The following is a 54,656-nucleotide window of genomic DNA, read 5'->3' as shown; positions in this document are numbered from 1 at the left end:
CGCAGCAGCCACTGGCCGGGGCTGACGCCCAGCTGTTGGGTGAAACGCCGTGCGAGGGTCCGGCTCGAAAGGCCGGCGTGCTCGGCGAGCCGGTCGAGGGTCAACCGGGAGTCGAGCCGGGCGTTGGCCCACTCCAGCAGGGGCGCCAGGGACCCGTCGGCCCTGTCGGGCGCGGGCGGTTCGGCGTACTGGAGTTGGCTGCCCTCCCGGTGCGGGGGCAGCACCATGCTCCGCGCGATCCGAGCGGCGTAAGCGGCACCGTGGTCGCGGCGCACCAGGTGCAGGCACAGGTCGATGCCCGCGCCGGTCCCGGCACTGGTCGCCACGTCTCCGTGATCCACGTACAGGACGTCCGGGTCCACCTCGACTTCGGGGAACTCGGCGGCGAGTTGACCGGTACTGGCCCAGTGCGTGGTGGCGCGGCGGCCGTCGAGCAGCCCGGCCTGAGCCAGTACGAACGCTCCTGTGCAGATGGCGACGATCCTGGACCCGCGCCGGTGCGCGCGACGCAAGGCCTCCAGAACCTCCGGCGGCGCGGGGTCGCCGACCGGCTGCCAGCCCGGCACGACGACGGTGTCGGCCCCCTCCAGCGCGGACAGTCCGTCCTGGATGAGCAGTTGATACCCGGCGGTGGTGGGCACGGGCCCGGGCCGCCGGGTGCACACGCGGAAGTCGTAGTACGGCTTCACCCCCGCCCGCACGGTGCCGAAGACCTCGGAGGCGCAGGCGAGTTCGAAGGGGGACTGCGGCGGGCTGAGCAGCGCCACCACTCGATGGCGGTTCATGGCAGAAAGATAACCGTGGACGTCTTTCCGGTCTTTCGAGCGGGAGTCGATCAGCCGGCCACGCGCGCACTCAGCATGCGGTCACCGGCGGCTGTCAGTCCTTGTCGACGTGCTCCCGCAGGACCTTGCGGTTGGTCGCGTCGATGTCGAAGGTCGTCTTGTTCCAGTTGTCGGTCGTCACGACGTCGACGGACCACTTCGGTGTCTTGTTGTCGGTGTCGTCGAGTTCGACGGAACTGACGGTTCCCTTGGTCTTGTACGTGGCGGTCTTGGCGGCATCTTGAGGCGTGACGGTGGCCTTGCCCAGCAGATCCGCCAGTTCGCGCTTGTCGTCGGCGTCCTCGTCCGACTTGGCCTGGGGCTTGTCGGCCTTGCCGGTGACGGCGTCGACGAGGACGGTGTGTTCGGCGCCGTCGGCCGTCGCCACCTTGGCCTCCCACTTGGGGCTGTCGACAGGGCCGTCGAGCTCGATCGAGACCGGCTTGGACTTCGGTACCGCCGCTACCGCGGTGCTCAGCGCCTTGTCGTAGCCGACCTTGGCCTTGGGGATGAGGGCCTTCCGCTCCGACTGGTCGTCGGTGAGGCTGCTCTCGCTCGCCGAAGCGGAGGGCGATGGCTTGGCGGCCTGGGCGACGTCAGCCGCGCCGGTCTTGGCGGTGGCGCCGTTCTCTTCGTTGCCGCAGCCCGTGAGCAGGGCTCCGGCCACGGCCGCGGTACACAGCAGGCGGACGGCGCCTCGGGAGACGGGTCGGTGACCTTGGTTCGGGCGGAAAGAGTTGCTTTTTGTGACCATGTCATCACTTTAGGTGATAAGGCCGGTCGCTGCTGTGTCACGCATGCCGCCCGCGCGCCAGGTGGCTCGGCGGCCCGGCTCCCCGCGGTGGCCGACATGCCCATCCGGTCGGCAGAGGCAAGAATCTTCCGTACGGATGGAGGCACTCGAATCGCATGAGTACACACCGCACTTCCGAAACCGCGTCGCTGCCCGGCCGCGACGAGTCGTACTGGATGGCCACGAGCCCCACCACCTCGTATCCGCCGCTCGCCGCCGACGCGGAGGCTGACGTGGTCGTCGTGGGCGGGGGCATCGCGGGGCTCAGCACCGCCTGGGAGCTGGCCCGCGCCGGGCGCGGCGTCATCGTGCTCGAAGCCGACCGGATCGCCGCCGGGGTGACAGGGCACACCACCGCCAAGGTCTCCGCCCTGCACGGGCTGATCTACGACCGTATCGCCGGCACCCGAGGTGCGGAGGCGGCCCGGCTGTACGCACGTTCGCAGCAGGGGGCCGTCGACCGGATCGAGGCCGTCGCGGGAGAGCTGGGCGTCGACTGCGCGTGGGAGCGGCGCCCCGCCTTCACGTACACCACCCGCCACGAGGACCGTGACGCACTGCGAGCGGAGGCCGCCGCCGTCCAAGAGGCGGGCCTGGACGCCCAGTACGTCGAGGAGACCACGCTGCCCTTCGAGGTGGCGGGGGCCGTTCGGGTCGAGGGACAGGCCCAGTTCCATCCCCGTACCTACCTGCTCGCGCTGGCCGAGGACCTGAAGGCGCACGGGGGAGTGATCCACGAACGGACCCGGGTGACCGGGCTGCGGGAGGGCACTCCCTGCCGGGTGACCAGCGAGGCTGGCCACACCGTCACCGCCCGCGACGTGGTCGTGGCCACGCACTACCCCGTCTTCGACCGTGCGCTGCTCTTCGCCAGGCTCTCCCCGCGCCGGGAACTCGTTGTCGCGGCGCCACTGTCGGCCGAACCGGACCTGGACGGCATGTACTTGACCGAGGACGACAACAAGCGGTCCGTGCGTACGGCGCCTTACGGCGACGGCCGGCGGCTGCTGATCGTCACCGGCGAGAGCTTCACGCCGGGGGAGGGGGACGCCGCCGCCGGTTTCGCCCGCCTCGACGCCTGGATGCGCGGCCACTTCGCGGTCGATGAGACGGCCTATCGCTGGGCGGCGCAGGACAACGACGTCAGCGACACGGTGCCCATGATCGGCTACTTCCACCCCGGCGCACATCACACCTACGTGGCCACCGGCTTCGGCGGCTGGGGCATGAGCGGCGGCGCCCTGTCGGGGCAGCTCCTGACCTCGCTCATCGGGGGCGAGGAGCCGCCGTGGGCCGGATTGTACGACCCGCGCCGGCTCTGGAGCGCGGTGCGCGAGGCCCCGGCTCTGCTGAGCCAACAGGCCGATGTGGCACGTCACTTCGTCGGCGACCGGCTCAGGACCACCCACGTCGACTCGATCAGCGAGGTCGCCCCGGGCACGGGCGCGGTGGTGCGGGTGAACGGCAGCCGGTGCGCGGTCTACCGCGACGACACCGGCGCCACCCAGGCCGTGTCGGCGCGCTGCACCCACCTCGGCTGCCTGGTCGCCTTCAACGCGGCCGAGACATCCTGGGAGTGCCCCTGCCACGGCTCCCGCTTCGCCACGGACGGCACTGTGCTGCAGGGGCCCGCGACGCGACCGCTCGAACCCCGGGAAGTGCCGGAGAAGTAGCCCGCCACGAGCGCCTTCAGGTACGTCGTGTACGTCGGGCGGCCCACACGGTGCGTTCGGTACGTACCGTCAGATCGCCGCGGCGCAGAATGCTGTGCGGGCTCTGGTCGTCGAGCAGTTGGTCGAGCGCGGTGAGGTCATCGGGCGCCAGTGTGCCGGCTACGCCGGGACGCATGCGGCGCAGGCTGTTGAGGGCGTAGCGGGCCACGGCGTCGTCGGCGTGCGGGGGGCCGAGGTTCACGGTGATGGTGCGTTCCCCTTCGAGGGCGAAGCCGGCCGCGGTCAGCTTGGGGCCCCAGTCGGCGCCGCGGTGCGGCACCTGCTCGGTGTGGTGCTGGTCGAGTGCGGCATGGCAGCGCTCCTCAAGGCCAGGACGGCTTTCCGGCGCGCCACTTGGCAAGAAGCGCGGGAAGCCTGCCAGTTCGACGACGGCGAACAGCCCGCCCGGCGCGAGCGTGTCGTGGACTTGGCGCAGCGTGCGGTCGGGGTCGGACATGTGGTGCATGGAGGCCGATGCCCAGACCAGTTGTGGCGTGCCGAGGTCGGGCCAGACCGCGTCGAGGTCGGCCTGAACGGTCCGTACCCGGTCCGCGAGGCCTGCCGCCTCGGCCTTCTCCCGCAGGCGGTGCAGATGACTGGGCGAGGTGTCGACGGCGCTCACCTCGGCTTCGGGGAAGCGGTTGAGCAGGGCGAGGGTGCCGGCCCCGGTTCCGCAGCCCAGATCAACGATGCGTCGGGGCGCGGATTCGACGGGCAGCCATGCGGCGATGGAGGCGATGTGCTCGGCGAGGACCTCCGCGTCCAGGTCGAGTATCTCGGCCTGGCCGTGGGCGTCGTGGGCGTCGTGGGCTGTGTGCGGGGAGGTGCGTGTCATGGCGCCCACGCTAGGAGGACCGAGAGCCTGCGGCGCGACTGCTTCCCGAAAGAGCAAGACAATGGCCGCTTGGCCTGCGGTGTGCGCAAGAGGGCCCTGAGCTGGGACGGCACTTGGTCACCGGGGCGGGCCCTCCGCGTCGGCGGTGTCCTGACCGCGCTGGTGGCCGCGGCGGGCGTCGCGGTCGAAGATCCCCAGGATCTCGCAGGGTCCGCCGTCGGCGCCGATGGCGTGCGGGAGCATCGTGGGGAACTCGGCGGCCTGGTTGGTCTCCACGCGAAAGCGCCGGTTGCCGAGCAGCAGGACCGCGGTGCCGGACAGGACGACGAGCCATTCACGGCCCGGGTGGGCGCGCATGCGTGAGGGGTTGTCGGGCGGCGGGTTCGTCATGCGCTGGCGTACGACCGTCATGCCGGGGTCCGCGCGGATGGGCCACCGCATCAGCCCATGGGCCGCGTCGATCGTCGGGCTGGAGATGACGTCGTCGGTGGCGGTCTCCACCAGCTGATCGAGCGTGGTGTCCAGGGCGCGGGCCAGAGTGACGAGCTGGTCCAGGGCGAGACGGCGTCGGCCGTTCTCGATGCGGCTGAGCGTGGAAGGGCTGAGCCGAGCGCGGGTGGCAAGTTCGTCGAGGGACCAGCCCTGCGCCACCCGAAGGGCGCGGATCCGCTTGCGTACGAGGCTGTCGAGGTCACCATCGTCTTGCGTCATAGGCAACATCGTATGCCGATGGCGCAAAGAGTGCTTAGCGTGCAGATGTAAGGCCCCGCCGGGGCCTGCTTGCTCACCGCGAGGAAAGGTCCACCCATGTCTGTGACGACTACCGAATCCACCGACCGTTTGCCCGCACCCGGTGAGACGGTCGACGCCGTCGTGGTCGGCGGCGGTGCCGCCGGCCTGAACGGCGCACTCATGCTCGCCCGCTCCCGCCGCTCGGTCGTCGTGATCGACAGCGGCACCCCGCGCAACGCCCCTGCCAAGGGCGTGCACGGCCTGCTCGGCCTCGACGGCACGCCCCCCGCCGAACTGCTGCGCACCGGCCGCCGAGAAGTGCGCCGCTACGGAGGGACAGTGGTGACCGGCGAGGTGATCGCCGCAGCTCCGGCCGACCCGTCCCCTGAGGGAGACCAGCGCTTCACCGTCACCCTGGCCGAAGGCGGCACGCTGCACGCGCGCCGTCTGCTGGTGGCCACAGGCCTGCGGGACGTCCTGCCGGACATCCCCGGGCTTGCCCGGCACTGGGGACATGGGGTGGTGCACTGCCCGTACTGCCACGGCTGGGAGGTGCGCGACGAGCCCATCGGCGTCCTGGCCGTGGGCCCGGCCTCCATCCACCACGCGATGCTGTTCCGCCAGTTGACCGACGACTTGGTCTACTTCACCCGGAACACCGACCTGGACGCGGAGACCCGGGCGCGATTCGCCGCTCGCGGCATCCGGGTCGTGGACGGGCCGGTGGCCTCGGTCGAACCCACAGGGGACGGGGACATCGAAGGCGTACGCCTGGAAGGCGGACAGACCGTCGCCCGCCGGATCCTCGCGGTGGCGACCACCATGCAGGCCCGCACCGAGGGCCTGGAGGGTCTGCACCTGCCGATGCAGGACCTGCCGAACGGCATGGGCCGCCACTTCGCCACCGGCATGGCCGGCACCACTCAGGTGCCGGGCGTCCGGGTGGCGGGCAACGCCACGGACCTGGCGGCCCAGGTCGGCGCATCGGCCGCGGCCGGCGCTCAGGCGGGCGCGCACATGAACGCCGACTTGGCGTCCGCCGACACCGACGCGGCGCTCGCCGCCGCGCGGTGAGGAAACTTGCAGGCGGGCTTGTCCCAGCGCGCGCCCCTGAAGGCCTCGATCGCCCTTCGGGGGCTCCAGGGCTGTCACCGCTCCAGTTTGTTGAACTTGCGGATCTGCTGGTCGAAGACCCGGGCGGGAGCGATACGCCGCAGCAGACTGATGCGCCGGGCGAACGGCCCGGCGGTGGCGCGCAGCTTCGGCTTGCGGGCGGTGGCCGCCGTGACGATGGCCTGGGCGACGACGGTGGGAGCGTCGCCCCCCGTGACCGACCCGGCGACCACTCGGTCGACGACGCGCCGCTGCTCCGCGTAGGCGGGCAGGGGGGTGTCGGGCTGTACGAGATTGCCCTCGAACGCGGTGTTGGTACCGCCGGGTTCGACGAGCAGGACCCTGACCCCGTGCTCGCGGACCTCATGGTCCACGGATTCGGAGTACCCCTCGACCGCGTGCTTGGACGCGATGTAAGTGGCCATGAAGGGCTGGGGGATGAGTCCGTAGATCGACGAGAGGTTGATGACGCGGCCACGGCCCTGGGCGCGCATATGGGGCAGGACGGCCCGCATCATGCGGATGACGCCGAAGACGTTGATGTCGAAGACGCGCTGGTGCTGTGCCAGGGAGCTTTCCTCGGCGGCGCCGGACGAGCCGATGCCGGCGTTGTTGACCAGCACGTCGATCCGGCCGAACCGATCGATGACCTGTTGGACCAGCGTGGTGACCGAGGCATCGCTGGTCACGTCGAGGTCGAGGAAGGTCACGCCCTTGCGCGGGGCGACCTTCGAAGTGTTCCGGCTGGTTCCGATCACCTCGAAACCTGCTTCGACGAGCGCGAGGGCAGTGGCTTCTCCGATGCCGGAGGACGCGCCTGTCACGAGCGCTACCGGGCGTTTTGTCACCATCATGTACTCCTGAAGTTTGATCACGCTTGCGAGTAACCGCATCTTCAGGGTATCCGTTCCAGCGATAACTGCAACTCGACTGTCGCTGTTTATGCCGGATCTGCAGCTCAGGGGTATCTTCTTTGGGGACAGGGGTCGATGAACGGAAAGATGAACGGAAAGGGGGATGCCATGGTGCGAGCACTGCGAGCCGATGCCGAACGCAGTGTGCGCGCGATCCTGGAGGCGGCCGAGAGGGTGTTCGCCGAGGATCCTGGTGCGTCGATGGAACAGATCGCCGAGGCTGCCGGCCTGGCCAGGACGACGGTGCACCGGCGGTTCGCGAACCGCCAGGCCCTCGTCGAGGCACTGGCCGCCTCCGCGAAGCAGCAGCTCACCGAAGCGATCGATGACGCCCACCTGGAATCCGCTCCACCGCTCGTCGCGCTGCACCGCGCCACCGCGAACACGCTGCGGGTCAAAGGCGCGTGGCAGTTCACGCTCGGCAGCCCCCTGGCACAGAACCGCATGGCCAAGGAGGTCTGGTCGGAGATCAACGCCCGGTCTCTGGCCTTCCTGGCCCGGGCGCAGCGCGAGGGGTTCCTCGATCCGGCCGCGGACCTCGAGTGGACGCGGCGGGTCTATTACGCCCTCATCGGCGAGGCCCTGCACGGGCCCGGTGCCTCGGACGACCCGCGGGCGCAGGACCCGGACGCGCTGGCCACGCGCATCGTCGACACGCTGTTGCGTGGCGCTGGACCGCGCGACGGAAGGCACCGGGGCTGAGAGAAAGGCGACGGCCGCCCCGGGTGTCAGCGCTGCTCAGCGTGGACCTGGGCGCGCATGGCCGGCGCGCGGGTGGTGGGGTGGTAGGCCCGCCTACCGTCGAACCACGGCCGTGAGACAAGCCGCCTCACGCAGCCGACCGAACCCAACTGGCCGAGCTGGTCTCCGGTAGGTGATGTCGTCGGCCAGGACGACCATCACTACCGGAGACCTCGGAGAAAGGCCTAGTACGGGCCGTTGACGTTGTCCATCGAGCCGTAGCGGTCGGCCGCGTAGTTGCAGGCGGCCGTGATGTTGGCGACCGGGTCGAAGCTGTCCGTCGAGGTGCCGGGCACGTGGTAGGCGTCGAACGTGGGGGCGATGACCTGCAGGAGTCCCTTGGACGGGGTTCCCGCGGCAGCGTTGACGTCCCAGTTGTTGATGGCCAGCGGGTTGCCGGAGGACTCGCGCATGATGTTGCGGTGGATGCCCTCGTAGGAGCCGGGGATGCCGTGCTGGGCCATGATGTCGAGCGACTCCTTGATCCAGCCGTCGAGGTCGTTGGTGTACGACTTCTTCGCCGGGGCAACGGCGGGCTCGGCGGCGGCCGCGTTGTCGCGCGAGGAGCGGTCGGCACGCTCGGCGGACGCCTTGGAGGCGGCCGGGCCTTCCGCGCCGAGGGTGAGCTTCAGACCGGGGTGGATCAGCTTCGGGTCGCCGCCGAGAGCGCTCCGATTGTCCTGGTACAGCTTCTTCCAGCCGCCGTCGATGGAGTGCTCTCGGGCGATCTTGGCGAGGGAGTCACCCGCGGCGACGACGTAGGTCTTGGGGGCCGCGGCAGGCTTGGCGGCCGTGCCGGCCTGCGCCGCCTCGGCGCCGGTCGCGCCGAGCACCGGGAGGACGAGCACGGCTCCGCCCGTGCCTACGGCGGCGATGCCCCGGGTGAGCGAGCTGGACTTGGGGCGGCGGTGCTTTCCCTTTGCGGGCATGAAGAATTCCTCTCCGTCGCCTGCGAGGTGAGCTGTCGGGTTCGGACGGGAGATGTCCGGTCGCACTGTGAATGCGACTTCACCCCGAGCCGTTCCGGAATCCGGATCGGCGGCTTACCTGGGTTCCCCGCTCCTGCCGTACGTAAGTGAGTGGGTGGGGGACGGCTTCCGGACAGCGGCAGGATTCGGCGTTCCATCCGGATTGACGGTGACGTTAAGCGAGAAAGCCCGGACGAAACAAGGCAAGAATTCGAATGGGGAATGTGACGAGGCCTCATGCCCTTCTTGATCGAAAGGCTCAACTTTCTTTGTCCGGAATGGAAGCGCGTCGACCGGATCTAGGGGCCGGGGGTTCATCGGTGTGACCCGTTTCACTGAACAGGGAGCAACGTGAACGCTGTTCGCCGAATAGCAGAGCGTTTCATTTCGCACGAGTGGTAGCAATACGGGCGGACCATTACGTGCAGCACTAATGACGGGCGTAAGCGACCTTATGGTGCGAACCGGACGTAGTTCGGGTGTTACTTTTCATGTCAAAAGGGGCACTCCGTCATCGATGTCGCCCCGGCCATGCGTGGCTGCGTGCAAGCTCCCGGCCTGTGTCCGAGAAGCGTTGACTCTGCTCCGGGACTGGCTTCGGAATATGACGCCTCAGCAACTCCCTTAGAAATATCGCATCTTGGGAATTGCCTTCGGATTTCAGAGAGTGACTCTCTTTCAACTGGAAGTCCCAGCTGCCGAGCCCGCCCGTGTGGCGGGACGTATTGGCCGGGGCAGCTGGAATCTGGCACTGCGGAGCGGCGAGGAAACACAGAGCCAACTTGACGCCGTGGCGAGGGTGCAGAGCGCGGTCGCGGACGCCGGCGTCGACGACGTCTGGTTCTCGGAGAAGATCGAGCCGACCGGAAAGGCGGTGCTTCGTCTGCGCGGGCCCAGCCCGGCAGTCGTACCAGAAACGGGCAACTCGCAACCGGGGACGCTGATTTTGGTCGAAGGCGCCCTGCCCGAGCCCTGGCGCCGTCTCCCCGATCCCGTGCCCGACGCGGTACACGTCCCTTCGGCGGACCCGGAGTTGCTCGAGCGGACCCTCCGCGAGCGGCTGCCCGCGGACTGGGGCGGTGGCCAGGAGGCGGTGAACCGTGTGTGCGAAGCGATCGGCTGCGAGCTCTCCGCCATGGAGGCGGTCAAGCGCCGTAGCTGACCCCGTCGGGTCAGCTACGGCGCTCGGAGAACAGAGCGTGCTGCACTCCGTCAGTGCAGTTTGACCTGTGCCTCCTCTTGGGCGAGCGGCTGCGGCAGAGGCAGGCCGGACTTGGTGGCCAGCTTCATCAGGTGCGCACGCACGGTGACCTCGCCCGGCTTGTACTGCGTGTTCGTGCCACGGCTGGTGTTGGTCCACTCGCGGACCTGCCCGTCGCAGACCGCGAGGGTGCCGCCGACCCCGGTGGACGTGTAGCCCTTCACGAGGGCGCTGCTGACGAACACCGGGCCGGGGGTGCCATCGGACAGACAGCGGTAGGTGCCGGAGAGCGTGACGGTGCCGTCGGGCGCGATCGTGCCGGTGCGGTTCACGGTCACGCTGTTGGCCGGGGCCGGGGCTGGGGCCGCGTGCACGGGGGCGGGGAGTGCGAGTACCGCGCTGGTCAGGGCCAGTGCGGCAAGGGTGCGTTTCGAGATCTTCATGCCCTGCGAAACGACCACTCCCGCCTGTGGTTCTGACGCACTCGGCCAAACGGAGGCCATCGCGCTACTGGCGAAGCGCCGGGAGCCGGTCGGCTTTCACGCTCATGCCGTGGCGGCGACGCGGTGCAGCGTGAACCAGAACGTCGGGACCGGGTTCGTGCCGGGCGTCACGTCGGTCAGCCGCCACCCGGCGAACCTGGCGCCGAGTTCGTCCGCGGTGACGCCGGAGATCGGGTCGTCGAATGCCTCAGGGCCGTAGCCGAACATCAGCAGTCGTGCACCGGGGGCGGCACGCTTCGTGAGACCGGCCGCGTAGGCGTCGCGGCGGTGCGGTGGAATACCGCAGTAACAGCTCAGGTCGAAGAACAGGTCGTACGGGCCGGGCACGCCCACTTCGTCGAGTCGGGTGGCGTCCCCGCACAGCACCGTGACGTCCGCCCCGCCCGCGGCGGCCTTCTCCCTCGCCTGCCGGACCGCGCGGTCGACCAGGTCGACGGCCGCCACCCGCCAGCCGTGCCGGGCCAGGTACACCGCATTGGTCCCGGTGCCGCAGCCGAGTTCGAGGGCCCGGCCCGGCATCAGCGCGCCGGGCCCCTCTACCAGGGCCACGAGCTCGGGCGGCGTGATGCCACAGTCCCACGGCGGTTTGCCCTCCCGGTAGAAGTCCTCCAACTCCCGGCGCACAGCAGCCTCTTGATCGAGCTCCACAGTCGTCCGAGTCTCACTCATCGCTACCCCTCCAACGAACTAGAGTTCATCTCTAGTGGCTGACTCTAGAGATAGACTCCTGGCATGGATGTGGTCAAGGGATCCGACGGACAGAACGTCAAGCGCCCCGACAAACGGGCCGAGCGCTCACGGCTCACCCGCGAGAAGATCGTCGCGGCGGCGCGCGACCTGTTCGTCGCGCAGGGGTACGGCGCGACAAGCCTTCAGGAGGTTGCGGATCGCGCGGGTGTGGCTGTTCAGACCGTGTACTTCGTGTTCCGTAACAAGCGCGCGCTGTTCAAGGACGTCGTAGACACGTCCATCGCGGGCGACACCGAGCCGATCGCCACGATGGACCGGGACTGGTTCCGCGCCGCGTGCGCCGAGCCCACCGCGGCCGGGCAGTTGCGCGCCCACGTGCGGGGCGTACGCGACATCCTCGGCCGTGTCGCCCCGATGGTGCCGCTGATCGCGGCTGCGGCGGCCACGGACGCGGAGATCGCCGCTCAGTGGCCCGCGGGCCCCGACCCGCGCTACACCGTCCAGCATGCCGCGGCGAAGGCACTGACCTCCAAGCCCGACGCTCGCCCCGACGTCGACACCGCCCGTGCCGCGGACCTGCTGTACGGGTTGCTCAGCCCGGAGCTGTATCTGGTCTTTGTCCGCAACCGGGGCTGGTCCCCCGAGGCCTGGGAAGAGTGGGCCTGCGCGGCCCTCACCGCCCAACTCTGCGCCGACCACGAGTAGTCCACCGACCCTTCGGCGACAGCGCCGGGTGTGAGGCGCTCAGTGTGCTGCTCAGCGCCATCGCCGCAAGCTCAAGAAGCGAGCACAGCCCGCCCCTCGGCGATGATGGCGGCGAGCTTCTCCGTCTCCGGCTCCGTGAGGGACGTGAGCGGCGGGCGGACCGGGCCGGCCTTGACGCCCGACAGGGTCACCCCTGCCTTGACCAGACCTACCGCGTACCCCGGGACGCGTTGGCGCAGCCGGACCAAGGGGTGGAAGAAAGTGCGCTGAAGCGCGTCGATCCGGTGGTGGTCCGCCTCCTCGATCGCGCGGTGGAAGGCGAGAGAGACGTCGGGTGCGAACGCGAAGGCGGCCGAGGAGTACAGCTTGACGCCCAGAGCCCGGTAGGCCGGCTGGCTCGCTTCCGCCGTGGGCATGCCGTTGAAGAACTGGAAGCCTTTGCCGGACGCGCCGAGGGCCTCACGCACGGCGGGCACGATGCGGGCCACCAGGTCGAGGTCCCCGGTGCCGTCCTTCAGGCCGACCACGGTGGGCAGTTGGGCGACCGCCGCTGCCGAGCGTTCGTCGAAGCGGGCGTTCGCCCGGTTGTAGACGATGACCGGCAGGTCGGTCTCCCGGGCGACGGCATCGACGTAGGCGACAAGTCCATCGGCGGGCGACTCGACCAGGTACGGGGGCATGAGCAGCAGGCCGTCCGCGCCCGCCTCTGCCGCGGACCGGGCGAACTGCCGGGCCAGGCCCAGGGCGCCGCCCACCCCGGCATACACCGGAACGCGTCCCGCTGTGGCTTCGACGGCGGTACGGGTGACCGCGGCGAACTCCTCGCGGTCCAGGGCGTGGAACTCGCCGGTGCCGCAGGCGACGAACACGCCGCCGGGGCCCGCGTCCACGCCGGCCGTGACGTGTTGGCGCAGGGCCTCGAGATCGAGGTCACCGGTAGCGGTGAACGGGGTGACGGGGAAGAAGAGAACGCCTTCGAGCATGGACGGTTTCCTCACTTCGACGGGGAGGCGGGGGCGGAGCGGACGGACACGACGTGGGGGAGGGGCTCTGCGCGCTCGAGGCGGCCGATGTTGTCGGCGATCTCCGCCGCGCGCGCCGCGAAGGTGTCGGTGGTGTGGCCCGAGTGGTGTGGAGTCATGAGTACGTTCGGCAGGTCGTGGAAGGGCAGCCGACTCGGCGCGTGCGGCGGGGCGGACCACCACACGTCGAGTGCGGCGCCCCGGATGGTGCGGTCCCGGAGCGCCTCGTAGAGCGCTTCTTCCTGTACGACCGGCCCTCGGGCGACGTTGATCAGGAGTGACTCGGGCCCCATGGCAGCCAGTTCGGCGGGGCCGATGAGTGCGTTGGTGGCTGGGCTCAGGGGGACCGTGACCACGACGATGTCGGATTCGGCGAGGAGTTCGGGCAGCCGGTCGTTGCCGCCGATCCAGTCGGGCCGCAGGTCGGCGGGGACCGGGGCAGAGGGGTCACGCCGCACGGCCCGCACCCGCAGGCCGACCGCCTGGCACAGCCGGGCGACCTCGGTGCCGGTCTCGCCGAACCCGATGATTCCCACGCGGCGGCCGAACAGCGTGGTGCCGAAGGGGAGTTCGGAGTCGACGGCCACATTGCGCCACTGACCGTCGCGCAGTGCGCGGTCGGCGCCGAGTACGTCGCGGGAGAGCATGGTCGCGGACATGAGGACGTGCTCGGCGATGGAGCGGCCGTGGTGGTGGGTGGTGGCCACCGCTACCCCGGGGCCGAGCGCGTCCAGCGGAATGCCGTCGTAGCCGGCGCCGACGACGTGGACGAGGCGTAGCCGCGCGGCTCGCCGGGCGTCCTCGGCGCGCAGCTTCGTGCCGACGTAGACCTCGACGTCGGGGAGGGCGGCGGAGATCCGTTCAGGGTCCCAGCCGCAGGCCTCCAGCCAGGTGTGTTGGCCTTCCGTGCGCGCCTTGAGCTGCTCGTGGAACCGGCTCAGGATGTGGTGGTTGAGCATGATGCGCATGAGTGGGTCACCACCGGGGGTTCTTGGTCGTGAACGACGGCTCGAAGCGGCGCATGTATCCGGTGTCGTCGCGGTCCCGCACCCCGCAGTCCAGGAACTGTTGGTGCAGCCGGGCGAGCGCGCCCCGGTCGAGCTCCACGCCGAGACCGGGAGCCGTCGGTACGGCGACACTGCCCTCGCTGAACCGCAGTACAGCCGGGTCCACCACGTCCTCGTCCGGCCGCTTCCAAGGCCAGTGCGTGTCACAGGCGTAGGTCAGACGGGGTGTCGCCGCCGCCAGGTGGGTCATCGCCGCGAGGCTGATGCCCAGATGCGAGTTGGAGTGCATGGAGACTCCGAGCCCGAAGGTCTCGCAGATCGCGGCGAGTTGACCGCAGCGCCGCAGACCGCCCCAGAAGTGGTGGTCGGACAGGACGATGCCCACCGCTCCCTGGGCGACGGCCGGGGCGAGGTCGTCGAAGGAGACCACGCACATGTTGGTGGCCAGCGGGGTCGAGGTCTGCCTGGCCACGGACGCCATGGCCTCGATTCCCTCGGTCGGGTCCTCCAGGTACTGCAGGACTCCGTCCAGCTCGTGCGCGACGCGCAGTGAAGTCTCCCTGCTCCAGACGGCGTTGGGGTCGAGGCGCAGTGGCAGCTTCGGAAAGGCCTTCCGCAGCGCTCTGATCGCCGCGATCTCCTCGTCCGGCGGGAAGACGCCGCCCTTGAGCTTGATGGAGGAGAAGCCGTACTGGTCGATCATGCGGCGGGCCTGGTCGACCAGGCCCGCCGGGTCGAGGGCCCCACCCCAGTCGTCGTCTTCCTGGCCGGGGTGAGCCGCCCACTTGTAGAAGAGGTACGCGCTGTAGGGGACCAAGGGACGCACGGCTCCGCCCAGCAGGTCGCAGACCGGCCGGCCCACGAGCTTGCCCTGGATGTCCAGGCATGCGACGTCGAAGGGGGACATGACCCGGTCCACGGCGCTGCTGCCGGTGACCATCCCGGCCATCCCGTCGCCACCCGTGGTGTCGGCGCCCAGTGCGCGCGTGGTGCGGGCGATCAGGTCGTTGAGGCTCCAGACCTCCATGCCGACGAGCTCGGTGGCGGCTCGGCGCAGCCGCTCCAGGTGGAGCGTGCCGCCGTAGGTCTCGCCGACGCCGCTGACCCCGCTCTCCGTGGTGATCTCCACGATGGTGCGGAGCGCGAAGGGCTCGTGCACGCCGACCGAGTTGAGGAGGGGGTGGTCCCGGAAGGCCACGGGGGTGACGGTGACGTCGACGATGCGTTCGGAGGTGCTTGCCATACTGCCATCCTCATATGTAGACGGCGTTCTCATTTGTAGACAGTTGTATGCGTGGGCGTACGCCGGTGTCAATGGGGCGACTTCGTATCGGCGATCAGCATGAGGACTTCGCGGGACTCAGCGGGCGGCGGTCTCCGGCACCGGGGTGAGCAGGCATCCCTCGGTCATGAACCGCTGGACGTTGCGCAGGACCAGATCGCCCATCGCCTCGCGCGTCTCCCGTGTGGCGCTGGCGATGTGCGGGAGCACCACCACCCGGCCCGACTTCAGCAGCGCCCGCGGCACGTTCGGTTCGTCCGCGAAGACGTCGAGTGCCGCGCCCGCGATCCGGCCCGCCTCGACCGCGGAGACCAGGGCCGGCTCGTCGACGACACTGCCCCGCGCGACGTTGACCAGGTATCCCTGCGGCCCGAGCGCGTCCAGCACCGCCGCCGAGACGAGGCCTTGGGTGTCCTTGCCGCCCGCGGCGGTGACGACGAGCGCGTCGCACGCCTCGGCAAGCGCCTCCGCGGTGGGCAGATGGGTGTAGTTCACGTCGGGGACCGGCCTGCGTGAGCAGTACGAGATCTGTACGCCGAAGCCCTCCAGGCGCAGTGCGACGGCCCGGCCGATACGGCCGAGACCCAGGATGCCGATCCGCTTCCCGCTCACCCGGGAGGCGAGCGGGAAGGGCGCGACGCTCCAACTCCCCTCGCGTACGTACCGGTCGGCTGCCGATATCCGGCGCATGACGTCGATCAGGGCGCCGACGGCGAGGTCGGCCACGCAGTCGGTGAGCACGTCGGGGGTGTTGCTGACGTCGATGCCCCTGGCCCGGGCCCGGGCCACGTTCGTGGTCTCGTAACCGACGCCGAAGTGGATGATCGCCCCCAACTTCGGCAGGGCGTCCATGAGTTCCTCGCTGACGCCGGTCCGTGCGCTGGTCACCGCGGCCACCACGTCACTCCCGTGATCGCGCAGAAAGGCGGCCGGGTCGGGGAGTTCCGACAGGCGGACCGTGCGGTAGCGCTCGGCAAGAGCGCTCTCCAGGGAGGGGAGCAGCGGGGACACCTGGAGCAGGGTGCCCGGGGTGTCGGGGGAGCTGGGGATGTGGTCGGGGCGTGGCAAGGCGACACTCCTGTCGTCGTCGAAGGGGATGCGCGATCTCTTGACGCTGCCGCGGTGGCTGATTAGCTTCGACGTTCACAGATGCGGACTGAGTACGCAAGTGTAGACAGCTTGTTGTGACCGGCCCCCGCACCCTGTGCTCAGAACGCGACACATCGGCACTTCCCCGGAGACACGCGACGATGAAGTCCTCCGTTCCATCCACCCAGCGCGCCAGGCGCAGGCGGCCCCGCGCGATGATCGCGACGCTTCTCGCGGGCGCCCTCCTGCCGGCCAGTGGGTGCGCCGTGGCCAACAGCGCGGGCGGCGAGAGCGGCAGCGCCGACGGCCGCACGCTGCGCGTGGTGCTCACCCAGGAACCGCCGACCCTGGAACCCTGCGAGGCGTCACTGACCGGCACCGGGGTCGTCGTCCGGTCCAACATCACCGAGCCCCTGGTGGAACGAGATCCCGCCTCCGGTGAGCTGAATCCCTTGCTGGCGACCGGCTGGAAGAAGACCGGAGCGCGCACCTGGGCCTTCGACACACGCTCCGGGGTGACCTTCCAGAACGGCGCGGCCTTCACCGCGAAGGACGCCGCCTTCTCCATCGACAGGGCGGTCAACTCCGACCTCGCGTGCAACGTCGAGGGCTACGTCTTCGGCAACGACGACCTCAAGGTGAAGGCGGTGAGCGACAGCCGACTGACCGTCACCACCGAGAAGCCCGACCCCATCCTGCCGCTGCGCCTGAGCTTCGTGGAGATCGTGCCCCGCACGACCGACACCAAGGCCAAGGTGCGCATCCCGATCGGCACCGGCCCCTACGCCGTCCGCTCCTGGCAGCCCGGAGCGGCCATCTCCCTGAGCCGGTTCGGCGACTACTGGGGCGACGCCCCGTCCTTCGCACGCGCCCGCTACGTCTGGCGGTCCGATGCCAGCGTACGCGCGGCCATGATCGACAAGGACGAGGCGGAAATCGCCGTGGCCCTCGACCCGATGGAGGCGCAGAAGGACACCACGGTCGCCTACCCCAACAACGAGACGACGGCGCTGCGCCTCGACGGCCGCGAGGCCCCGCTCGACGATCTGCGGGTACGCCGCGCGATCGACCTGGCCGTTGACCGCGAGGGCATCATCGACGCCCTGCTCGGTGGCCTTGCCGAACCGGCCGGCCAGTTGGTGCCACCCGGGGTGGTGGGACACAGCGAGAAGATCAAACCGACGGAACAGAACGTCGCCGAGGCCCGGGCCCTGGTCCAACAGGCGAAGGCCGACGGCGTACCCACCGGCCGTCAGATCACCCTGGTCGCCCGCAACGGCATGTTCTCCGGGGTGTCCGAGACGGCGGAGGCGCTCCAGTTCCAGATGGAGCAGATCGGCCTCGACGTCAAGGTCCGGATGGCCGACACCGCCACCCAACTCCAGTACCAGCTAAGGCCGTTGCCCAAGAACGTCGGGCCCATCGCCCTGCTGATCATGCACGGCAACCAGGCAGGTGACGCGGCCTTCACCACCAGCCAGTACCTGCTGAGCGACGGGCCCCAGTCCACGTTCGGCACCAAGGGCCTCGACCGGCGCATCGCCGAAGCGGGCGCGCTGTCCGGCGAGAAGCGCCAGAAGGCCTTCGCCGAGCGGCTCGCGGAGCAGAACGACTCCGTCGTCCAGTACACCCACATCGCCCACATGAGCGGACTGCTCGGCCTGTCACCGTCGATCCGGTACAAGCCGAACTCCGCCACCGGGGACGAACTGCGGCTGGCCGAGGTCAGCCCGACCAAGGCGGCGAAGCACTGACATGGTCCCCTTCCTGCGCAAGCGCATCATCTCCAGTGCCATACCCCTGGTCTGCGTGATCCTCGGCGTGTTCTTCCTGGCACGCATGACCGGCAACCCGGTCGACCTCTACCTCCCCCTCAGCGCCACCCCCGAGCAACGAGCGGACTTCTCCGCCGCACAGGGCTTCGACCGGGCGATCCCGGCACAGTTGTGGAACTACCTGGTCGACGCCCTGCACTTCGACTTCGGTACCTCGCTGCGGACCGGGCAGTCCGCGAGCTCGATGGTGACCGACGCCTTTCCCGTCACCCTTCAACTCGCCGGTGTGACCATGCTCCTGGCGATCACGGGAGCGGTGCTCGTCGGCAGCCTGGCCGCCTACCGCCCCAACTCCCTGATCGACAGGATCGCCAGCCTTCTCTCCATGACGGCCGCCAGCATCCCCGACTTCTGGTTCGCCATCATGGGCGTACTGGTCTTCGGCGTGAGCCTCGGGCTGCTGCCGACCTCGGGAACGCTCGGCGGCCCCGAGGTCTGGGTGCTGCCCATCGCGACCCTGCTGATCCGCCCGTTCGGCGTGCTCGTCCAGGTGGTCCGCGGCAGCATGGTCACCGCGCTCTCCGCGCCCTACGTCAAGATCGCCCGGAGCAAGGGCGCCACGCCCAAGCGGGTGGTCTTCGGACACGCCCTGCGCAACGCGGTGACACCGGTACTGACCGTCGCCGGTGACCTGGCGGTGGGTCTGGTCAACGGCGCGGTGATCGTCGAGACGATCTTCGGCTGGCCCGGCATCGGCAAGCTCATGATCGACTCCATCCTCCAGCGCGACTTCGCGGTGCTGCAGGCAGCCGTACTCCTGACCGCTGTGACGATCTTCGCCCTGAACATCCTCGTCGACGTCTGCCACGCCCTGACCGACCCCCGCGTGCGTCAGGCGGTGCCCGCGTGAGCGAAGGAAGCACCATGCCCCGAGAAGAGACCCCCGTCGCGGAAAGCGCCCCCTCCGAACGCAACCGGAAGCCGAGCTGGTGGCTGATGCTCGGCCGGGACCGGGCCGCGGCCGTCGCAGCCGTCGTCCTCGCCGTGGTCGCCCTCGTGGCCGTCTTCGGCCGGCTGTTCATAGGCGACCGCGCCCAACTGCAGAACCTGGACGCCTCCCTCCGCCCGCCGTCGCTGAGCGACGGGGTGTACGGGCTGCTCGGCACCGACGTCCTCGGTCGCAGCATCGTGGCCCGGCTGATCGACGCCGCCGCCACGACGCTGTCCGTGGCCGTTCCCGCGGTGCTGTGCTCGCTGGCGATCGGCTCGGTCCTCGGGCTGTGGGCCGGCTACCACGGCGGGCGCCGCGAGAGCGTGGCCATGCGGATCGCCGACGTGATCCTCAGCTTTCCCTCACTCCTCATCGCCGTGGTCGTCTTGTACGTCTTCTCGCCCAGCGCCACCAACATCGTGCTGATCCTGGCCGTGGCCCGCATCCCCGTATATCTGCGCACCGCGCGGGCGGAGGCGGCGGAGCTGCGGAGCCGGCTGTTCGTCGACGCGGCCCGTACCTTCGGCACACCCAGCCGGATGATCATCTACCGTCACATCCTGCCGATCGCCCTGCCGACACTTCTGACGGTCGCCACCCTCGACTTCTGTTTCGTGATGCTCACCGAATCGTCACTGAGCTTCCTGGGCATCGGGATTCAGCCCCCGGACGTGAGCTGGGGGCTGATGGTCGCCCAGGGGCGGCAGTACCTGCAGACCGCCTGGTGGATCACCGTGCTGCCCGGACTGGCCATCGTGCTCACCACGGTGTCCGCCACGGTGCTCGCCGCCTGGGCCCGCATCGCCACCGACCCCGCCCAGCGCTGGCGCCTGACGCTGCCCAAGAAGCGCCGTGCCGTCTCGGCCGCCGTACCTCCGGAGATGATCCCGTGACGACCACCACAAGCCCCGCTCCGTCCGGCACCGATACCCCGGCCCTCGAAGTCGAAGGCCTGTGCGTGGACTTGAGCACACCCTCCGGGACGGTACGCGCCGTGGACGGCGTGAGCTTCAGCGTCCGGCGCGGCCGTACCCTCGCCCTCCTGGGGGAGTCGGGCTGCGGCAAGTCGATGACCGCGCTCTCCGTGGTCGGACTGCTCGACCCCGCGGCCTCCGTGACCGGCGGCGCTGTCCGGGTGAGGGGCGACGACACCCTCCGTATGAGCGCCGCGGAACGCCGCAAGCTGGCGGGACCCGTCCTTTCGATCGTCTTCCAGGACGCGCTGACCGCCCTCAACCCGGTGCAGCCGGTCGGCAGACAGCTCGGCGAACCCTTCCGCATCCATCGCGGACTCTCTCGAAGTCAGGCCCGGGAGAAGGCGATCGAGTTGATGACGCGGGTGGGCATCCCCGAGCCCAGGGAGCGGGCCCGGTCCTACCCCCACCAGTTCTCCGGCGGCATGAGGCAGCGGCTGCTGATCGCGATGGCCGTCGCACTCGCCCCCGACGTGCTCATCGCCGACGAGCCCACCACCGCCCTCGACGTGACCGTGCAGGCACAGATCATGCGGCTGCTGCGGGACCTCCAGGACGAAGGGGACATGGCCCTCGTCCTGATCACCCACGACCTGGCCGTGGTCGCCCAACGCGCCGACGAGGTGGTCGTGATGTACGCGGGCACGGTCGTGGAGAACGGACCGGTGCACGACGTCTTCTCCGCGCCCCGCCACCCCTACACCCGGGGGCTGCTCGACTCGGTTCCCGAGGACAGCGTGCGCGGGCGGCCGTTGCCCGCCGTCCCCGGCAGCCCGCCCGAGCTGAGCGCGGTGCCTTCCGGCTGTGTCTTCCAAGCCCGTTGTCCGCTGGTGCGGGAGCGCTGCGTCCAGGAGCGGCCGTCCCTGCGTACGACGGGCGATGGCCGCATGGCCGCCTGCCACTTCTCCGAGGAGCTCGACCGTGTCTGAGTCCCGCGCCACCACCGCCACCACCGGGACGCGAGCGGAGGGTCCGCAGGAAGACCCACCGCTCCTCGAAGTCCGCGGGGTCACCAAGACCTTCGGCAGAGGTCGGCGCCGGCTGACCGCCCTCGACGGCGTGGACGTACGCATCGGGCGAGGACAGACCCTCGGTCTCGTCGGCGAGTCGGGCTGCGGCAAGTCCACCCTGGCCCGCGTACTGCTCGGTCTGGAGCGGCCGGACGCGGGCACCGTACGGTTCGACGGGATCGACCCCTTCGCCCTGCGCGGCAAGGAGTTGCTGGCCTGGCGACGCCGTGTCCAGATGGTCTTCCAGGACCCCTTCGCCTCGCTCAACGCACGCATGTCGGCCGCCGACCTGATCGGCGAACCCTGGCGCACCCACCGGGACGTCGTGCCGGGCGCGAAGGCCCAGGAGAAACGAACCCGCGAACTGCTGTCCCTGGTAGGCCTCCGCGAGAGCGACGCCCACCGCTACCCCAACGAGTTCTCCGGCGGCCAGCGCCAACGCATCGGCATCGCACGCGCGTTGGCCCTGGACCCCGACCTCATCGTCTGCGACGAGCCGGTCTCGGCCCTCGACCTGTCGGTGCAGGCCCAGGTCCTGAACGTACTCTCGGACCTGCGTACGCAGCTCGGCGTCACCTACGTGTTCATCTCCCACGACCTGTCCGTGGTGCGCTACATCTCCGACCGGGTGACGGTGATGTACCTGGGCAAGGTCATCGAACAAGGGGAGACGGAGGGGGTCTTCGAACGTCCCCAACACCCCTACACGGCCGCGCTGATGTCGGCGGCTCCCGTCCTGAACACGGCCCGCGACTCAAGCCCTCCGGAGATCCAGCTCCAGGGAGAGATCCCCTCTCCGTTCGACATCCCCTCCGGGTGTCGCTTCCGGACCCGATGCTGGCGCGCCGAAGACCTGTGCGCGAGCGAGACGCCGCCGGTCGTCTCCCGGAACACGGCGGACGGGACCGAACCCCACACGGCCCTGTGTCACTTCCCCCTGGAGACGGAGTCCGCGTGATGCGCCCGGCCGTTTCATCCCGCCGTGGGGAAGGCCTGTTCGGTCCAGATGGTCTTGCCGGACTGGGTGTAGCGCGTTCCCCACCTCTGGACGAGCTGCGCGACGATGAACAGGCCGCGCCCGCCCTCGTCGTCCTCGCCGCTGTGGCGCAGATGCGGTGAGGTGTGGCCCCGGTCCGCGACCTCGCACAGGAGGGTGCGGTCACGGATGAGGCGTACTTGGACCGGTCCTTCGGCGTATCTGACCACGTTGGTCACCAGTTCGCTGACGACGAGCTCGGTCGTGAACGACAGCTCCTCAAGGCCCCAGCGGTGCAGCTGCTGGGTGGCCAACTCCCGGGCGCGGCCCACGGCGACCGGTTCCGCGGGCAGCTCCCATTCGGCGACCTGTGACGTGTCGAGTTCGCGGGTACGGACGAGGAGCAGGGCGGTGTCGTCGGCCGTCGAACCGCCCGGCAGGAGTTCCGCCACGGCCCGGTCGCACAGCTCTTCGAGCGAGGCGTCCCGGTCGCTGAGCACACGTCCCAAGGTGTCGAGTCCGTGGTCGATGTCGCGGTCGCGGGCCTCGACCAGACCGTCGGTGAAGAGCGCCAGCAGGCTGCCCACCGGCAGCTCGATCTCCAGGGACTCGAACGGCAGGCCGCCGAGGCCCAGGGGCGGGCCGGCCGGCAGGTCCGGGAAGGACAGCCTGCCGTCCGGATCGACGACCGCCGGCGGCAGGTGCCCGGCCCTGGCCATGACGCAGCGCCGCGAGACCGGGTCGTAGACCGCGTAGAGGCAGGTCGCCCCGGTGGTCACGTCGGAGTAGGTGCCACCTGGCGTCCCCGGCTCGCCCCACTGCTCCTCCGTCGGCTGCGCCACCAGATCGTCGAGCCGTGAGAGCAACTCGACGGGATCCATGTCCATCTGGGCGAAGGCGCGCACGGTCGTACGCAGCCGTCCCATGGTGGCGGCTGCCTGCAGACCGTGGCCGACCACGTCCCCGACCACGAGTCCGACCCGGGTCCCGGACAGCGGGATGACGTCGAACCAGTCACCACCCACCCCTGTCACATCGTCCGTGGGCAGATAGCGGTAGGCCAGGTCGACCGCTGACTGCTCAGGCACCTGCTGCGGCAGCAACTGGCGCTGGAGGGCCAGGGAGGCAGTGCGCTCACGGGTGAAACGGCGGGCGTTGTCGATGGATACAGCCGTCCGGGCGACCAGCTCGTCGGCCAGCGCCACTTCGCCGCCGTCGAAGGTGGCCGAATCGGTGCCGCGTACGAAGGTGACGAGTCCCAGCAGGCTGTTCCCGACCCGCAGCGGCACGACCAGGGCCGTGTCGTCGAGCACGAGCCCGCCCGAGGCGAGGCTGCGGTCCTGCGGCGATCCGGACGGGTACTCCACGGGTGGGTGGTCTTCGAGGGGCGGGCAGGGAGAGCGCTGTTCCGGCTGCTCCTGACCGGCGTCCTGGTCCGAGCAGCGGGCGACCCGTACGAGGGACATCGACCGCGAGTCGCTGCTGGCCGGCACCTCGCCCTCCAGTACCGCCTTCGCGAGATCGACCGTGACCGTGGTGGCGAACTCCGGTACCGCCACCTCGGTGATCTTCTCCGCCGTGGCCAGCACATCGAGGGCGGTTCCGATCCCGCGGCCCGCCTCGACGAGCAGGGCGAGACGACGCTGGGCCTTGTAGCGATCGGAGATGTCGAAGGCGTCCTCGCACACTCCGAATACGTGTCCGTCCGCGTCCTGGAGCCGGTAGTAGGCGCAGGACCAGAGATGGTCCGTTTCGGGGTCGCTGGGCGGCCGGCCCTGGAAGTGCAGGTCCAGGAAGGGTTCGCCGGTATCCAGGACGTGCTGCATGACCGTGTCGAGAGTGGGCGGATGCCCCTTGCTCACGAAACGTCCCTCGGAGTACAGCTGATCGGCCCGAGAGCCGCGGAACTCGGCGAACGGCCGGCCCATCTCCAGTTCGTACGCCGTATTGCACCAGGCCAGGCGCAGATCGGTGTCGTAGATGGCCAGGCCGACAGGCGACTGGGTGGCCAGCCCGTGCAACAGGGCCAGCCGGGATTCCCACAGCCGGAGATCCTTCAGCTCCGTCGCGACGAGAACGCGCATCGCCGTGTCGGCCCCCGTCAAGGGGCACACCGCCATGGCGATGATCAGTTCATGCCCGTCCCGGTGCCGGGCGACGCGCATCTCGTTTCCCCGGGACTCGGGCGGGTGGGGGAGCAGAGGGGGCGCCGGGCGGGGTGGCAACAGGAACGTGGCGAGGGGGCGGCCGACGATGTCCTGCGACCGGTAACCGAGGAGCCGCTCCGCTGCGGCGCTCCATGCGATGACCGTGTCCTGGGCGTCGACGATCGCCGTGGCTGCCCTGGTGACGTCGAGGGGGCCACGAAAGTCGGCACTCTGTTCCGCGTTCCATGCAGTCATGGCGCCACATCAGCCCCGTCCATCTCTACAGAATCCGCTGTCCCCGGGGCAGGCACAACCGCGGTACGCCATATAACGGAAGCTTGAGGGTGGCGGTCTTCCGGCCGGTACGCATCCACGGTCAGTGGTCGTGCATGGCGCGCAGGCCGGTCAGCATGATGGTCAGGCTGTAGCGGAAGTCGTCGTCTGGGGTGCTGCCGGCCGCGTGGCGCTCGCGCAGGGCGCCGGCGAGGACCGGGAACGGGAAGTCGGGGGCGGAGGCCGTGTCCAGCTCGGCCGCCGGGTCCGGCCTGGACTGTTCCTCGACGGCCCGCCCGATCACGAAGTGCACGAGCGCTCCAGCGGCGCGGGAGGCATCGCCAAGACCGAAGCCCGCCTCGTGCAGAACCTGGGTGATGCGCTCGACGAACGCCCCGAGCGCGACCGCCTGCCTCAGATCGGCGCCGGAGGCTACCCGCGCGCCGTCCCGATGGGCGAGCAGTGCGCCCCGGAGCCGGTCGAGTACCTGCTCCAGCCATTCCCACCAGGGCTGGGCGGCGGCCGGGCGGTCCAGGGCGGCGGCGGCCGGGGCGAGCAGCGCGTCCGTCATGTGATCGAGCAGGGCGCGCTTGCCGTCGAAGTGCCAGTAGAGAGCCGGTGCCTGGACGCCGAGCTCGGAGGCGACCCGGCGCACGGTGAGCTTGTCCAGGCCGTGCGCGTCCAGTAGCCGCAGCGCCGTCCGGGCCGCCTCGCTTTTGGTGATCGCCATGCGTCCGCCTTCCTTTTGCCGCTTGACAGCTTAACAAGTTAAAGGCACGCTGCGAATGACCTTAACTTGTTAAGGAGGGCAGATAATGACCACAGATGTGATCGTCGTCGGGGCCGGGCCGGTAGGCCTGATGCTCGGTGCCGAACTACGCCTGGCCGGGGCCTCTTCCCTGCTCCTGGACCGGCTTGCGGTGCCTTCGAGCCGGCGCAAGGCCCGGGGGGTGGGTCCGCCGGCCGCCGAGGCGCTCCGGCGCCGGGGCCTGGGTGAGCGCATCGCCGCCCACCATTCGCGGGGCAGTGCCGACAAGGCCCGCGACCATGGCAGCGAGAGGGGGCACTTCGCGTGGATTCACAAGGTCGACCTCGCACTCCAGGAGGAGCCCGACCGCCAAGGCGTGCTGATCTGGCAGCCGGATCTGGAGGCCGTTCTCGGTGAGTACGCCGCCGGTCTCGGCGTCCCGGTGCACCGCGCCCACACCGTGACCGCGATAGTCCAGGACGACCACGGCGTCACCGTGACCGCCCGCACGCCCGAAGGGGAGCGGCGCTTCAGCGCCGCCTACCTGGTGGGCTGCGACGGCGGCAGGAGCACCGTCCGTAAGCTGGCCGGATTCAACTTCCCCGGCACGGGCCCCATCATGACGGCCCGTCAGGCGGAGGCGGAGATCGCCGACCCGGGCGTCCTGCCACCTTCGGGCCGGACCCCGACCGGCACGCTCTTCCACTCTCCGGGCAGGGTCGGCACCTTCGAGTTCGATGCCGCGGACGTGCCGGCCGACCGTGAGGCGCCGGTGACCCGTGAGGAGTTGCAGGCCAGCCTGCGGCGAGTCTCAGGCACCGAGGTGACCGTCACCTCGATCGGCCCCTCCCTGCGCTTCACTGACCACGCCCGCCAGGCCGCCACCTACCGTCAGGGGCGGGTTCTGCTCGCAGGCGACGCCGCCCACGTCCACTCGCCCAACGGGGGTCAAGGCCTGAACCTGGGACTGCTGGACGCCGTCAACCTCGGCTGGAAGCTGGCGGCCGAGGTGCGGGGTGAGGCGCCGGAGGGGCTACTGGACAGCTACACCCGTGAACGGCATCCGGCCGGAGCCGCCGTACTGCACAACACGCGGGCCCAGTCGGCGCTGCTGCGGCCGGGTGCGCATACCGATGCCCTGCGGGACATCGTGTCCGACCTCATGGACATCCCTGAGGTCAACCGGCACTTCGGCCGGATGCTGACCGGCCTCGGGACGCGGTACGCCCTTCCGTACGCCACCAAAGACCCTCATCCCCTGCTGGGCCAGCACTGCCCCGACCTGAAACTCACAGCCAACTCGGCCGACGGCGGCGGCGGTTCACGGACCGAACTGCTCAGCCGGATCGCTACGGACGGCGGGACGCTGCTCCTCGCCCCGGGCGACGGCCCGGTTCTCGCGGCGGCGGCCGAGTGGCGAGAGCGCCTCACGGTCGTGGAGACCACGGGTATCGACCGCGATGATCTGTCGGCGGCCCTCATCCGCCCCGACGGCGTCGTCGCCTGGGCCGCGTCGCCGGAACAGGCCCCTGACACCGCAGCTCTGACGACCGCGTTGCGCACCTGGCTCGGAGCAAGTAGCGGATGAAGAAGGCGATGTGAGGCCGGAAGATCCTTCTGGTCTCGGCGCAGTGCGCATAGGCTTTGAGCGTGCGCGGTCGATGGGGAGCGTGGCGCGTCTGTGCTTGAGTGGCTTGATCCGATGGAGTGCGCTGCCGTGTCGCAAGGTCATGAGGAAGAAGTTCTGGCCCGGATCAGCAGAGGGCTTGTCTATACCGAGTCGGAAGCCGCGTTCCAAGCCCCGCGCCGCCGCACCGAGCAGATCTTCGAGTACAACCACACGCCGCCGAGCGAAACGGAAAGACGGCGGTCGCTGCTCATGGCGATCTTCGGGGCGGTGGGAGAGCGCACAGTGCTGCTGCCGCCGTTCCACGCAGGATTCGGCAGCAACGTCTACATCGGTGACGACTTCTTCGGGAACGTGAACCTCACGTTCGTCGACGACGTGGACATCCGTATCGGTGATGGCGTCATGATCGCGCCCAGCGTGACCCTCTCTACGACGGGTCATCCGGTGCATCCTTCGCGGCGCGTGGACTTCGGGCGGTTCTCGGAACCGATTGTGATCGAGGACAAGGTCTGGATCGGCAGCAATGCGGTGGTCCTGCCGGGCGTCCGCATCGGATACGGAGCGGTCATCGGCGCCGGCAGCGTCGTCAGCCGCAGCATTCCCCCCATGACCGTCGCGGTCGGAGCTCCCTGCCGTGTGCTTCGGCCCGTCACGGACGAAGACCTCACAGCACGTACTGACGGCCGTTAGCGCCGGCTTCCCCCAGGCGATCTCCGGCACCGCGCACGACCTCGTCCGGCAGCACCAGGACATCGGCGACCGACCCTGAACCAGAGTTATCCGCCGATCGGAGCGGAAGCCGTGCCGAGCAGGCGGGCAACGTGGGAGGGGTGAGTGAGCTGGGGGTAGTGCCCTGCCCCGGGGATCTCGGCCACTGGGTGTTCGGCGGTCGCGGTCGGCGCATCCGCTGAGCCCACGACGATCTGGACGGGGAGACTCACCCGGGCCAGCAGCGCTCGGGACCGCTCGCGCTCGGCGGCGTTCGCGCGCAGAGCCGTGACCGTCCGGCGCGCAACGCCGGGCCGCCGCAGGTCTGCTGCGGCGCTCTCCACCTCTGCCCCCTCAGGGACGCCGAGCTCGCGGGCCAGCCGTGCGGCGGAGATGCGGCGGATCATCGGCACTGTCAGGCCCGAGCGGGCGAGCCGTGGGCCGGGTGCTTGCAGGAATGACGGAGAGATGAGGACGAGCCCGCTGATGCGGTCCGGATGACTGACGGCGAAGCGCAGCGCGGGCCCGCAGGCAGCCGAGTGTGCGACCAGCACAGGGCGGCTCCGCACCGGGCCCAGCAGATCGGCCAGCCAGGCATCCACCGGCTGGGCGGTGGCGGCCGAACGCCCCAGGCCAGGTAGGTCCGGGGCGAGGACGGGACCGTCGAGGTGCGCGGCGAGCGGCGCCCAGAGGTCGGCGTTCATCGGCAGTCCGTGCAACAGGACATGGACGGGGCGGTGCCGCTCTCCGGTCACCCAGGTGCGGCTGCCCGCCACCGGGTGGAAGCCGTAGGGGCTCAACTGGGGCCGCGTGGCACCGAAACGGGCGGCCACCAGATCCTCTGCCCAGGTGTTCAGGGCGTCGGTGGCCCGGGGCATCTCCAGGCCGGCGGTCGCGGCGACAGCGCGGGCGGAAGCGGTGGGGTAGCCGTCGGACGACAGGAACGACAGCGTCTCGGGATCGGCGCCGGTCAATGTGCGTGGCAGGCGCCGCAGCAGGCCGACCGGGATGTTCAGGCGCGGTGCCCGTACGCCGGTGTGGTGGGCGATCGCGCTGATCAGTTCGGGCAGCGGAGGCGTGGCGTCATCCAGTACCCAATGGTGCTCACCCGCAGGCGTTTTGGGGACCTCGGCCAGGAACCGCGCGAGGTAGTCGGCCGTGACGATCGGCACGAACGTATCCGGGCCGCCGGGGAGCGCGGGAAGTTTCCCGTTCCACAGCTTCTCGACGAGGGAGGCCAGGCCGACGTACTGGCCCGGCCCGATCACGGTGCTGGGATTGACTATGGTCAGCGGCGCTTCCAACTCCCGGGCACGGGTGCGCACCGCGAGGTCACCCTCGACCTTCGACGCCTCGTACGCCCCCAGCGCGGCGTAGTCGGGCGGACTGTCCACGGCGCTCACCCGGTAGCCGCTGACATGCACCAGCCGTCGCAGTCCGGGCAGCGCGGCAGCCCATTCCAGCACGTTGAGGGCCCCGGTGACGTTGGTTGCCCGTGCTTCCCGCACGCCGAGGCCGAAGGCGTAGCGCCCGGCCGTGTTGTAGACGTCGCGCGCCGCGGGCAGGCCCGCGAGGGGGCGCGTGATGTCGGCGGTGACGATCTCCAGTCGGCCGGTGTCGACGCTCCGGGAGATCAGCCAGGGGGTGAGGGTGTCGGTGCGTACGGCCGCCGCTACGCGCTGACCGCGGCCTAGCAGTTCGGCGACGAGGGAGCGGCCGATGAAGCCGGTGGCGCCGAAGACGATGGCATCCATGAAGAGCCTCCTAATTAGATCGGTCTACATATTTTCCGGCGAGAGAAGAGGCCCGCCGATGCGGCGGGCCAAGGCCACGGCAAGCCAGGGTCGCGGCGAGCCAGGGTCGCGGCGTTGCCGGGTCAGCGCAGCAGGGTCCGGACCTGGCGGGCGACGCGGTCCAGGGGCTCCCGGCTGCGGTGCGCCTGGGCCAGCAGAAGCGCCCCCTCGGCCAGGGCCAGGAGGGTGGCCGCCAGGTCGTCGGTGTCCGGACGGCCTTCCAACTGTGCACGCAGGATCGCCTGCCACGAGGTGTAGACCTCCGAGCACGCTTCCTGCAGCGGGTCGTTGATGGCGCCCATCTCCAGGGCCACGGTGGCCACCGGGCACCCCTTGCGCCACCCCGACTCTTCCAGTCGGTCACCCAGGTACCGCAGCGCTCCATCGACGAAGGCCGCCGCCGAAGGGCTGGAGTCGGCCAGCTCTTGCAGGGCGTTGCCGATCCCTTGCCCGGCCCGCCGGACGGACTCGCCGACCAACTGGTCCTTGCCGCCAGGGAAATGGAAGTAGAGCGACCCGCGGGGCGCGCCGCTGCGGGCGATCACCTGGTTGAGGCCGGCACCGAAGTACCCCTCGGTCTCGACCAACTCCTGTGTCGCGTCCAGCAGTCGGTTGCGTGTCTCGGTTCCCTTGAGCCCCATGGAGGGAATGTAGACCGATCTGCATATTCCTTCAACCGTACCTGTGCGAAGCGCACGTCGGTCGGGCGTGAGGTGGGGCTTCGGCAGGGGCGGAACGCCGATCGGGCGAGGCAGGAGTGAAGGCGGAGGTCCTGGGCACTCGCGGGGGAAGCAAGTCGTGCACTGCCCGGCCCCGGCAGAGGAGGGACCGGGCGAGTTCACAAGGAAAGGTGTCATTCGTGTCGCAAGTCGAAGAGTCCATCGAAGTCAACGTGCCGGTCCGCGCCGTGTACAACCAGTGGACCCAGTTCGAGGCGTTCCCCGAGTTCATGGAAGGCGTGCAGCGCATCGAACAGCGCACCGACACACTCACCCACTGGGTGACGAAGATCGATGGTGTGGAGCGGGAGTTCGACGCCACGATCACCGAGCAGGTCCCGGACGAACGCGTGGCATGGACCACGATCGAGGGACAGGCCAGGCAAGCAGGCGTCGTGACGTTCCACCGCCTGAACGACTCGCGCACCAAGGTCATGCTGCAAATGGACTATGACCCCAACGGCCTGGCCGAGACGGTCGGCGACAAGCTCGGCTTCGTCAAGCGCCAGGTCACCGGCGACCTGGGGCGGTTCAAGCAGTTCATCGAGCAACGGGGCGGCGTGGAGACCGGCGCCTGGCGAGGCGAGGTCTGACCCTCCACAAGACAAGGCCAAGGCCCGGGCCACTTGCACTGGCACTTGCACTGGCGCTTGCGGACGGGACGCGTAAGACCTCCGTGTGGTGAAGGCTCGTAACCCTTCACCACACGGAGGTCTTCGCCGTGCTCAGGACCCCCGACTGTTGATGACGCCCGGGATCAGATCAGTACGCTCCGGCCGCCTTGCTGGCCGGTGACCCGCCGCCGAGCAGGCCACCGAGGAGGCCGCCGAGCAGACCGCCCAGAAGACCGTCGAGGAGGCCGCCGGTCGGGGCGGCGGTGTCCTTCTTGAGCCCGTCACCGTCGTCGATGATGCTGTACGGGTTGTCGTCCTGGGGCTGTGCTGCGCTGGTCAGGGCGCGGGGGTACGTGTGGGTCTGGGCGGCAGCGGTGCCTGCGCTGCCGAGGACGGTCGCGGAGACGAGCACCGCTGCGACGATCGCGGTACGGGTGGGCATGAAGGCTCCTTTGAAGGGATCAGCTTCCCCCTGCCGTCCATTCATCCCGGCATCGGCGCCGAGCGCATCTGATCGACGCCCATCCGGTGAAGATGGAGCGCCAGGGCCCACCGTGAGCACCCCTTTGCTGCCCATGAGGCGGCTCGTATGGGTGGGCAAGCTGGATGGGCCAGGTGGATGGACCTGGTGGATGGTCAGGGCTCGCCCGGCGGAGGCAGAGGAGGCGTCGCTGTGGCGGGGCATGTCCCGGGGCCCGGTCGCTTGCCCCCTTCCACCTGCGGCGAAGCTTGTGCCGGTACGTGAGGCGTGGCCTGTGGCGGCACCTGAAGTGGCTCTTCTGGAGTGAACTCGGGGGCGCGGTGCGGGTCCGGCCGCGGCCTGTCTCCGGGTCGCTCTGTCGTCGCCGCCCCTGCCCCTGAACTTGGCGCGGCGGGCGCCTTGTTCGCCTTGGCCACCGCGGCCACGAGCTGCTTTTGCACGGCCTCGGGCAGCTCGGGCCCATGGACGGTGCCCACCAAGTCCTCAGCCAGGTGATGCAGTTTGGTGTTGGTGTTCTGCGAGGCCATGACCAGCACGTCCCAGGACGCCTCGGGGCTCAGGCTGAAGACGGACATCAGGATGCCGCGGGCCAGATCGATGGTGGGACGGGTCTGCATGGCCCGCCGCAACTGGGATACGACGATCCGCAGACTCTCGTCGGACTCCGCGTCAGCGCCTGTGTCGCCACCGTCCGGACGGGTCCCGTTCTCGTCCCCGGGGTGACCGGGGTGACCGGGGTGACCGGGGCGCGGAGGCTCGCACGGATCGACCAGAGGCTCATCCGGCTCGAACAGGTCATGGGTGGCGGAAAGGTCAAACATCCGCTCGACCGCGGTACTTCTGGAGAGCACCGTCACCGTCTTGCCGTGCCGCGACGCCAGTCGGCGCAGGCTGAGGAGAAGGCCGATCCCGGAGCAGTCGCAAAAGGTCACTTCGCTCAGATACAGGTCGACGCCGTCGGCCGAGCAGTTCAGGGCGTCGAGCAGTTCGGGCCGCAGTCGTTGGCAGGCTTCGAGGTCGAGTTCTCCGCGCATGATGGCGCTCACCCGGTCACCATCCGGCACGGTGTCGAGCACGGCCGGTGCCGAAAGGCCGGGCAGCGACGGCGGGACGCCCCGCGCGTGCTCGGTGTCCTCACCGGGGAGGGGCTCCTCCGAGTTTGCAGGCTCCGGCATGGCCTCTCCCTCTCGTCGTGCCCAGCGCCGCTCCCAGGCTGCCCTCCGCAACCCAAGCACGTCAACTAATACCTGAACAAAAGTACGTGTTTTTGAAATCGTGTACGTCAGGTCGCTAGGGTTGGCAGATGGATGAAGTACCCGAGCCCCACACCGGATGGACGTTTCTCACCAACCACGCACGGGTGTTGGCGGCGATCGACGGCAACCACAACGCCCGCATCCGCGACATCGCCGCTCACTGCCGGCTGACCGAACGCGCCGTTCAGAAGATCATCGCCGACCTTGAGCAGGATGGTTACCTCTCCCACACGCGGGAGGGACGCAGTAACACGTACCGGATCGACCCCAGCAAGGTTTTGCGCCACCCGGCGGAGTCCGGGCTGGCTGTGGCCTCGCTTCTCTCCCTGCTCGTCCGGGACGAAGCCGACCGCGCGGTGCCCTCGGACGCGGACGGCCGCCACCACGCCGGTACCTGACTCGGGCGACCACTGGAACTGCTGCCCGTGTGACGGGGCCAGGTCAGGAGTTCCGGTGCGCTGCCCCAGGGTGTGCGGGGGTGGACGAACCGGTGCGTTCGCCCTCCTCCGGCCCCGGCAGCGGTTGTGGCTCCGCGAGCAGGGCCGCGCCCGCCGGTACGCAGCGGTCGAGGGCTGCGTCGAGATCATCGAGTACACGACGTACGCCCCGATGTGCTGCCGGCCGACTGCTCATGACGCTCAGCCCGTCCGGCGTGCGCGAGCACTTGCGCCAGGAAGGCCGCTGGACAACGAGACGCCCCGTTCTTAATGCGAATCGCTTGCAGTTAGCATGGTGGGGCAAGTGAAGGCCTAGGTTCCAGTCGTGGTGAAGGCAGTGGCAGTCAATGGGTGAGTACGTGGTCCGCGTGGCCGGTGACGGCGATGTGGACGGGGCCCGTGCCGTCATGCTGGACACCGTGTACCGCGATCTGAAGTCCGGTTACGTGCCGCGCTGGCACGCCGACATCATCGATCCGGCCACCGCCTACCTGCGCCCCGAGCGGTGCACACTGCTCGTCGCCGAGCACGTGCCCAGCGGCGAGATCGTCGCGACCGGGGGCGTACGGGATCGCGGACCCGCCTCTCCGCCCAACCCGCAGTGGGTCGCCGACCGTTTCCCGTCCGGTACCACCGCACAGCTGTGCCGGATCTACGTACGGCCCGAGCACCGCAGGCGTGGCCTGGCCCGGGACCTGGTGCGCGAACTCACCGACTTCGTGGTGCGCGCCGGCGGTTACGAGGCGCTCTACCTGCACACCGACCCTGCCGTCGACGGCGCTGAACCCTTCTGGCGGTCGCTCGCCCACGAAGTGTGCGACGAGCGCCGACTGCCGGGCGGCGGACAGCGCATCGTGCACTTCGCACTGCCGCTACCGCAGTCCGCCCCGCGTTTCGCACCAGCCCCCGCCCTGTGATGCGGCGCCGCGGCTTCCTGCTCGCGGCGGCCGGGGCGGGAATGGCCGGGCTTACCGGCGCCTGCGGCTCGTTCACCGGTACCGCGCGCGGCGGGCGGATCGCCGTCGACCTCGCGTTCGCGCCGACGCAGAGTCTTTCTCCGTACGGCGACGACGGCCTGCTGCTCAGCCGGCTCGCCGTCGTGGACGGGCTCACCCGCATGGACACCGACGGGGCCATTCATCCGGCGCTCGCCGAGAAGTGGACCCGGACCGACGCCACCACCTGGGAGTTCACGCTTCGGGACGCGCGCTTCCAGGACGGCGCACGCGTCACCCCACAGGCCGTCGTGGGCGCGCTGTGGTGGGCCGGGCAGGCGAAGGTGCAGCCGCGCGTACTCAGCGACGCCGAACTGACCGCATCCGTGGCGGGGGACCGGAGCGTACGGATCACGACCAAGACCGCAGATCCGCTGCTGCCCGCACGGCTCGCCAATCCCTCGCTCGCCATCTTCTCCCCACAGGCGTACGGGAAAGACGGCGCTGTCGATCCGATCGGGCACGCCGCCGGACCCTTCGCCCTGACCAAGGTCAACGGTGCCGTGTCCGCGACCCTCGACCGGTTCGACGGGTACTGGCGAGGTAAGGCGGCGGCGCGCGGCGTCGACGTGACGTTCGTCGCCGACAACAGCGCCCGGGCGAACGCTCTGCGGTCGGGGCAGATCGAGCTCGCCGAGTTCGTGCCCGCCGCGCAGGCCCTGATCCTGGGGGAGCGGGCCCGCGAAGTCCCCACCGTCCGCACCACGACCCTCTACCTGAACACGCGGGCCGGGGCGCTCGCCGACGCCGGGCTGCGGGCCGCCGTGCGAGAGGCCGTCGACACCAGTGCGCTCGCGCGGAGCGTCTACGAGGGATACGCCAAGCGTGCCACCGGGCTGCTCGGCCCCGGATTCGCCTGGGCCGACGGCAAGCAGCTCCCGGTCACCGGCCGGGCGAAGGCCGCCAGAGCGCGCGGGCAGCGGCTCACCCTCGCCACGTACACCAACCGCGCCGAGCTGCCCGAAGTGGCAGCGGCCCTCCAACAGCAGCTGGAGCAGGCCGGGTTCAGGGTGCGGCTCGTTGTCAAGGACTACGCGCGGCTCGAAGCCGGGGCGCTCGACGGGGACTACGACGCGTTCCTCATGTCCCGCTCGACCGCGCTGGATACCGGCGACCCGGTCTCCTACCTCGCCTCCGACTTCACCGGTGACGGCAGCTTCAACATCGCGCAGTTGCGCGACGCGGCGGTGGACGCCGCGGTGCGCGAGGCCGCGGCTCTGGAAGGCGCCGAGCGGCAGCGGGCCGTGCTTTCCGCCGAGGCGGCGATCCTGCGCACCGACGCGGCCGTGCCGATCGTCCACGAGGAACATCTGCAGGGCGTCGGCGCCGGTGTGCGCGGCATCGTCCTCGACCCCTATGAGCGACAGTTCGTCGGCTTGGAGACGCGCGGCTGATGAAGACTGCCGCAGGCCGGATCCTCGCCGCCGGCGCACTGCTCGTGATGACCGCGCTGCTGCCGTGGCTGACCCGTACCGACCCCGCCCTGACCGTGCTGCACGCCCGCTACGGGGACGCCCCCGCGAGCCCCGGACAGCTCGCCGAGGTGCGGGACCAACTCGGCCTGGGGGAAGGGGTGTTCACGTTCCTCGGGCAGTGGCTGCGCGGGGTCGTGCACGGTGACCTCGGCACGTCGTGGGTCACCGGCGCCGATGTCGGGGCGGATGTGAGCGCCGCCTTCGGCGTGTCCCTCTCGCTGATGGCGTACGCGATGGTGGTCGCCGTCGTCGTGGCCCTCGTGCTGTGCGCGCCCTCGCTGTGGCGCACCCGCCCCGAGCCCGCGCACGGCGCGGGCGCCGGGCTCCTCGCCGCGCTCCCCGAGTTCCTCCTCGCCTCCGTCCTCGCGACGCTCTTCGCCGTACGCCTCGGCTGGTTCCCCGCACAGGGCTGGCAGTCACCCGCCTCCGCCGTGCTGCCCGCGCTCGCCCTGGGCATCCCGGCGGGCGCCGTGCTCGGGCGGCTCGGCCAGGACGCGCTGCCCGCCGCCTTCGCCGAGCCCTGGGTGCGCACCGCGCGGGCCAATGGCATGCCGCGCTCCCGGATCGCCCGGCACGCGGCGCGGCGCGCGCTGCCAGCCGTGCTGCCGCAGGCCGGACTGACGGTGGTCGGCCTGACCGGGGCCGCGGCCGCCGTCGAGGCGGTCTTCGCGATCCCCGGCCTCGGCGGCACCGCCGTCGCGTCCGCGCTCGACCTGGACCTGCCGCTGCTCCAGGGCTGCCTGTTGGTGCTGCTGGCACTGGGCGCGAGCGCGGCCGTGGCCGTCAATCTCCTACGGCGATGGCTGCTGGGCCCGGCCCTGAAGGCGGGCGCGCTGCCGTCGCTCGCGCGGACACGCGTGGGTGGACCGGCGCGGCTGTACGCCGCCGGGGCCCTGATCGCCGTACTGCTCACCGTGATCGTCTGGGGTCTGACCCGGGACCCCCTCCAAGTCCACCTCACGGCCCGCCTCGCCGCGCCCTCCGCAGCGCATCCGTTCGGTACGGACGCGCTGGGCCGGGATGTACTGGCCAGGCTCGGGCACGGGGCGCTGCGGACACTGGTGACGGCGGCGGTGGTGTGCGCCGTCTGCTGCGTCGTCGGGGTGGCGCTGGGCCTGGTCCGTTGGACGAGGGGCGTGACCGAGGTCGCCAACGCCATGCCCGCGATCCTCGCCGGGCTCCTTGTCACCGGCCTGTTCGGGGCGGGCATGACGGGCGCGGCGTTGGCGGTCGCCGCGGTCGGCTGGGCGCCGCTGGCCGCTCACACGGCAGCGCTGGCCGAGACGGAACGGGCCTCGGGACACGTGGCGGCGGCGGTCGTCACCGGCGCCGGGCACCGGCACATCCTTCGCCGCCACGTCCTGAGCGGGGTCCTGCCGCCGGTGGTCCGGCACGCGGTGCTGCGCCTGGCCCCCACGACACTGGCGCTGGCCTCCCTGAGCTTCCTCGGCCTCGGCACCCAGCCCCCCACCCCGGAGTGGGGCCGCCTCTTGATGGAGAACCTCCCGTACGCCGAACGCGCCCCGTGGTCGGTGCTCGCCCCGGCGGCTGCGCTGGCGTGCGTGGGCGCGATGGTCGCACTGGCCTCGACGTCGGGACGCCGCCGCTGAGACTGCGCCTGCACCGTGATCGCCCTCGCGGGAAGCGTCCTGGCGGCCAGGGCAGGCCTTACCGGGCGGCGGCAGGGCAGCAGGGCGAAGCGTGCTGCGGGTGGAGGTGCAGATGCAGGCTGTGCTGGTTGCGAATGATTGCTTCCTCGACGGGGGCACTGACCGCGACCAGACCGAGGCGGCCACTGGCGGCTTGCAGGGCGTGCCGCAGGCCGAGGATCATGTAGAGGCTTCCGTTGTCGCACCAGACCACTTCGCCGAGATCCAGGTGCAGATGACGGTGACCGTCCTCCATATGGGTGATGGCCAGGTCGCACAGCAAGTTGACGCTGAGTACGTCGAGTTCACCGGCCAGCGCAAAGGTGAGCACGTCTCCGCTGTCCGTGGCCTCCAGGGCGCGCACGCTCAGCCGTGGCGGGTCAGCCTCGGGCCGGGCGAGGGGTGAACCTTTCCGCATGATCCGCCTTGCGTGGTCGGGCAGAGAGACGGCAGGGCACGCCGTCGGCCGCCGCCTCGGGGAGTGACAGGCGCCGAGAGCCTCACGGCTCCCGGCGAGCACACTCCAGGGTGGTACCTGCGGACAGCATGGCAGGTCGGCATGGAAGCCGCGCCCGACTGCGGACAGGGCGCGGCTTTCCTGTCGGCGCTGTGTCCGGTTCCGCTTCGTCAGCACCGCCACCCACAGGCGTCGTCACCGGTATGGTCGGCGCATGAACGCCAGACAGGCAGCGGCCTGCGTCGTCGCGGCGGCGGCTGTCGCGGCGGCCGTCACCGGCGGCATCTGGACCACTCAGTCCACGGAAGCCGACAGCAAGCCCTCCCGCCAGGAACGGGAATGCACCCGGATCCTGGACCGGATCGAGCACGGCGAACGCGAGTACGCCGACCACCTGGCGGCGGACACGATCCCGCCCGAGTGCGTCCCCGAAGCGCGGAAGCGCGGTCTGCTCGACGAGGAACAGCACTGAGGCTGGGCGCACAGCCGCGAGTCCGTCTCATCGGATAGGCCAGCGATGGCTGCGAGTACATCGGCTGGGCGGTCACGGTGACGGGGGCTCAGTGACCTTCACCGGCTCGATCCCGGCGGCGCTGTGCCGCACCGACCAGTTTTCCAGTGCCGTCCGGCACGCGTGGTCCAGGTGGTGCAGGCCGGTGAGGTTCAGCCGGATAGGACGGTCCTGGGGCAGCGCCTCCAGGCTGTCGAGGATCTTCGGCAGCCGCAGGAAGGTGGCATTACCCGTCAGGAACACCTCGATGGGACCGGCGCCCTTGTCGATGACCTCAAGCCTGATGTGCGACGCCTCCCAGGCAGTCTTCGCCACGGACAGCGCCAGACCGATCAGCACGCCCTCGAACATGTTCACCGCGACGATCGCCACCGCGGTGACCATCAGGATCAGTGCCTCGCCCCAGTGCTCGCGCCACAGCGTCGCCGTCGCACGCAGCGGTATGAGCTTCCACCCCGCATGGACAAGGATGCCGGCGAGGGCCGGGATCGGGATGAGCGCCAGTGCGAAGGGCAGCAGCGCAGCGAACAGGAGCAGCCATACGCCGTGCAGGACACGCGAAGCCTTGCTCTGCGCGCCTGCCTGGACATTGGCGGAGCTGCGTACGATGACCGCCGTCATCGGCAGCGCGCCGAGCAACCCGCTCACGGCGTTACCCGTGCCCTGGGCGATGAGCTCCTTGTCGTACTCGGTACGCGGTCCGTTGTGCAGCCGGTCCACGGCCGCCGCGCTGAACAGGCTCTCGGCCGACGCGATCAGCGTGAAGGCCAGAACTGTCCCGAGTACGCTCACGTCGGCGAGCTCACCGAAGGCGTCGAGCCCGGGCAGGTGGATGGAGCCGGCAAGCCCTTGCACCTCGACCGTGTCGACCGGCATGGCGAACGCCAAAGAGGCCAGCGTGGCCAGCACGACCGCGGCGAGCGCCCCCGGGACGGTCCGTACGGCCTTGGGCAGCCGCTTCCACACCACCATGACGGCGATGGTGCCCGCGCCGAGAGCGAGCGAGGCGAGGGCCGTGCCGCTCCCGGCGGCATCGACCAGCGCCTGGGGGAGTCCAACGACCTTGCCAAGGCCGGAGGTTGGGGCCTTCATGCCTGCCGCGGCGTACAGCTGGCCGGCGATGATCACGAGCCCGATGCCGGCGAGCATGCCCTCGACGACCGAGACCGAGATGGCCCGGAACCAGCGCCCCAGTTTCAAGAAACCCATGGCCAGCTGGAGAAGGCCGGAGGCGAGCACGATGACCCCGAGTGCGGGCAGTCCGAATTCCTGTACGGCCTCGAAGACCAGGACGGTCAGTCCGGCGGCGGGGCCCGACACCTGGAGACTGCTGCCGCGCATCATGCCGGTGACAAGACCGCCCACGATGCCGGTGATCAGGCCCAGTTCGGCCGGCACGCCGGAGGCCACGGCGACGCCCACGCACAGCGGCAGGGCGACCAGGAACACGACGAGCGAGGCGGCGAAGTCCTGCCGCAGATGAGGAAACTTCTTCCGGTGGTCCACGGCGGCCCTCACAGTGCCTGGAAGGTGTCGGAGTGCTTGTCATGGGCCAGTACGGACCGGTCCTTTGCCGCACCGTCGGGACGGGGCGTCGCGTGCGCGAGCCAGTCGCGCACCGCGGGGACGGAAGTCAGGTTGTCACCGCGTACCGGCGCGCCGACCGCGCCGCAGTGCGAGTGGCGGCATACGACGATGTCCCGGACCCCGAGCACCTCCACCGCGTACTCGATGGTGGCCGCCTCGCCCGTGGGCTGCTCGGCGGTGTACGGGGGGACGATGTTGCCCGCGGTCCGCAGCTCGAAGAGCTCACCGGGACGGGCTCCGGTGATCAGGGGTTGCATATCGGAAAGTTCCTCCTGGCACGCCAGTTGACGGCGCGTCGGTGTGTGTGCGGCGGTGGGCTCGCCGGGGTTCACACTGGCGGCAAGATCCTTAAGGCAACCTGAAGCCACCTGAAGCCGTCTTCAGGCTCCGGTGGCAGGATGGGAACCGTGTGCCTGTTGATCGAGGGCGTGGCGTGCTTCGCGCCCGGCGGGCCGAATCCGGCGGCGGAGTCCCGGACCCCTGAAGTCCGGCCGCGATGAGTTTCGCCGTGGTGTCCGGTCTGTACTTTCACACCCGATCGACCGCCATCGACGACAGCAGGAGAGCATCATGACCGTCACCTACACCTTCGACGTCTTCTCCAGCCTCGACGGCTTCGGCGCCGCCAGCGGCAACTGGACCGGCTACTGGGGCAAGCAAGGCCCCGAGCTGCTCGATCACCGCCTCGCCCTGTACGGCGAGGAGCAGCGGATGGTCTTCGGCGCCCACACGTATCGGGCGTTCGCGCGGATGCTGGCCGAGAGCACCGAGGAGTCCGACGTGCGTGACGCATGGGTCACGCGGATGAGGAGCCTGCCGGCAACGGTGGTGTCGACGACCCTGGAGGGGCCACTTGACTGGCCGGACGCGACCGTCGTGAGTGGTGATGCCGTCGACGTCGTCGCTCGGCTCAAGAAGGAGTCCGAGGTGCCGTTGCGCTCGCACGGCAGCCTGTCGATGAACCGGGCGCTGATGGCTGCCGGTCTGGTCGACCGCGTACAGGTGACGCTCTTCCCTGTGATCACGGGTCGGACCGGTCTGGAGCCGATCTTCCAGGATGCTGCCGACTTCGACCTGGAGCTGATCGAGAACCGGACGCTCGACGGCAACATCCAGGAGCTCATCTACCGGCCCACCCTGCATGTCTGAGTCCGTCTCGTTCCCCCTGTGACGGCATCGCCGCCGCGTCGAGCCGGCCCGCACACGACTCGTGTACGGCGGCGACACCGGACCGCGCCGTCTCCAGACTCCGTACCGCCTCACGCGCAGGCTCGATCAGCGCCTGACCCGACTCGGTGAGCACCGGCCGCCCAGGGAACGGCTCAGATGATCATGACTCGGCGCCCGCGTGTGTGACCGGCTTGGCTGTCGATGTGCGCCGCCGCGGCTTCGGCGAGCGTGTACGACTTCTCGACCGGGATGTGGAGTTTTCCCCGCGAGATGAGGCCGGCGGCCTCGACGAGCGCCGCCGGCACGCTCCCGGCCACGCCGGAGAACCGGACGCCGAGCTTCGGCGCACCGAGATCGGCGATGGTGATCACCTTCTGCGGATCCCCGGTCAGCTCGACGAGCTCGCGGATCACGCCCGAGCCGGCCAGATCGAGCGCCGCGTCGACATGGCCGAGCTGCCGGACTCGCTCGACCCAGCCCTCGCCGTACGTCGTGGCGATGGCCCCCAGGCCGCGCAGATAGTCCTGGTTCGCGGCTCCTGCCGTGCCGATCACCGTGATGCCGCGGTCGCGGGCGATCTGCAACACCGCCGATCCGACTCCACCGGACGCGCCGCTGACCAGCAGTGTCTGCCCGGGCCGCACACCGACCTCGCGGATGATGCGCAGCGCGGTCTCGACCACGGAGGGGTATCCGGCCGCCTCTTCGAACGTCAGGCCCTCGGGCATAGGGGCCCAGGCCGACAGCACGGCGAACTCGGCGTAGGTGCTTGCCCCTTCGCCGAACACGCGGTCGCCGAGCTCGACCCCTTCGACGCCCTCACCGACCTCGTCCACAAGGCCGGAGGCGTCAATGCCGACTCCGGCGGGCAACTCGGTCGGATGGGCCCCCAGGACCTGGCCTTCGCGAACCCTCCAGTCGACGGGGTTCACGCCCGCCGCCCGTACGGCGATGCGTATCTGGCCGGGGCCCGCGTGGGGCTCCTCGGCGTCTATGAGGTGCAGGACGTCTGGACCGCCGAACTCGGCGAAGCTCACTTTCTTCATGCGGACGAACATAACACTAACCGTTAGTGTTTAAAAACGGTTACATCTTTGTATTTGATAGTGCCAGCGCATGACCGTGTCGTCCGGACGCCGTGAGCGCAAGAAGGCCGCGACCGGTCCCCTGCTCCGGTCGCGGCCCCGCTGGGGTGAACGTCGGTCATCGGCAGTCAGCAGCAACTGCCGGCGGCATCGGCCTTGACGACGTACACCTCCCACGGCTCTTGACCGGGGCCGTGGACCCAGACCTTGTCCTGGAGGGCGTAACAACAGGTGGTGTCGTTCTCCTCGGACGCGGCAAGTCCGGCCTCGCGCAGGCGCGTGGTGGCGGCGTTCACGTCCTCGGTGGTGGCGACCTCGACGCCGAGGTGGTCCATGCGGGTCTCTTCGCCGCTGTCGCCCTCGATGAGGACGAGCTTGAGAGGCGGCTCGGTGATGGCGAAGTTGGCGTAGCCGTCGCGGAGTTTGGCCGGTTCGGTGCCGAAGAGTTTGGTGTAGAACGCGATGGACGCGGCGAGGTCGGGGACGCGGAGGGCTAGCTGTACGCGGGACATGGCGAACCTCCTGATGGGGTGGACGGGTGGAGTGTCAGATCAGCAGCCGCCGCAGGCCTGCCCCTGCGCGGCCTTGGCCTTGGCCTCGGGCTCGTCGAACAGGCCCGCGCCGCCGCAGACTCCGGTCTCCGGCAGGGTCAACTCCACGCGCTCCGCGGCCTCTTGGTCTCCGGCGAGGGCGGCGGCGATGGAGCGGACCTGCTCGTAGCCGGTCATGGCGAGGAAGGTCGGGGCGCGGCCGTAGGACTTCATGCCGACGAGGTAGACGTCCTTCTCCGGGTGGGAGAGCTCGCCCACGCCGTGTGGGTAGACGGTGCCGCAGGAGTGCTGGTTGGGGTCGATCAGTGGGGCCAGTTCGACGGGGGCCTGGAGGCGCTCGTCCAGGCCCAGGCGCAGCTCGGCGAGGAAGGAGAGGTCGGGGCGGAAGCCGGTCAGGACGATGACCTCGTCGACCGGATCCAGGCGGCGGCCGTCCTCGGAGGCCAGGACCAGCTGCTCACCCGACTTCTCGACCGTGGTGGTGCGAAAGCCGGTGACGGCGTCGGCATAACCGTCGTCGACGGCTGCCTTCGCGGCAAGGCCCAGCGCGCCGCGGGCCGGAAGCTGGTCGGCTTCGCCGCCGCCGAAGGTGGCGCCGCCGATGCCGCGTCGCAGGACCCACGCGGAGTGGGTGCCGGGGGTGTCCTTGGCGAGTTCGGCCAGGTAGGCGAGCGCGGTAAAGGCGGAGGCTCCGGAGCCGATGACGGCGGTGCGCTTCCCGGCGTAACGGGCGCGTAGGGATGGGTCCTTGAGATCGGGCACGCGGTAGGAGATGTGCTCGGCGGCGGCCTTCTCGCCGAGTGCGGGCAGTCCGTCGCCGCCGATCGGGCTCGGCGTGGACCAGGTGCCGGAGGCGTCGATGACGGCGCGGGCGGTGATCCGCTCCTCGCGCCCGTCGGCGTACGCGATGTGGACGGTGAAGGGCTGCTGGTCGCGGTCGGCGTCGACGACCCGGTCGCGGCCGAGCCGGGAGACGCCGGTGACCGTCGCGCCGAAGCGGACCCTGTCGCCCAGGACGTCGGCCAGCGGCTGGAGGTAGCGCGATGCCCAGTCGCCGCCCGTCGGGTACGTCGCGCCGTCGGGCGCGGTCCAGCCGGTGGGGGCCAGGAGCTTCTCGGCCGCTGGGTCGACGACCTCGGCCCAGGTGGAGAAGAGGCGTACGTGGCTCCACTCGCGTACGGCGCTGCCGGCGGACGCCCCGGCTTCCAGGACCAGGGGCTCAAGTCCGCGCCCGACGAGGTGTGCGGCGGCGGCCAGGCCGATGGGACCGGCTCCGATCACCACGGCGGGCAGGGCGGTGGTGGATGCCGCGGCGGTCGGCTCGCTCATGGTGACTCCCCGTTGTTCCTGTTTCGACGTTTGTCGATGGCTTGTGTCGCCAGCGTCGCACTTGATTCGACAGGCGTCAACATAGACATTCATCGAAGTGTCAGGAAGGAAGGAGGCCGGGGAGGTGTCGCCCGGGGTGGCGGACGGAGTGGCCGGTCCCTGGAGTCATTGCTTCGACATGTGTCAACATAGACGTATGTCGAATACGAAAGTACTGCCGCTGCTGGAGTCGGAGAGCGTGACTCCGTGCTGCCCGCCTCTGGCCGAGCGGCCGATGAACGCCGCGGAGGCTGAAACGGCCGCGCCGATGTTCAAGGCGCTCGGCGATCCGGTGCGCCTGCGGCTGTTCTCCGCCGTCGCCTCGCACGAGGGCGGCGAGGCCTGCGTGTGCGACATCTCCGACGTCGGCGTCTCCCAGCCGACCGTTTCCCACCACTTGAAGAAGCTGAAGGAGGCGGGGCTGCTCACCTCTGAGCGGCGCGGCACCTGGGTCTACTACCGCGTCGAGCCGTCCGTGCTCGCCGCGATGGGCCGGCTGCTGGCTCCCGCGCCCGCTGCGGCCTGACCGAGGCGAAACCCGGCCAGGGGGCGGCCTCCAGAGCCCGCGCCGGCGGTGCGTACCGGCTCAGCAGCAGTCGCACCCCGCCTGGCAGGCACACGCGCCCGCCCCGGTGACGGGGGCCGCGGCCGTGGGAGCGCCAGTGCCGGCGGACGGTGCGCAACAGCCCTTGCCGCGCCAGGCGTCGCGGCCCTCCTTGATGGCGATGGCGGCGATGACCAGGGCCGCGATCGGGTCGGCCCAGGACCAGCCGAGTGTCGCGTTGAGGGCCAGGCCGACCAGCAGGACGGCGGACAAGTAGGTGCACAGCAGGGTCTGTTTGGAGTCGGCGACCGCGGAGGCGGAGCCGAGTTCGCGGCCCGCGCGGCGCTGGGCCGCGGACAGGAACGGCATCACCGCCAGCGACAGGGCGGCGATGACGATGCCGGGGATGGACCGTTCGGCCTCGCCGGTTCCGGTCAGGGCCCGTGCGGCGTCGACGCCGACGTACGCGGCGAGCGCGAAGAAGGAGACGGCGATGATGCGCAACGTGGTCTTCTCCCGTGCCTCGCGCACGGCGTGCTCACGGGCGGAGAACTGCCAGGCGACCGCCGTGGCGGAGGAGACCTCGATGACCGAGTCCAGGCCGAAGCCGACCAGGGCGGTGGAGGAGGCGAGCGTCCCCGCGGTGAGCGCGATGATCGCCTCGATGGCGTTGTAGGTGATGGTCGCCGCGACCAGGAGACGTATGCGGCGGGCGAGCGCGTCGCGGCGCGCCGGGGACGTTCCGGGGGATGTCACGGTCATCAGCAGCAGCCCTTCGCCTCGGCGTCCGGGCAGGTGCGGTCGGTCTCGACCGCCACCACCGCGGCGCGCAGGTCATCCAGTGCGTGGCCCAGGCGCTCGTCCGCCAACTCGTAGCGGGTGCGGCGTCCATCGGGCACTGTGACCACCAGGCCGCAGTCCCGCAGGCACGCCAGATGGTTCGACAGCCGGGTGCGGGAGATCCCGAGCGCGTCGGCGAGGTCGGAGGGGTAGGCCGGGGCTTCCCGCAGCGAGAGCAGGAGGCGGCAGCGGATCGGGTCGGCGAGCGCGCGGCCGAAACGGGCCAGCACCTCGATGTCGGGGGCGACGGTCAGCACCAGTCGAAAGTACACGCAATCCTGAATTCAGGAAACCTTGAACTGAGAGGAAACCTTGAACTGTGCTGACCGGATACCGGGGCGGAGAGATCACGCCGCTGCCGTGAACTTCTTGCGCCAGGCCAGCGATACGTACACGAGCCCGACCAGCACCGGTACCTCGATGAGCGGGCCGACGACGCCGGACAGGGCCTGGCCGGAGGTGACGCCGAAGGTGGCGATGGCGACCGCGATGGCCAGCTCGAAGTTGTTGCCCGCCGCGGTGAAGGCCAGGGTCGCGGTGCGGTCGTAGTTCAGGCCGATGGCCTTGCCGAGGAAGAAGGTGCCGAACCACATGAGGGCGAAGTAGACCAGCAGGGGCAGCGCGATCCGTACGACGTCCAGCGGCTGGGAGGTGATGGTGTCGCCCTGCAGGGCGAAGAGGATGACGATCGTGAACAGCAGTCCGTACAGCGCCCAGGGCCCGATCCTGGGAAGGAACTTGGACTCGTACTTCTCGCGGCCCAGCTGCTTCTCGCCGATGCGGCGGGTCAGGAAGCCGGCCAGCAGCGGGATGCCGAGGAAGATGACGACGTTCAGCGCGATCTTCCACATGGAGATGTCGAGGTGCTGGCCGTCGCCGAGGCCGAGCCAACTGGGCAGCAGGTCCAGGTAGAACCATCCGAGCAGGCCGAACGCGATGACCTGGAAGACGGAGTTCAGCGCCACGAGCACGGCGGCGGCCTCGCGGTCGCCGCAGGCCAGGTCGTTCCAGATGATGACCATCGCGATGCAGCGTGCGAGTCCGACGATGATGAGCCCGGTGCGGTACTCGGGCAGATCCGCCAGGAAGATCCAGGCGAGGGCGAACATCACGGCCGGGCCCAGAACCCAGTTGATGACCAGCGACGACACCATGAGCTTGCGGTCGCCGGTGACCGCGTCGAGCTTGTCGTAGCGGACCTTCGCCAGGACCGGGTACATCATGATCAGCAGTCCGGCCGCGATCGGCAGCGAGATGCCGCCCATCTCCACCTTGGCGAGCGCGTCGTCCAGGCCGGGGATGGCCCGGCCCAGGCCGAGGCCGAGTGCCATCGCGAGCAGGATCCATACGGCGAGGAATCGGTCGAGCGTGGAGAGCTTCGCGACGACCGAGGAGTCCTCGGCGATCGCGGGTGCTTCGGTGCGGGTCACGGACAGGCCCTCTTGTTCTCGGCGGCGGTACGGGCGGACTCGGCCAGGTCGGCGAAGTGACCGGCGAGTGAGGCGATGACGTCCGGCTTGAGCTTGTAGTAGGTCCAGCGCCCGCACGGCTCGGTCTCCACGACCCCGGCCTCCCGCAGCACTCTCAGGTGGTTGGAGAGGTTGGTCTGCTTGGCGCCGGTCTCCTCCACGAGGTGGGTGGTGCACAGCGTCTCGCGGGCGAGCAGGGTCACGATCTGGAGCCTGAGCGGGTCGGCGAGAACCCGGATCAGATCAGTGTCGACTGACGTCATCATGGGCTGATACTTTCACATCACTCGGTGCTGATAACAGTCCGGGGTGATTCGTGGGGCCCGCCGAAGGGGTTCTCGTGGCCTCTGTCGACCAACTGAAGGAAGAACCGATGTCCACCACCACGCTCGCCTCCGTGCTGTTCGTCTGCGTCCACAACGCCGGCCGCTCCCAGATGGCCGCCGGATTCCTGAACCACCTCGCGGGCGACCGCGTCGAGGTCCGCTCGGCCGGCTCCCTGCCCGGCGACCAGGTCAACCCGGCCGCCGTCGAGGCGATGAAGGAGGTCGGCGTCGACATCGCCGACCAGCGGCCGAAGGTCCTGACCACCGAGGCCGTCCAGGCGTCCGACTACGTCATCACCATGGGCTGCGGCGACGCCTGCCCGATCTTCCCCGGCAAGAAGTACCTCGACTGGGCGCTTGAGGACCCGGCCGGTCAGGGTGTCGAGGCGGTCCGCCCCATCCGCGACGAGATCAAGTCCCGTATCGAGACCCTGATCGCCCAGATCGACGCGGAGTAGGGCGCGGACCACAGGAGGCCCCGCGACCTCGTTGGGGGAGTGCCGTACTGCTTACGGACCCCGGCGGGAAACGCCGCTCCCGTCGTGGCGCCCAGCGCGACCACGGGAGCGGTCAGGACAGGCCAGGCCTGCGCTCTGGCCTACGCTCGCCCCATGCGGCTGCTTCTGACCTCTGACACGCATGTTCCGGCCCGGGCGAAGGTACTGCCGGATGCCCTCTTGGCAGCCATGGAGGAGGCCGATGTGGTGATCCACGCCGGGGACTGGATCGATGAAGCCACACTCGATCTGTTCGAGGCCAGGTCGCGTCGGCTGATCGGCGTGTTCGGCAACAACGACGGCCCGCCGCTGCGCCGACGGCTCCCCGAAGTCGCCCGTACAGAGCTGGCCGGACTGCGCTTCGGTGTCGTACACGAGACCGGAGCGGCTACCGGACGCGAGCGCCGGTGCGCCGAACGCTTCCCGGACCTGGACGTCCTCGTCTTCGGACACAGCCACATCCCCTGGGACACGACCGCCCCCGGCGGGCTCAGGCTTCTCAATCCCGGCTCCCCGACCGACCGCAGGCGCCAGCCGTTCCGCACGTTCCTCACCTTGACCGTCTCGGACGGCGCTCTGCACGACGTGACGTCGCACCGGCTGCCGCCGAGGTCCAGTTCGTGAGCACAGCCGGCGCTTCGGCCGAACTCGGTCGACCGGATTGGTCGGGATCGGCGCGGGCGGTGTTGCGGACGGAACTGGGCTCAGCCGCATCATAGTTGTCATGAACTGGACTTCCGCGCATCTTCACGGTGCGCCAGGAGAAGGGCCACGACGCCATGAATAGATCCGCCACCAGGAGCTCGGTCCGGGCGAGCCTCACGCTCGCCGCGGCTCTGGCGTCGACCGTGCTCTGCGCCACGGCGAGTGCGGCCGTGCCCTGGGACACGAGCCACGGCACGGCAGCGGCCCTGGCCAGCCCCGTGAGCAGCGAACGCGGCTGCCCCATCGTGTACTTCGACCTGGGCGAGACCCTGGTGCACACCGCCGACGACGGAAGCACCGGCTATCAGCCCGGCGCGGCCTCCTATCTGCGCGACCTACGCGAACGCCACATCAGGATCGGCCTGATCACCAACGTTCCGCCCTCCTGGGGTACGACCGACGCCGAGCGCGCCGCCAGGCTGAAGAAGGAGGTCGACGCCACGTGGCGGGGCTCCGCGCCCTTCGCCTGGAAGGACTTCGGCGACCGGATCCTCACTCCCCGCACGGAGGCGGAACGCAAACCGGCTCCCGCCCTCTGGGAGCGTGCGAAGGCCGACTCGGGCCGCTGCCGGCTCGTCTACCAGGCGGAGACGGCCGAGGAGGTCGAGGTCGCGGCCTCGCTCGGCTATGTGCCGTACCAGGTCGCCCGGCCCCACCGGCCCGCGTTCCTGCCGGTCCGGCTGATCGAGCACCTCGGCCGGTCCTCCCGCTGAGCGAGGACCGCGAGCACCGCACCCGCTGACGTACGCCCCCTGCTGTGGGTGCGTACGTCGGCGGGTGTGTCATCCCCGTCCGGTTGCGCCACGGGAGCGCGGGCTGTCGGGCCGAGCGCGGCCGTTGTCCGTATCGGCCACATCAGCAGTGGTATGCGGAACCCCGGCCCCGTCCGGGAGCGCCCCCGAAGCCGCAGCCCCCTGATCCCGCCGCACCACCCCGCTGCGCACGAGCAGTTGGAAGGCTCCGAGCAGCACCGCCGTCGCGAGCGCGCTATGCCACAGCAGGGCGTCCAGGTGCCCGGCGGAGAGATAGGCGCCCGCGGCGACCGCGACCAGGGCGCACACCGCGCGGTCCACGATGCTCTCGACCGACAGCAGCGTGGCGCGCGGGGCGTGCGCGGGTACCGCGTCGTTCACCAGCTTGCGCTGCACCGGGTACGCGAAGCCGGTCGCGGCGGCGAAGAGGCACAGCAGCGCGACCACCGTCCACGGGCCGCCGAGCGTCATGGCCGCAAGGGTGCCCGCGAGCGCGAGACTGAGGATCGATACCCAGGCGACCGGTGTGAGGCGACGGCTCAGCCACTGCGGGCGGGCCGAGGCCACCGCCTCCGCCACCGTCATCGCGGCGAGCACCCCGCCGTGTGAAGCCTCCGCGATGCCGTGGTCGAGCAGGATCGGCTGGAACAGATTCACCTGGCAGATCCGAGACAGCGTAAAGACCGCCACGCCCTGCACCATCACCAGGGCCAGCCACCGGGAGGAGGCGACACAGCGCAGCGCGGAACCCGCGTCCCGCAGGAACGCGCCGCCCCTGCGCCCGCCTTCAGTCCGCTCGGCGGTCTTCGCCGTACCGCCGTCCGCCGTGGCGAGCCGGGGCAGCGCGACGGCACAGACGAGGGAGCCCGCCGCGCTGGCGGCACTGAGCACATAGGGAGCCGCGTGGGCGACGGACATCAGGGGCCCGACGAGCGGCCAGCACACGACCTTCGCCGCCAGACCCAGGGCCCGTGCGGTGCCCTCCGCCTTCAGGTAGTGCTCGTCGCACTTCTCGGCACGCAGCCCGTCGTACAGATAGGCGCTCGCCGCACCCGAAGTGAGCGAACGACCGACGGCGATGGCGAGGAAGTGGACGAGGAAGCCGGTGTACGAGGCGCTGAACACCGGAGCCAGGTTCGCCGCCGTCATGACCACGGCGCCGGCCCGCAGGCAGTTGCGGGTGCCGATCCGGTCGGCGATCAGCCCGGTCGGGATCTCGAGCAGGCAGAAGGCCACGTAGTAGATGCTCTGGATGCCGAAGATCTGGGCGTCGCTGAGCCCGGCCGCCTTCTGGTAGGCGTAGAACACCGGCATCCACCACAGCAGGTTGAACAGTAGCTGGAAGCCGTAGTTCAGCCGGATGATCCGGCGGGCGGTGTCCGTCAGGCCGGGGCGCGCCTCTATTCCGGGACGTGGCCACCGAGGTCGCGGGCTCACAGCGCGTACGGGCGGATCTGGACCAGCCGGAAGTCGCCCTGCTCGGTCATCAGCCACTCGATGTCCAGCGGCTTGTCCACCTCATGGCCATCGGATTCCGACCCGCTGAAGTGGGACTGCAGGAGCCGCCCGGTCAGGGACAGGTCGGCGAGCCGGGCCCGGGTGGCGACGGACAGAGCCTCGCCCCAGGAGCCAAGGGCGACGGTGCGGCCGCCGCCCTCCACCGTGTTGTACAGGTATTGCTGGGGCAGGACCGAACCGTCGACCACTTGTTCCGGGGAGCCGGGAGAGCAGTTGAGGTAGACGTTGCGGAAGTCCTCGCGGCGGGTCGGGTCGCAGGTCACCAGGACGCCTCCGAGGGAGGCGGGCACGTACTCCTGGATGATCACGCCCATGTAGGTGTCGTCCAGGGAGATGCCGACCTGGTGGCGCAGCCGGACGCTGCGGGGCGACAGCATGGAGGCCCACACCTGGCGTACGGCGTCCAGGAGTTCGCCGGTGGAGTGGACGGTGGTGACGGAGTCGTAGACGCCCGCCGCGGAGAAGCCCGGAAGGTCCTCGGCGTTGGACGAGGAGCGCACCACCAGGCGTCGGCGTGAGGCTGCGGTGGTGGGGAAGGCCTGGTTGATCTGCCGGGTGACGGACTCGGGCAGGTGCGTGTGCCGGATCAGGTGCTGGAGTTGCAGACAGAGTGCGTCCAGGGCATCGATGGCGTCGAGTTCGAGCGCCATCTTGAGCTTGCCGATGCCCTGTTGGAGTGCGGGGGAGGAGGCGAGGAAGTGCTGCTGGAGTGCGAAGGGGAGCGCGACTCCGTCCGGGGCGCCGACCGTCGAGGCCGCGAAGTCGGCCGCGCGGGCGCGTAGTTCGGCCAGGGATGGCGTGCTGAGGCCGAGCCGCGCCGCGAGGTGCCCGTAGAGGTCGTCGCGCGGCGGGCGTGGCCTGGCGTAGAAGGCGGTCAGGTCGGCGCTGCGGCTGTCGAGTACGTGGTGCAGCTCGCCGAGGTTGGCCGCCTTGGTGCCGTAGCGGTCCCGGTCGGTGCTGCGCAGCCGGTGCAGGGCCAGTACGGGGGTGTCCTCGAGCAGGGGCGGCTGCAGGCGTATGCGCTGCTGGTGCCAGGCCGGAGCCCGCAGGGGCGGCTCGTGGTCGAGCCGTTCCAGGGAGATCCCGTCCTCGCGCACCTGGTAGCGGACCCACGCGCCGTCCAGCGCGTCCTTCTCGACGAGTTGTTCCAGGTCGCGCACGATCGCGTTGGGTATGCCCCAGCCGGAGGCGAGGACGTTGGTGTGCGAAAGCGGCGTGATCGGCGCGGTGTTGAGGAATCCGGCCACCCGGGGTACGTCGTCCGGCAGGCACGGCATGGCCACGATGTCCGCCCAGCCGAGCCCGGCCTCCGCCGCCGCGTACTGCTCGTGCGTACGGAAGAACCGCAGTCGCCCGGTGGCCTCGCCGGGGTTCAGCGGCGTCCGCGTCCTGGCGCCGAAGAGCTCGTGGCTCAGGATGCGCGGCACGCGCAGTTCGCTGATCGCCGCCAGCTCCTCCTCCTGTCCGTGGTTGGCGGGCTTGAGGAGTACCGGCAGCCTGCCGTCGACCCTCTCTCGTACGAACGCGTAGAAGAACGAGAGCAGTTCGCCGTGCATGGTGTCGGCCTCGGTCGTCTCCAGGACGAGGAAGGTGCGTTCGCGGCCCTCTGTGTTCTGTTCGGTGTGCAGGGACAGCACACCGAGGAGGAAGCGGCGCCCGGGGTCCATGTAGACGGAGGCGTTGAACGCGTCCAGATCCGCGTCGAGCGCGGCGAGTTCCATGCCCAGGACGCGGGTGGCGACGTAGTTGACGTGGAAGGGGTGCGCGGCCGTGTCGAGCACGTGCCAGGTGTTCTCGGCGCGGTCGACGACGACCTTGAGGTACGGGTGACCGGCCAGGACACCCGAGAGGGTACGGAAGAGCGGCAGGGAGAGGTTCTCGCCGACGACCGTGCGGTCCGTGACCGGTTCGGCTGCGCCGGTGAACAGCTGGGCGGTCATCGGGAAACCTCCTCGGGCCGCGCGGCGGGCAGGACCCGGGGCAGGGCGTCCACCAGGGTCTCGAAGTCGCGGAGCACCGTTCGCGGGTCGGTGGCGGAGAGCAGGCACAGGGCCGCCATGGTGTTGGCGCCTGCGGCCGGGTCGTAGACCGGCACGATGCTGCCGTCGGCGAGCGAACTCTCCGCGACCACCGAGAGCTCGCTGCCCGGGCTCAGCGGCACGTCCGCCGCGACCGCCGAGAAGTCCCAGACCTTGCGGTCCTGCCAGGCCTCGCCCTTGCCGTCGACCGCGAGGACGACCAGGGAGCCTGCCGCGCCGCGCGCCTGCGCCGGCGTGAGAGCCTGCTCGGGCCACTCGACCGGGCGGTCCAGGAGGTGATCGACGAGCATGCCGATGAGGTCGAGCCCGAAGACCTCCTCGACCTGCGGCACCGTCATCGCGCCGCCGAACCGGGCGGCCGTCTCGATCAGCCACATGCCGCCGTCCGCACCGAGCTTGATCTCGGTGTGGGTTCCGCAGTCGCGCAGGCCCAGGGCATCGACGGACTGCCGGGCGAGGGCCACGATCCGGTCCTGGGCGTCCTGGGACAGCAGGGCGGGGGTGATGCACGCACGCTCGGTGAACGGCTCGACGGTGGGCATCCGGCCGCTGAGGCAGACCGGGCGGAACGCGCCGTCCGCCACTACGCCCTCGACGCTGACGTAGTCGCCCCAGCCGGGCTCGTCGAACCAGTCCGAAGCGGCGCCGGTCACGATCTGCTCGACCACGAAGTCCGCGTCGGCCTCGGCGACATGAAGCTCCGCGTACCCCAACTGGGCCGATTCGGCCATCACTTCACCCGATCGCCGCCAGGCGGCGGACACCTCGTGCGGGGAGCGGATGATCTGGTGCGCGGTGGATCCGGCGCTCCAGGCCGCCTTGAGGAGCAGCGGGAAGGGCAGGTGATCGGCTGCCGAGTGCAGGTCGGCCTCCGAGGCGACAGGGCGGAACTCGGGCTGCGGCAGGCCGTGTTGCTGCCAGGTGCGCCGCATCAGACGCTTGTCACGGGAGAGCGCGGCGGCGGCGCCCGCGCCGGCCAGGCCGAGCTCCTCGCACGCCTCGGCGACGGCGACGACCGCGTACTCGGAGAAGGTGAGCACCGCGTCCGCGCCCACGGCCTTGGCCTGCGAGACGATCAGGGACACCAGGTCGGAGCGGTGCGCGTCGGTGGGCGTCACCACCGCGGCACACAGTTCGCGGGCGGAGCTTGCCACGGTGGGAGGAAGAGCGCTGAGCGCCAGCAGGTGCACTTCTGCCCTCGCGGCCGCCCGGGACAGGACGTGACCGAGCGGCGGACCACCCTTGGCGTGCACTAACAGCACCTTGCTCACTGAAGTTCATCTCCATTCGTGCGGTTGGTGAGTGGTCGCCCTACGAATCGGTGACGCGCGTAGAGCGTCGGGACCACCCGGTGTACGTAGCGGGGCGTGTTCACCCGCACACTCAAGGGGACCAGTCGCCAGGTGGTCGCAGCGTCGGCGGGGACGCCTGCGACTCAGGCAAATGCCTGAGTCGCAGGCCGTGTTGGGCCGCCGCACGTTCCGCGGTCGGCTGCCACTTCGGCTGAGAACCGAGCATGTCCGGCAGTAGGACGGGATACGCAACGCGTGGTGACTGAGCGTCAATTGCCGTATACGGACGGAGAGACCGCTGTGGACGATTCCAGCCTCAAGGCGCTGCTCGAGCAGCTTCCCGTGTTCTGGTGGGAGGTCGACGAGCCGTGGCAGGTCCTGGAGAGGGGAGGCGGCGCCTTCGCCGACACCCGTACAGCGCAGCGTTTCCTGGACCGGATGCACCAGGAACTCTCGGCCATGGGGCACTCATCGCAGGACGGCCGCTGGCAGGCCCGGTTCGACGGCCGCACCTTCGACGTGAGCTGGCCCCTGGACGAGAACCGCGCCCACAGCCGTACACGCGGCCTCGCGGTCGAGGTCGACGCCCACCCCGAAATCCCGCGCCGGTACGCCGCCTTCGCGGACCTCGTCGACCTGGCCCCGGCCGCCGCCTTCATCCGGGACCGAAGCGGACGCTACCTATGGGCCAACCACGCCTACGCGCACCTCTACGGCACCACCGCGGAGGAACTCGCCGGCAAGTGCATCGAGGACTTCGACGCCCCCGCCGAGGCCGCCCAGTTCCGCGCCCTCGACCAGGAGATCCTCACCCGGGGTACGCCGGTACGCCACACGCTCAGCTACCGCCGCCCAGATGGCAGCGCCGGTCAGACGGTCGGCCATCGTTTCCCCGTACGGGAGAACGCGGAGACCTGCGTGGCCGGAATCTACGTGGACATCACGGACCACGTCCGCGCCACGGCCCAGCGGCAGGAGGCGGAGGAGAACCTCCAGGCGCTGCGCGACCACAGCGGTCTGCCCTGCGCACTGCTCTCGGTCAACGGACGCGTGATCGAGGCGAGCGCGGCGGCCGCCGAACTGTTCCACCTCAGCCTGCCCGAGCTTGTCGGCCGTCGCGTGCACACCCTGCTCGCTCCCGACCCCGACCTGGAAGGACTGCA

54 protein-coding genes, 2 pseudogenes and 1 riboswitch (2 of these 57 running past the window's edge) are annotated in these 54,656 nt (G+C 70.1%); of the genes and pseudogenes, 24 read left to right on the top strand and 32 right to left on the bottom strand.

What is annotated here, in order from left to right; genetic code table 11:
* Both ACGFX9_RS33495 and ACGFX9_RS33490 read right to left on the bottom strand, forming a co-directional pair.
* Nucleotides 1-785, bottom strand: partial view of a GlxA family transcriptional regulator gene (locus ACGFX9_RS33495; protein WP_393481892.1) — the 5' portion only. 169 nt of this gene lie to the left of the window's left edge; 785 of the gene's 954 nt are visible here — the first part of the coding sequence; the start codon lies at nt 783-785; its stop codon lies off the left edge, out of view.
* A gap of 94 nt (nt 786-879) precedes the next feature.
* Entirely contained in the window at nt 880-1,491 is a 612-nt protein-coding gene (locus tag ACGFX9_RS33490; RefSeq protein ID WP_393481889.1) for a PepSY domain-containing protein, read from the bottom strand.
* A 242-nt stretch (nt 1,492-1,733) separates the two neighbouring features.
* On the opposite strand from ACGFX9_RS33490, the gene ACGFX9_RS33485 reads away from it, so the two are divergent.
* Complete coding sequence (locus tag ACGFX9_RS33485) at nt 1,734-3,290, top strand: FAD-dependent oxidoreductase (RefSeq protein WP_393481886.1); 1,557 nt, start codon at nt 1,734-1,736, stop codon at nt 3,288-3,290.
* 16 nt (nt 3,291-3,306) lie between these two features.
* On the opposite strand, the gene ACGFX9_RS33480 is transcribed toward ACGFX9_RS33485, so the two are convergent.
* Nucleotides 3,307-4,164: a class I SAM-dependent methyltransferase gene (locus ACGFX9_RS33480; protein WP_393481884.1), complete on the bottom strand. Its 858-nt coding sequence runs from the start codon at nt 4,162-4,164 to the stop codon at nt 3,307-3,309.
* Between the two features lie 117 nt (nt 4,165-4,281).
* A complete protein-coding gene (locus ACGFX9_RS33475; RefSeq protein ID WP_393481881.1) occupies nt 4,282-4,884 on the bottom strand; it encodes a helix-turn-helix domain-containing protein in 603 nt (200 codons plus the stop codon).
* A gap of 87 nt (nt 4,885-4,971) precedes the next feature.
* Between ACGFX9_RS33475 and ACGFX9_RS33470 the strand changes: the two genes are divergently transcribed.
* The gene (locus tag ACGFX9_RS33470; protein ID WP_393481878.1) at nt 4,972-5,970 is read left to right on the top strand and encodes an NAD(P)/FAD-dependent oxidoreductase; all 999 of its coding nucleotides are present in this window, start codon (nt 4,972-4,974) and stop codon (nt 5,968-5,970) included.
* 74 nt (nt 5,971-6,044) lie between these two features.
* On the opposite strand, the gene ACGFX9_RS33465 is transcribed toward ACGFX9_RS33470, so the two are convergent.
* Nucleotides 6,045-6,860: an oxidoreductase gene (locus tag ACGFX9_RS33465; protein ID WP_393481949.1), complete on the bottom strand. Its 816-nt coding sequence runs from the start codon at nt 6,858-6,860 to the stop codon at nt 6,045-6,047.
* A 171-nt stretch (nt 6,861-7,031) separates the two neighbouring features.
* On the opposite strand from ACGFX9_RS33465, the gene ACGFX9_RS33460 reads away from it, so the two are divergent.
* Entirely contained in the window at nt 7,032-7,625 is a 594-nt protein-coding gene (locus tag ACGFX9_RS33460; protein WP_393481875.1) for a TetR/AcrR family transcriptional regulator, read from the top strand.
* 224 nt (nt 7,626-7,849) lie between these two features.
* Here ACGFX9_RS33460 and ACGFX9_RS33455 read toward each other — a convergent pair whose 3' ends face one another.
* Nucleotides 7,850-8,593, bottom strand: a complete 744-nt coding sequence (locus tag ACGFX9_RS33455; protein WP_393481872.1) for a transglycosylase SLT domain-containing protein — start codon at nt 8,591-8,593, stop codon at nt 7,850-7,852.
* Between the two features lie 4 nt (nt 8,594-8,597).
* A riboswitch (cyclic di-AMP (ydaO/yuaA leader) is annotated at nt 8,598-8,794 on the bottom strand.
* 628 nt (nt 8,795-9,422) lie between these two features.
* Here ACGFX9_RS33455 and ACGFX9_RS33450 point away from each other — a divergent pair.
* Nucleotides 9,423-9,794 (top strand): hypothetical protein, encoded by a 372-nt coding sequence (locus ACGFX9_RS33450; protein WP_393481869.1) that lies wholly within the window; start codon nt 9,423-9,425, stop codon nt 9,792-9,794.
* A 50-nt stretch (nt 9,795-9,844) separates the two neighbouring features.
* Here ACGFX9_RS33450 and ACGFX9_RS33445 read toward each other — a convergent pair whose 3' ends face one another.
* Nucleotides 9,845-10,276 (bottom strand): DUF6299 family protein, encoded by a 432-nt coding sequence (locus ACGFX9_RS33445; RefSeq protein WP_393481866.1) that lies wholly within the window; start codon nt 10,274-10,276, stop codon nt 9,845-9,847.
* 102 nt (nt 10,277-10,378) lie between these two features.
* Nucleotides 10,379-11,005, bottom strand: coding sequence for a class I SAM-dependent methyltransferase (locus tag ACGFX9_RS33440; protein ID WP_393481864.1), 627 nt, complete (start codon nt 11,003-11,005; stop codon nt 10,379-10,381).
* Between the two features lie 63 nt (nt 11,006-11,068).
* Here ACGFX9_RS33440 and ACGFX9_RS33435 point away from each other — a divergent pair, with 63 nt between their 5' ends.
* Nucleotides 11,069-11,731, top strand: coding sequence for a TetR/AcrR family transcriptional regulator (locus tag ACGFX9_RS33435; protein ID WP_393481861.1), 663 nt, complete (start codon nt 11,069-11,071; stop codon nt 11,729-11,731).
* A gap of 71 nt (nt 11,732-11,802) precedes the next feature.
* Here ACGFX9_RS33435 and ACGFX9_RS33430 read toward each other — a convergent pair whose 3' ends face one another.
* The 4 genes from ACGFX9_RS33430 to ACGFX9_RS33415 all read right to left on the bottom strand — a co-directional run bounded on the left by ACGFX9_RS33430 (nt 11,803) and on the right by ACGFX9_RS33415 (nt 16,110).
* Nucleotides 11,803-12,714, bottom strand: coding sequence for a 5-dehydro-4-deoxyglucarate dehydratase (locus ACGFX9_RS33430; protein ID WP_393481858.1), 912 nt, complete (start codon nt 12,712-12,714; stop codon nt 11,803-11,805).
* 11 nt (nt 12,715-12,725) lie between these two features.
* Nucleotides 12,726-13,721 carry a 2-hydroxyacid dehydrogenase gene (locus ACGFX9_RS33425; protein ID WP_393481855.1) on the bottom strand — a complete coding sequence of 332 codons (996 nt, stop codon included), beginning with the start codon at nt 13,719-13,721 and terminating at the stop codon, nt 12,726-12,728.
* 7 nt (nt 13,722-13,728) lie between these two features.
* Complete coding sequence (locus tag ACGFX9_RS33420; RefSeq protein WP_393481852.1) at nt 13,729-15,003, bottom strand: glucarate dehydratase family protein; 1,275 nt, start codon at nt 15,001-15,003, stop codon at nt 13,729-13,731.
* A 117-nt stretch (nt 15,004-15,120) separates the two neighbouring features.
* Entirely contained in the window at nt 15,121-16,110 is a 990-nt protein-coding gene (locus tag ACGFX9_RS33415; RefSeq protein WP_393481849.1) for a 2-hydroxyacid dehydrogenase, read from the bottom strand.
* Nucleotides 16,111-16,346: 236 nt separating this feature from the next.
* On the opposite strand from ACGFX9_RS33415, the gene ACGFX9_RS33410 reads away from it, so the two are divergent.
* Genes ACGFX9_RS33410 through ACGFX9_RS33390 form a run of 5 tightly spaced genes read left to right on the top strand, consistent with a single transcriptional unit; the run spans nt 16,347 to nt 21,839 of the window.
* Nucleotides 16,347-17,885 (top strand): ABC transporter substrate-binding protein, encoded by a 1,539-nt coding sequence (locus ACGFX9_RS33410; RefSeq protein ID WP_393481846.1) that lies wholly within the window; start codon nt 16,347-16,349, stop codon nt 17,883-17,885.
* 1 nt (nt 17,886) lies between these two features.
* A complete protein-coding gene (locus tag ACGFX9_RS33405) occupies nt 17,887-18,816 on the top strand; it encodes an ABC transporter permease (RefSeq protein ID WP_393481843.1) in 930 nt (309 codons plus the stop codon).
* Nucleotides 18,817-18,830: 14 nt separating this feature from the next.
* Nucleotides 18,831-19,790, top strand: coding sequence for an ABC transporter permease (locus tag ACGFX9_RS33400; protein ID WP_393481841.1), 960 nt, complete (start codon nt 18,831-18,833; stop codon nt 19,788-19,790).
* Nucleotides 19,787-20,800: an ABC transporter ATP-binding protein gene (locus tag ACGFX9_RS33395; RefSeq protein ID WP_393481839.1), complete on the top strand. Its 1,014-nt coding sequence runs from the start codon at nt 19,787-19,789 to the stop codon at nt 20,798-20,800. Before ACGFX9_RS33400 ends, ACGFX9_RS33395 begins: the two co-directional genes overlap by 4 nt.
* The gene (locus ACGFX9_RS33390) at nt 20,793-21,839 is read left to right on the top strand and encodes an ABC transporter ATP-binding protein (RefSeq protein WP_393481836.1); all 1,047 of its coding nucleotides are present in this window, start codon (nt 20,793-20,795) and stop codon (nt 21,837-21,839) included. Before ACGFX9_RS33395 ends, ACGFX9_RS33390 begins: the two co-directional genes overlap by 8 nt.
* A 14-nt stretch (nt 21,840-21,853) precedes the next feature.
* On the opposite strand, the gene ACGFX9_RS33385 is transcribed toward ACGFX9_RS33390, so the two are convergent.
* Nucleotides 21,854-24,259, bottom strand: coding sequence for a SpoIIE family protein phosphatase (locus tag ACGFX9_RS33385; RefSeq protein ID WP_393481832.1), 2,406 nt, complete (start codon nt 24,257-24,259; stop codon nt 21,854-21,856).
* A gap of 121 nt (nt 24,260-24,380) precedes the next feature.
* On the bottom strand, nt 24,381-25,007 hold the full coding sequence (locus tag ACGFX9_RS33380) for a TetR/AcrR family transcriptional regulator C-terminal domain-containing protein (protein ID WP_393481829.1): 627 nt from the start codon (nt 25,005-25,007) through the stop codon (nt 24,381-24,383).
* Between the two features lie 85 nt (nt 25,008-25,092).
* On the opposite strand from ACGFX9_RS33380, the gene ACGFX9_RS33375 reads away from it, so the two are divergent.
* Entirely contained in the window at nt 25,093-26,613 is a 1,521-nt protein-coding gene (locus ACGFX9_RS33375; protein WP_393481826.1) for an FAD-dependent monooxygenase, read from the top strand.
* Nucleotides 26,614-26,727: 114 nt separating this feature from the next.
* Nucleotides 26,728-27,345: a sugar O-acetyltransferase gene (locus tag ACGFX9_RS33370; protein ID WP_393481946.1), complete on the top strand. Its 618-nt coding sequence runs from the start codon at nt 26,728-26,730 to the stop codon at nt 27,343-27,345.
* 86 nt (nt 27,346-27,431) lie between these two features.
* Here ACGFX9_RS33370 and ACGFX9_RS33365 read toward each other — a convergent pair whose 3' ends face one another.
* Nucleotides 27,432-29,117, bottom strand: coding sequence for an alpha/beta fold hydrolase (locus ACGFX9_RS33365; protein WP_393481823.1), 1,686 nt, complete (start codon nt 29,115-29,117; stop codon nt 27,432-27,434).
* Nucleotides 29,118-29,239: 122 nt separating this feature from the next.
* Nucleotides 29,240-29,797, bottom strand: a complete 558-nt coding sequence (locus ACGFX9_RS33360) for a TetR/AcrR family transcriptional regulator (protein WP_393481820.1) — start codon at nt 29,795-29,797, stop codon at nt 29,240-29,242.
* 218 nt (nt 29,798-30,015) lie between these two features.
* Here ACGFX9_RS33360 and ACGFX9_RS33355 point away from each other — a divergent pair, with 218 nt between their 5' ends.
* A complete protein-coding gene (locus ACGFX9_RS33355) occupies nt 30,016-30,468 on the top strand; it encodes an SRPBCC family protein (RefSeq protein ID WP_393481817.1) in 453 nt (150 codons plus the stop codon).
* A 169-nt stretch (nt 30,469-30,637) separates the two neighbouring features.
* Here ACGFX9_RS33355 and ACGFX9_RS33350 read toward each other — a convergent pair whose 3' ends face one another.
* Complete coding sequence (locus tag ACGFX9_RS33350) at nt 30,638-30,931, bottom strand: hypothetical protein (protein ID WP_393481814.1); 294 nt, start codon at nt 30,929-30,931, stop codon at nt 30,638-30,640.
* A gap of 194 nt (nt 30,932-31,125) precedes the next feature.
* Entirely contained in the window at nt 31,126-32,145 is a 1,020-nt protein-coding gene (locus ACGFX9_RS33345) for an ANTAR domain-containing protein (RefSeq protein WP_393481812.1), read from the bottom strand.
* A 128-nt stretch (nt 32,146-32,273) separates the two neighbouring features.
* On the opposite strand from ACGFX9_RS33345, the gene ACGFX9_RS33340 reads away from it, so the two are divergent.
* The 4 genes from ACGFX9_RS33340 (at nt 32,274) to ACGFX9_RS33325 (ending at nt 36,743) form a co-directional block, all read left to right on the top strand.
* Entirely contained in the window at nt 32,274-32,624 is a 351-nt protein-coding gene (locus tag ACGFX9_RS33340; protein ID WP_393481809.1) for a helix-turn-helix transcriptional regulator, read from the top strand.
* 386 nt (nt 32,625-33,010) lie between these two features.
* Complete coding sequence (locus ACGFX9_RS33335; protein WP_393481806.1) at nt 33,011-33,580, top strand: GNAT family N-acetyltransferase; 570 nt, start codon at nt 33,011-33,013, stop codon at nt 33,578-33,580.
* The gene (locus ACGFX9_RS33330; RefSeq protein ID WP_393481943.1) at nt 33,580-35,052 is read left to right on the top strand and encodes an ABC transporter substrate-binding protein; all 1,473 of its coding nucleotides are present in this window, start codon (nt 33,580-33,582) and stop codon (nt 35,050-35,052) included. The genes ACGFX9_RS33335 and ACGFX9_RS33330 overlap by 1 nt, the downstream gene beginning before the upstream one ends.
* A complete protein-coding gene (locus tag ACGFX9_RS33325; RefSeq protein WP_393481804.1) occupies nt 35,052-36,743 on the top strand; it encodes an ABC transporter permease subunit in 1,692 nt (563 codons plus the stop codon). Before ACGFX9_RS33330 ends, ACGFX9_RS33325 begins: the two co-directional genes overlap by 1 nt.
* A 58-nt stretch (nt 36,744-36,801) precedes the next feature.
* Here the strand turns inward: ACGFX9_RS33325 and ACGFX9_RS33320 are convergent, their stop codons facing one another.
* The gene (locus ACGFX9_RS33320; RefSeq protein ID WP_393481801.1) at nt 36,802-37,200 is read right to left on the bottom strand and encodes an STAS domain-containing protein; all 399 of its coding nucleotides are present in this window, start codon (nt 37,198-37,200) and stop codon (nt 36,802-36,804) included.
* 253 nt (nt 37,201-37,453) lie between these two features.
* On the opposite strand from ACGFX9_RS33320, the gene ACGFX9_RS33315 reads away from it, so the two are divergent.
* Nucleotides 37,454-37,711, top strand: a complete 258-nt coding sequence (locus ACGFX9_RS33315; RefSeq protein WP_393481798.1) for a hypothetical protein — start codon at nt 37,454-37,456, stop codon at nt 37,709-37,711.
* Nucleotides 37,712-37,783: 72 nt separating this feature from the next.
* Here the strand turns inward: ACGFX9_RS33315 and ACGFX9_RS33310 are convergent, their stop codons facing one another.
* Both ACGFX9_RS33310 and ACGFX9_RS33305 read right to left on the bottom strand, forming a co-directional pair.
* Nucleotides 37,784-39,256, bottom strand: a complete 1,473-nt coding sequence (locus tag ACGFX9_RS33310) for a SulP family inorganic anion transporter (protein ID WP_393481795.1) — start codon at nt 39,254-39,256, stop codon at nt 37,784-37,786.
* Between the two features lie 50 nt (nt 39,257-39,306).
* Nucleotides 39,307-39,585 (bottom strand): annotated as a pseudogene (locus ACGFX9_RS33305) (carbonic anhydrase); the annotation flags it as partial.
* 322 nt (nt 39,586-39,907) lie between these two features.
* Here ACGFX9_RS33305 and ACGFX9_RS33300 point away from each other — a divergent pair.
* Nucleotides 39,908-40,486 carry a dihydrofolate reductase family protein gene (locus ACGFX9_RS33300; protein ID WP_393481792.1) on the top strand — a complete coding sequence of 193 codons (579 nt, stop codon included), beginning with the start codon at nt 39,908-39,910 and terminating at the stop codon, nt 40,484-40,486.
* 16 nt (nt 40,487-40,502) lie between these two features.
* On the opposite strand, the pseudogene ACGFX9_RS33295 reads toward ACGFX9_RS33300, so the two are convergent.
* The 4 genes and pseudogenes from ACGFX9_RS33295 to ACGFX9_RS33280 form a co-directional block, all read right to left on the bottom strand.
* Nucleotides 40,503-40,646, bottom strand: a pseudogene (locus ACGFX9_RS33295) (LysR family transcriptional regulator); the annotation flags it as partial.
* 13 nt (nt 40,647-40,659) lie between these two features.
* Complete coding sequence (locus ACGFX9_RS33290; RefSeq protein ID WP_393481788.1) at nt 40,660-41,553, bottom strand: NADP-dependent oxidoreductase; 894 nt, start codon at nt 41,551-41,553, stop codon at nt 40,660-40,662.
* A 167-nt stretch (nt 41,554-41,720) separates the two neighbouring features.
* Nucleotides 41,721-42,104 carry an ArsI/CadI family heavy metal resistance metalloenzyme gene (locus ACGFX9_RS33285; RefSeq protein ID WP_393481785.1) on the bottom strand — a complete coding sequence of 128 codons (384 nt, stop codon included), beginning with the start codon at nt 42,102-42,104 and terminating at the stop codon, nt 41,721-41,723.
* Between the two features lie 39 nt (nt 42,105-42,143).
* On the bottom strand, nt 42,144-43,472 hold the full coding sequence (locus tag ACGFX9_RS33280; RefSeq protein WP_393481782.1) for an NAD(P)-binding domain-containing protein: 1,329 nt from the start codon (nt 43,470-43,472) through the stop codon (nt 42,144-42,146).
* 196 nt (nt 43,473-43,668) lie between these two features.
* Here ACGFX9_RS33280 and ACGFX9_RS33275 point away from each other — a divergent pair, with 196 nt between their 5' ends.
* Entirely contained in the window at nt 43,669-44,037 is a 369-nt protein-coding gene (locus ACGFX9_RS33275) for an ArsR/SmtB family transcription factor (protein WP_393481780.1), read from the top strand.
* A 60-nt stretch (nt 44,038-44,097) separates the two neighbouring features.
* Here ACGFX9_RS33275 and ACGFX9_RS33270 read toward each other — a convergent pair whose 3' ends face one another.
* From ACGFX9_RS33270 to ACGFX9_RS33255, 4 genes are all read right to left on the bottom strand, one after another.
* Nucleotides 44,098-44,817 carry a cation transporter gene (locus tag ACGFX9_RS33270; protein ID WP_393481777.1) on the bottom strand — a complete coding sequence of 240 codons (720 nt, stop codon included), beginning with the start codon at nt 44,815-44,817 and terminating at the stop codon, nt 44,098-44,100.
* Nucleotides 44,817-45,152 carry an ArsR/SmtB family transcription factor gene (locus ACGFX9_RS33265; RefSeq protein WP_393481774.1) on the bottom strand — a complete coding sequence of 112 codons (336 nt, stop codon included), beginning with the start codon at nt 45,150-45,152 and terminating at the stop codon, nt 44,817-44,819. The genes ACGFX9_RS33270 and ACGFX9_RS33265 overlap by 1 nt, the downstream gene beginning before the upstream one ends.
* A gap of 90 nt (nt 45,153-45,242) precedes the next feature.
* The gene (arsB, locus tag ACGFX9_RS33260) at nt 45,243-46,325 is read right to left on the bottom strand and encodes an ACR3 family arsenite efflux transporter (RefSeq protein WP_393481770.1); all 1,083 of its coding nucleotides are present in this window, start codon (nt 46,323-46,325) and stop codon (nt 45,243-45,245) included.
* A complete protein-coding gene (locus tag ACGFX9_RS33255) occupies nt 46,322-46,630 on the bottom strand; it encodes an ArsR/SmtB family transcription factor (RefSeq protein ID WP_393481767.1) in 309 nt (102 codons plus the stop codon). The genes arsB and ACGFX9_RS33255 overlap by 4 nt, the downstream gene beginning before the upstream one ends.
* Before the next feature lie 107 nt (nt 46,631-46,737).
* Between ACGFX9_RS33255 and ACGFX9_RS33250 the strand changes: the two genes are divergently transcribed.
* The 3 genes from ACGFX9_RS33250 (at nt 46,738) to ACGFX9_RS33240 (ending at nt 48,605) form a co-directional block, all read left to right on the top strand.
* Nucleotides 46,738-47,148, top strand: coding sequence for an arsenate reductase ArsC (locus ACGFX9_RS33250; protein WP_393481764.1), 411 nt, complete (start codon nt 46,738-46,740; stop codon nt 47,146-47,148).
* Between the two features lie 153 nt (nt 47,149-47,301).
* A complete protein-coding gene (locus tag ACGFX9_RS33245) occupies nt 47,302-47,811 on the top strand; it encodes a metallophosphoesterase family protein (protein WP_393481762.1) in 510 nt (169 codons plus the stop codon).
* A 155-nt stretch (nt 47,812-47,966) separates the two neighbouring features.
* Nucleotides 47,967-48,605, top strand: coding sequence for a hypothetical protein (locus ACGFX9_RS33240; protein ID WP_393481759.1), 639 nt, complete (start codon nt 47,967-47,969; stop codon nt 48,603-48,605).
* A 69-nt stretch (nt 48,606-48,674) separates the two neighbouring features.
* On the opposite strand, the gene ACGFX9_RS33235 is transcribed toward ACGFX9_RS33240, so the two are convergent.
* The 3 genes from ACGFX9_RS33235 to ACGFX9_RS33225 are packed head-to-tail and all read right to left on the bottom strand — an operon-like array spanning nt 48,675 to nt 53,472.
* On the bottom strand, nt 48,675-50,081 hold the full coding sequence (locus ACGFX9_RS33235) for an MFS transporter (RefSeq protein WP_393481757.1): 1,407 nt from the start codon (nt 50,079-50,081) through the stop codon (nt 48,675-48,677).
* Nucleotides 50,078-52,102 (bottom strand): PEP/pyruvate-binding domain-containing protein, encoded by a 2,025-nt coding sequence (locus ACGFX9_RS33230; protein ID WP_393481754.1) that lies wholly within the window; start codon nt 52,100-52,102, stop codon nt 50,078-50,080. Before ACGFX9_RS33230 ends, ACGFX9_RS33235 begins: the two co-directional genes overlap by 4 nt.
* The gene (locus ACGFX9_RS33225; RefSeq protein WP_393481751.1) at nt 52,099-53,472 is read right to left on the bottom strand and encodes an acetyl-CoA carboxylase biotin carboxylase subunit family protein; all 1,374 of its coding nucleotides are present in this window, start codon (nt 53,470-53,472) and stop codon (nt 52,099-52,101) included. The genes ACGFX9_RS33230 and ACGFX9_RS33225 overlap by 4 nt, the downstream gene beginning before the upstream one ends.
* 321 nt (nt 53,473-53,793) lie before the next feature.
* Here ACGFX9_RS33225 and ACGFX9_RS33220 point away from each other — a divergent pair, with 321 nt between their 5' ends.
* Nucleotides 53,794-54,656 carry the 5' portion of a PAS domain S-box protein gene (locus tag ACGFX9_RS33220; protein ID WP_393481748.1) on the top strand. The gene runs 433 nt beyond the window's last position, so 863 of the gene's 1,296 nt are visible here — the first part of the coding sequence; the start codon lies at nt 53,794-53,796; its stop codon lies beyond the right edge, outside the window.

This window comes from Streptomyces sp. NPDC048436, assembly GCF_043200355.1.
In the GTDB taxonomy this organism is placed as follows: Bacteria; Actinomycetota; Actinomycetes; order Streptomycetales; family Streptomycetaceae; genus Streptomyces.
The sequence above is the reverse complement of the archived record's forward strand: the minus strand, read 5'-3'. Positions and strand labels throughout refer to the sequence as shown.

Excerpts from the sequence above, each read along its gene's own strand:
- ACGFX9_RS33330 (WP_393481943.1), top strand. The coding sequence starts at position 33,580 with ATGCGGCGCCGCGGCTTCCTGCTCGCGGCGGCCGGGGCGGGAATGGCC.
- ACGFX9_RS33360 (WP_393481820.1), bottom strand. The coding sequence starts at position 29,797 with ATGGGGCTCAAGGGAACCGAGACACGCAACCGACTGCTGGACGCGACA.
- ACGFX9_RS33400 (WP_393481841.1), top strand. The coding sequence starts at position 18,831 with ATGCCCCGAGAAGAGACCCCCGTCGCGGAAAGCGCCCCCTCCGAACGC.
- ACGFX9_RS33290 (WP_393481788.1), bottom strand. The coding sequence starts at position 41,553 with ATGAAGAAAGTGAGCTTCGCCGAGTTCGGCGGTCCAGACGTCCTGCAC.
- ACGFX9_RS33425 (WP_393481855.1), bottom strand. The coding sequence starts at position 13,721 with ATGCGCATCATGCTCAACCACCACATCCTGAGCCGGTTCCACGAGCAG.
- ACGFX9_RS33285 (WP_393481785.1), bottom strand. The coding sequence starts at position 42,104 with ATGTCCCGCGTACAGCTAGCCCTCCGCGTCCCCGACCTCGCCGCGTCC.
- ACGFX9_RS33365 (WP_393481823.1), bottom strand. The coding sequence starts at position 29,117 with ATGGATGCCATCGTCTTCGGCGCCACCGGCTTCATCGGCCGCTCCCTC.
- ACGFX9_RS33465 (WP_393481949.1), bottom strand. The coding sequence starts at position 6,860 with ATGGTGACAAAACGCCCGGTAGCGCTCGTGACAGGCGCGTCCTCCGGC.
- ACGFX9_RS33445 (WP_393481866.1), bottom strand. The coding sequence starts at position 10,276 with ATGAAGATCTCGAAACGCACCCTTGCCGCACTGGCCCTGACCAGCGCG.
- ACGFX9_RS33340 (WP_393481809.1), top strand. The coding sequence starts at position 32,274 with ATGGATGAAGTACCCGAGCCCCACACCGGATGGACGTTTCTCACCAAC.
- ACGFX9_RS33405 (WP_393481843.1), top strand. The coding sequence starts at position 17,887 with ATGGTCCCCTTCCTGCGCAAGCGCATCATCTCCAGTGCCATACCCCTG.
- ACGFX9_RS33380 (WP_393481829.1), bottom strand. The coding sequence starts at position 25,007 with ATGGCGATCACCAAAAGCGAGGCGGCCCGGACGGCGCTGCGGCTACTG.
- ACGFX9_RS33475 (WP_393481881.1), bottom strand. The coding sequence starts at position 4,884 with ATGTTGCCTATGACGCAAGACGATGGTGACCTCGACAGCCTCGTACGC.
- ACGFX9_RS33420 (WP_393481852.1), bottom strand. The coding sequence starts at position 15,003 with ATGGCAAGCACCTCCGAACGCATCGTCGACGTCACCGTCACCCCCGTG.
- ACGFX9_RS33300 (WP_393481792.1), top strand. The coding sequence starts at position 39,908 with ATGACCGTCACCTACACCTTCGACGTCTTCTCCAGCCTCGACGGCTTC.
- ACGFX9_RS33280 (WP_393481782.1), bottom strand. The coding sequence starts at position 43,472 with ATGAGCGAGCCGACCGCCGCGGCATCCACCACCGCCCTGCCCGCCGTG.
- ACGFX9_RS33455 (WP_393481872.1), bottom strand. The coding sequence starts at position 8,593 with ATGCCCGCAAAGGGAAAGCACCGCCGCCCCAAGTCCAGCTCGCTCACC.
- ACGFX9_RS33410 (WP_393481846.1), top strand. The coding sequence starts at position 16,347 with ATGATCGCGACGCTTCTCGCGGGCGCCCTCCTGCCGGCCAGTGGGTGC.
- ACGFX9_RS33370 (WP_393481946.1), top strand. The coding sequence starts at position 26,728 with ATGGAGTGCGCTGCCGTGTCGCAAGGTCATGAGGAAGAAGTTCTGGCC.
- ACGFX9_RS33275 (WP_393481780.1), top strand. The coding sequence starts at position 43,669 with ATGTCGAATACGAAAGTACTGCCGCTGCTGGAGTCGGAGAGCGTGACT.
- ACGFX9_RS33470 (WP_393481878.1), top strand. The coding sequence starts at position 4,972 with ATGTCTGTGACGACTACCGAATCCACCGACCGTTTGCCCGCACCCGGT.
- ACGFX9_RS33325 (WP_393481804.1), top strand. The coding sequence starts at position 35,052 with ATGAAGACTGCCGCAGGCCGGATCCTCGCCGCCGGCGCACTGCTCGTG.
- ACGFX9_RS33440 (WP_393481864.1), bottom strand. The coding sequence starts at position 11,005 with ATGAGTGAGACTCGGACGACTGTGGAGCTCGATCAAGAGGCTGCTGTG.
- ACGFX9_RS33435 (WP_393481861.1), top strand. The coding sequence starts at position 11,069 with ATGGATGTGGTCAAGGGATCCGACGGACAGAACGTCAAGCGCCCCGAC.
- ACGFX9_RS33485 (WP_393481886.1), top strand. The coding sequence starts at position 1,734 with ATGAGTACACACCGCACTTCCGAAACCGCGTCGCTGCCCGGCCGCGAC.
- ACGFX9_RS33345 (WP_393481812.1), bottom strand. The coding sequence starts at position 32,145 with ATGCCGGAGCCTGCAAACTCGGAGGAGCCCCTCCCCGGTGAGGACACC.
- ACGFX9_RS33480 (WP_393481884.1), bottom strand. The coding sequence starts at position 4,164 with ATGACACGCACCTCCCCGCACACAGCCCACGACGCCCACGACGCCCAC.
- ACGFX9_RS33250 (WP_393481764.1), top strand. The coding sequence starts at position 46,738 with ATGTCCACCACCACGCTCGCCTCCGTGCTGTTCGTCTGCGTCCACAAC.
- ACGFX9_RS33385 (WP_393481832.1), bottom strand. The coding sequence starts at position 24,259 with ATGACTGCATGGAACGCGGAACAGAGTGCCGACTTTCGTGGCCCCCTC.
- ACGFX9_RS33350 (WP_393481814.1), bottom strand. The coding sequence starts at position 30,931 with ATGCCCACCCGTACCGCGATCGTCGCAGCGGTGCTCGTCTCCGCGACC.
- ACGFX9_RS33240 (WP_393481759.1), top strand. The coding sequence starts at position 47,967 with ATGAATAGATCCGCCACCAGGAGCTCGGTCCGGGCGAGCCTCACGCTC.
- ACGFX9_RS33320 (WP_393481801.1), bottom strand. The coding sequence starts at position 37,200 with ATGCGGAAAGGTTCACCCCTCGCCCGGCCCGAGGCTGACCCGCCACGG.
- ACGFX9_RS33270 (WP_393481777.1), bottom strand. The coding sequence starts at position 44,817 with ATGACCGTGACATCCCCCGGAACGTCCCCGGCGCGCCGCGACGCGCTC.
- ACGFX9_RS33230 (WP_393481754.1), bottom strand. The coding sequence starts at position 52,102 with ATGACCGCCCAGCTGTTCACCGGCGCAGCCGAACCGGTCACGGACCGC.
- ACGFX9_RS33255 (WP_393481767.1), bottom strand. The coding sequence starts at position 46,630 with ATGATGACGTCAGTCGACACTGATCTGATCCGGGTTCTCGCCGACCCG.
- ACGFX9_RS33460 (WP_393481875.1), top strand. The coding sequence starts at position 7,032 with ATGGTGCGAGCACTGCGAGCCGATGCCGAACGCAGTGTGCGCGCGATC.
- ACGFX9_RS33245 (WP_393481762.1), top strand. The coding sequence starts at position 47,302 with ATGCGGCTGCTTCTGACCTCTGACACGCATGTTCCGGCCCGGGCGAAG.
- ACGFX9_RS33335 (WP_393481806.1), top strand. The coding sequence starts at position 33,011 with ATGGGTGAGTACGTGGTCCGCGTGGCCGGTGACGGCGATGTGGACGGG.
- ACGFX9_RS33375 (WP_393481826.1), top strand. The coding sequence starts at position 25,093 with ATGACCACAGATGTGATCGTCGTCGGGGCCGGGCCGGTAGGCCTGATG.
- ACGFX9_RS33430 (WP_393481858.1), bottom strand. The coding sequence starts at position 12,714 with ATGCTCGAAGGCGTTCTCTTCTTCCCCGTCACCCCGTTCACCGCTACC.
- ACGFX9_RS33315 (WP_393481798.1), top strand. The coding sequence starts at position 37,454 with ATGAACGCCAGACAGGCAGCGGCCTGCGTCGTCGCGGCGGCGGCTGTC.